The sequence below is a fragment of the Argonema antarcticum A004/B2 genome, assembly GCF_023333585.1.
Classification (GTDB): Bacteria; Cyanobacteriota; Cyanobacteriia; order Cyanobacteriales; family Aerosakkonemataceae; genus Argonema; species Argonema antarcticum.
This window is the reverse complement of the sequence record NZ_JAIQZN010000034.1, coordinates 1-57,671: the sequence shown is the minus strand read 5'-3', so window position 1 is coordinate 57,671 and position 57,671 is coordinate 1. Positions and strand designations below refer to the sequence as shown.

The window sequence follows — 57,671 nt, the reverse complement described above, 5'->3', positions numbered from 1 at the left end:
GTCAGGCCCAGCCACGGCGCATTGGGATAGGCTTTCGCCGTTGTGTTTAGTTTTACGCAAGGTTCGCGCTACCATAGAGGCAATGCAAAGAGCGATCGCATCGCTAAGTGTCACCATGAAAAGTTTATCCCGAATCCTAGCAATTATAGTATTTTTCAGCTTAATTTTTTTAGGATTTAAATTACGCAGTCATTCTTGCGAACTACAAGCAACAAGTGGTGAAGCCATTAGCGTGCAATCAAAGAAGCGTATTTATAATAAATTTTTTAGCGAGCGAGCTTGTTCGCCTCAAAAAATAGTTTTAGCAGTTCCCGATAATCTCAAATCAGAAACTGGAGAACCCATCACCTTAAAAGGAAATCAGTCAGCTCCAAAGATTACCACAATAATTACTATTTCTAATAAAAGTAATAGATTTTTTATCGGACGTATAGATCGAATCGCAGGGCAGTGGTTCTATACGAAATACGATTCCTGTTTGGCTTGGAAATGGAGCATTGAACAAGAAGAAAAACAAGTACTTAATTTAAGCCTAGAAAAGAACTTAGATATTTATTCACCAGAAATAGAAAAAATAATTTTTATAGTTTCAATCCCCTTTGAAGTAATCGAAAAAAATCCTAAAATCTTGGTTAAACCTTATACCTGGAATCGGGTTGGAGGATTTTATAAATGGAGTTTCTCGAATTATCCAGAATTGGTTGAAGTCTTGAGGTCAGTTGAAGACGACAGTCCTAAAGGAAGTGACATTTTTTACCCTGGTAAAGAAGTTTCTCCTAGCGTTGCTAATGAGCTTAATGATATAGACAAAATGGGAGGAGTACACTACAATAGAGAGCTTGAACCGAACATAGTTCAGCTAGACGCCCAAGGATACCAAGCTAGCCCACAATCGGGTTACTGCTCCGTTCCTCAAGATCTAGCCGATCCGATCGCTCCCAATAAGTGTAATACCGATCCTGACAAGTAAGGGTGGGTATTGAATTCACTCCTACTTAACTGTCAAGCTGTAATCATTGATATTTTATTTATGAGTAAAGAGAGCCAACCTATTTCTAGGATACCAAGGCTTGAAAAGAAATACCACGATGAAACTAGATTGTGGCTAATCTTACTTTGTGTAGTATTTGTGGTGCTAATATTTTTCGGCTTCGCCCAGTTTGCTATTCTGGATAACTTCTTTAAAACAACATTCAATATACCAGATAGAGCTAAAGTATTTGGAATCCCTACTAACAATTTACTCGGTTTTATTGCCACAGCAACTCTACCTATAACTGTTTTAATAGATGAGTCAAATATTCTGAACGAGAAGTTGAAATTATTTTTACCTTTCATAGGTAAAAATTTTTCCCCCATCTGGATAGTATTTCTAGCAGATCTCCTACTGACCTCTTTAGCTTTTTTGGAAAGTAATCAGTCAAGAGATTTTAACCTGTGGTTGAATTTAGCTACCTCTTTTACGATTGGAGCTTCTTTTTCAACATTTATCCTTTATTTAACCAAAGGAATGACTGCTGTTGGAAAATTGGCTAGCTCTGGATGGCGAAATTTGCAAATAGTAAGCGTTTATGGTATTGACCCGGTTCCCTATGGGGATGATGAAAAAGTAAGACTTAGTACGGAAGCTGAAATTGCTAGAGAGGATGCTAAAAATATCCGGCAGAAATTTGAATCTAATCAGTTAAGATACGAACAGGAAATCCAGACATTAAAAGATAAAATATCTGCTTACGAAAATCATTTAGGAGCTTTAGGACAGCTTAAGGAAAATTTTAAGCAGATTAAGGAGATGTTTCAAGAAATAACTCCTAGAAGTCAAGTCTTTTTTGAAAGATTTACCGCCATAGAAGAATCAATTAGTAATTTTATCGTGCCCAAATTTGAAAGCAGGGAAGGTATAAATAGGGATAGTAATGCAATTCCCTATAAGACATTTATAGCTCCCGATCTATCGGAGTCTGTAAGATTAGATACAACGGATAGTAATTTGCCTATGGATAATATAAGCCAGCCAATAACAAGTTTAGAATATGGCGAATTATGGCAAAATTTTACATTACCATCAGAATGTTCTCCTATAGTTATCAACCTTTTAAAATCTATGGAACGGCAAAATTTTCCTTTGCCACAGATCGGAAAATATACGCCTAAAAATAACTTGGCAAGTTGCTCAATCTTACAGTTTGAACCTTACAATATTATTGCTTATTGTAGAGATGAAAATTATATGAGGGGTGAGAAATGGGATAGTTCTGATGAACTTAAATTTAAATGTAAGTTGATCCAACAAACCATGAAAGGGTTTGTTACTTTGCACTTTACGGAACAGGAGTTAATAAGTGATACCTCAAGTATCTTGGAGCAAATTAAAAGTGCTATTGCTATGAGACAATCGATGAATTTAGATGAAACATGATGGGTAACAGCGATCGGGCCTTAGATTTTGGATTTTGGATTTTGGATTTTCAAACAAGAGATTTATTGTCTCAATACGAATCATTTTTTACCATAGATGAAGACAGATGTAGGCTCAGCCTGACCGCAGGGTACGCCGCTGAACGCAGATGAATTATTGGATTTTAGATTTTCAAACAAGAGATTTATTGTCGCAATACGAATCATTTTTTACCGCAGATGAATGCAGATGAACGCAGATGAATTATATGAAGTTTATATGAAGTATATTGATTTTTGCAAGATGTCTTCATAAACCGGGTTGAGGAAAAGCGTAGACATCTTTAATCATCTGTACCCAACTATCAGAAAGCGATTCCAGGATGCGATCGCCTTTTTCCTTCGTCGCCACAGTCGCGTCGCCCACCACACCGCTTTGGCTCAAGTCCCGCGTCACCCAGCCAAATTGCAACCTACCCTCCATAGTCAGAAGATTATCCTTTGGCAAATCGGGATACTCCGCCACAGCTGCATCCATCTTCACCTGGTCTGGCAAAATCGACAGCATCAAACTGGTTTCCGCATCACCCGCATGAATACCTAGCTGTGACTCCTTTGGCGTCAGTAATTCCTTAGTAATATGCGGCACCCGCCACGTAAACAACGGGAAAACCATCAAATCCTCATACTTTACACGAAGATCCCGCGCCGCAATTTCCATCACCTGGGGCTGACCGCCGTGGGAATTCATCAAGACCAATTTCCGAAAACCAGCCCGGTAAAGACTTTCGGCAATTTCGGTGATTGTTGACAACAGAGTTTGAGCGCTGAGGGTAATTGTACCGGGGAAATGCCAGTGTTCGTTCGATTTGCCGTAATACAGCGACGGTAGGGCGTAAGCGGGGATATCGGTTTCGAGCTTTGACAGCGCTTTACCCAGTACTCCTTCGCCGATCGCCGCATCCACAATCAGGGGTAGATGCGGACCGTGTTGTTCGATCGCACCCACAGGTAAAATTAACACTACATTTGGCTTATCCGGCATAGCTTGAATATCTTTCCAGCTTAAATAAGGAAAAAAGCGTGTCGGCGGAATAAAACTGTGCATCATATTTTTTAAGTGCTATCTGAAACCACCACATGACGGGGTGGGAGTGTTAATAAATTCACTGAACTTGTGTGACCCGAATAATGTATGGAGTATACTTGTTTTTTTGATAAGATCCAATCCAAATGCTATACGTTCCAGGTAGCCACTCACCAGCAATACCAGCATTTTTCCCTTCGCTATCATCATTACACCAAGTTCCACCTGGGCCTTGAATCACTAAAGTAGTGTCGTCTGGACTTTGAACCTGAACTCGCAGATAGTTAAAAGGAGAACTCAGAACTAGCGTGTGGCTAGGATTTTTGCCCACAAAACCAACACAAGGGCCATTTGCTGTTTCCTGACGACCGGCGATGTCGCTGGCACGTTCCAAACCGCCGCTGATGCCTCGAATAGTCCTGGGGTCTGGCTTAAACCCAGGCCCGATGGTGAGATTGTCGAACAGAGGCATAGGCGGGGCTGGCTGAGCTAGAATCTTTTCGGAAAGTAAAAAGTAAAAACTAAAAACCAAAAAGTAGGAGAGAAAAGAAGTTTCTTTTCTCTCTTTTCCCTTTTGCCTTCTTTGGGCGTTCTCCGGCTCAGCCTTAGTAATGTAGGGAAGCAGGGGAGAATTGCTTTTTGACTTTAATTTTGCCCCTAGATTAGGCTCCCTATTTGGCACTCCAATTGTCACAGACTTTAGGAAAAGCATTAGACTTATAATTACCCTGAATAAACTTCTTGCAAAAATACTAATTCTTGATTTTTTACCGCAGATGAATGTGGATGTAGGCGTTAGCGAAGCGATTCGCGATCGCGAATTATGTAATATTTGACTGCGGTTAAAACCGCGAATTGCTTACATCCCCACGTCTAAAGCCGGGGGCTTTGGCTCGGTTTTCGGTAAAAGAGATGAATCTGATTACATATAGCAAAAGTCAAAACTGATATGCTTTCTGTGAATTATAGCGTTTTAGTAAGTCCTAACCGCCCTGGCGGTTAATATATTTCGACTTTTGCAAGAGGTCTAAGGCAAAGGACGACAAGATTACTAACCGAGTTCCATAAAAATTAAGATAATTTAACTTTTGATATGCTAAAAATATAGCATATCAAAAGCTAAATTATTTAAAAATGAAGAATTGAAAAATTATTCACTTTAATTTTCGATCGCCTGCTGTAAGCGAACCCGATCTAATCCTCGGTGATGCAGGAGCAGCCAAGATTGAATCAGGTCAGGGCCATGCACATCGCCGGTGAGAGCAGCGCGGAGACTTCGCATTACTAAACCTTTTTTGAGATTTTGTTCTTTTGTCACTTGTTTAATTATCTCTTGTGTCCCTGCTTCTGTCAGCGGTTGATGGCTATCGACAGCTTTTAGAATGGCTTCTAGAACTGTTTTGGCTGCTGGTTGTTGCAACTGCGCTTTTCCTTCTTCGGTGAATTCTACACTGGAGGTGAAGAGATACCGGCTCATAACGATCGCATCTGGGCTGGGAACGGCGCTGGGGCCAGTGGGATCGGCGTTCTTGAGAGCTTCGATTTGTTCTACCCACTCAGTATCGCTTAAGTAGCGATCGCTCACTGGCAAACGAACTAAGCTGGGGCCAATCAAAGCGGTTATCTGCTCCAACCAGGCCCGATCGTTCACGGGATCGAATTCATGTCCCGCCTCTTGCCAGTAGGGAATCAGCAGGTCGCACAACTGGGATACTGGCATATTGTGCAGATACTGACTATTGAGCCAATTCAGCTTATCCCAATCAAACTTCGCCCCTGCTTTATTGACACGATCGAAACTGAACTGTTCAGCTGCTTGCTGCAAACTAAAAATTTCCTTGGTGGAATCTGGCGGCGACCACCCCAATAGGGTCATGTAATTGACTAAAGCTTCCGCCATATAGCCCAACTTCTTAAAGTCAAAGATGGAGGTCACACCACGCCGTTTGGAGAGTTTGCGCCCTTCCTTGTCCAAAATCAAGGGTGTATGGGCAAATTCTGGTATTCCTGCACCCAAAGCTTCGTAAAGCAGAATTTGTTTAGCTGTGTTGGCGATATGGTCTTCTCCCCGAATGACATGAGTGATTTTCATATCAATGTCATCTATCACCACCGCCAGGTTGTATAAAGGTTGAGCAAAGGCTTCTGTTTCCGAAGCACGGGCAATCACCATATCCCCACCCAGGTCGCTTCCTTTCCAGGTAACTTTTCCTCGTACCATATCGTTCCAGGAAATCTCCCGGTCATCATCGATTTTGAAGCGAATTACCGGGCGTCGCCCTTCTGAAGAAAAAGCTGCCTCTTGCTCTGGCGTCAGGTTGCGGTGGCGGTTATCGTAGCGGGGAGCCTCTTTTCTGGCTTTTTGAGCCGATCGCATTTCTTCCAGATCGACCTCGCTACTATAGCAACGATAGGCCAAACCTTTATCCAGCAGCGTTTGAATTGCTTGTCGGTAGAGGTCAAAACGCTTAGTTTGGAAAAATGGCCCTTCATCCCAATTGAACCCCAGCCAAGTCAGACCATCGAGGATGTTCTCGGTGTATTCCGGGCGCGATCGCTCTAAATCCGTGTCCTCAATTCGCAAGATAAACTGCCCACCTTGATTACGGGCAAACAGCCAGTTAAATACAGCCGTTCTGGCCGTACCGATATGTAAGTTTCCAGTAGGACTGGGTGCAATCCGAACTCTAACAGTCACAGCAGATTCTCTCTTCTCGTTCGCGGAACGATTTTCATCGTTCATCTTTTATTTATCTTTGTATCCTTGATTTTACGGGACTGACGGGGCTCGAACCCGCAACTTCCGCCGTGACAGGGCGGTGCTCTAACCAATTGAACTACAGTCCCTTTTTCCACACAATCTCCATTATGTAGATCTTTTTGTAAGTTGTCAAACTGTAGTTACAAAACTTTACATTAATAACTTTTGGGCATTGAGCAGGACTGGGCCTTTGGCCTGTCTGTGGCTTGGTGTCCAAGAGTTAACGGCCTGCAAAGCGCTTGTGTCGTATTAGCATCAACGATACCAGGACAAATCCAGCGATCGCACTTGGTTCTGGAATTTTGCGATGTTCGTCATCAGATAAACCAAGCGCTTTGACAACACTCTCATTAGGGATGCGTTCTCCCTCCTCGTTCTCCTTCACCAAACCAAAACCATCTGAGTAAGACCACATCGCCCAACCAATATCATATTTTTCCAAGATCGATCGTACATCGCCAATCCAAGCAACGCGATCGTCCTCCCCAAGAAAAGGACGGTAGACGCCAAACTCATTAGCAGTAAGCCGCACATTGTTTTCTGCCGCCCAAGCGGCTGCTTTAGCAATCCGTTTTTCCAGTTTGGCTGCATCCCACTGTTGGTCGCAATAAGACTGCGCCCATTCCTTCGCACTGTCATTAATTATCGTTGGTATAACCGCCGCACAGCTTTCTTGATTGTAAGGATAGGGCAAATCGTGGATATAGGAAAACTCCTCATCCATCCAGTCTGCGCCCTGATGCGTGAAAACCATTGGCTCATAAAAGTGGAAATTATAAACCACATTTGGATCTTCCACAGGAGTCAGCGTCTTGAGACCATCAATGCTGTCCCAATCGTATCCCTTCGCAATCAGAGTATGATTTGGTGCCCCTTCCCGCATAGCAGCCAACAGCTTTCCCTGAACCTCATTCCAGTGTTGTATTGGGTCAATTTCGGTATCTTTAAGAAAGTAACCGAAGGCGGGTTCGTTGAGCGTTTCTAGAAAAACTTGTTCTGGATCGCGAATACTGAGGTGTGCAGCTAAAGCCTTCCAGAATTGTGCCGTAGAGGTGACGAAAGCATCATCGTTAGCCAGACGCTCTTTAAAATTATCTTTTGGGCTAAGGTCGATAATTACGGACAAGTCGTGAGCCTCAATCTTATTAAGGGCGTCGTCCAGGTATTGCAGATTTTGGCTATTAAGTATTCCTGGGTTATTTTGATCGAATAGAAAAGCAGCGTCGATGGGCAAGCGGATGTGTTCAAATCCTAAATTCTTGATGCCTTCGATGTCTTGTTCGGTAATGTAGTTCGCGTCAAAGTTAGAGGCTTGCGAGAACCAGTGGGTTAGATTAATGCCGCGTGTTAGCTCATCAAAGCGCGAATCGGCGATTTGGCTAATACTCCCGCTATCAAGGCTTGTCGAACTTAAAATAGCTGCATTGGCATGAGAAATTCCTGGCAGCATAGAACAGATAAGTGTGATGCCGAACAATTTAAGGTATTTCATTTTTTTGCTATCTGGTAGATGCTAGTATTCCTGGAAATTACTTAGTAAAGCGCTCTTGCTATAACCTGAAAGCCTTGAATATCTGTGTTGGACTTGTAAATAGCATCCATAATGTACGTAAAATTACAGATTATGCAAACCAAAACTAAGTAATACTCAGGAGCTTTAAAATAGTATTGGCATAACTTTCTTCAATTTGCTAGTAATTTTACGTACTTCACTGAAAATTTATATTAGCTTTATCAAAAATACATACAGTCCTTACGCAAAACCAAGGTTTTGCCCCCCTAGCCCCCCAGATTTGGGGGGCTAGGGGGGCCATTGCGTAAGTCCTATACATATTTGAGTATTTAAAGATTTTGTAAAGTTAGTGTAAAGTTTCAGTGTTTCTTCTAGGTGAATAGCTATGTTTTGTTAGATTTCCAACGCTTCAAAACGATCGGCAAAGTAGATAGCACAGCCAGCATTGCCAAGGCACCGAAGAGCTGCCAAGGCGGACGACCTGTCGCGGCTTCTAGTCCACCTTGCCCCAACCAAGCATAAGCAAAGGTTCCTGGTATAATTCCTACCCCTGTTGCCAGCACGTAACTAGGTAGGGTAATCGGGGTCAAACCCAACAAGTAGTTAACGGCATTAAATGGAAAAACTGGCGCTAAACGAATCGACAAAGCAAACCAAAACCCATCTTCTTCAATACCCTGACTGAGTTGGCGCAAGCGATCGGCCCCTTCAAACTGCTGTCTGGCCCAATCACCCGCGATAAATCGGGCTACCAAAAAAGCACCCGTAGCCCCCAACGTCGCCCCAATTATCGTCCATAATGCACCCCAGAACGCCCCAAACAGCGCTCCTGCTGACAGCGTTAAAATCGTACCCGGAACTGCCAATAACGCCGCCACGAAATAAATGACGATGTACCCCAACGGTGCAAAAATTCCCGCCTGTTGTTTCACTTCTTGCAGATTTTCTGGCCTTAGCCAAGCGCCGACTGGTGTAAATTTAAGGATGATTATGTCAGCCGCAATAAAGACTGCTATTCCAATCACCAGTCTTATCCATGAATGCTTTTTTTGGTTATTAGTCATTGGTTATTAGTCATTAGTCAGTTGTCAGTTGTCAGTTGTCAGTTGTCAGTCGTCAGTTGTCAGTTGTCAGTTGTCAGTTGTCAGTTGTCAGTCGTCAGTTGTCAGTTGTCAGTCGTCAGTTGTCAGTCGTCAGTTGTCAGTTGTCAATCCCAATCCCCAATCCCCAATCCCTTTTGTACGGGCGGGTTTAGCCCACACATCTCATTACCAACAGAATATTTTACAAAACCCGCCCCTACTAACTTTTGACTTTTCTTGCCCCTAGCCTCTATAATAAAGCGCCACCACAGCTAGAACCCGATCCCGCTGTACAACCATAGCAGTATGGCGCTGTTTGCACCTCATCGATCGAATCTAAATTTACCGCTGCCAATAACTTTGTAACTGTCAGCGTTTCACCACCCTTGAGTTTGGCGGGCAGATTTTCCATCTGGTTAAAGTCGCAATCATAGACATTTCCCAGATAATCAATAGACAGTTCATTCCGGCACATTAAATATTCAGTAGTACTGCCATTAAAATTCGATTCCAAAAATTTTAGATAAGGAGCATAAAGGTTTTGACGATCTAAATGCAGCTTTGTCCGCCCGATCGGTAAATTAGTAATAGTAAATAAGTTATTAAAATCAATATTAAAATGCTCCTTTAAGAACTTCTTGTAATCCTGCTCAAGTTTAATTTGATTGGCAGTTAAAGAGAATTGTGCTGTTTTGGGAATTGGTGGATTGTATACTAAGTCAAGGATTAAATTCGGTTTTTGACCGTAGCCCAGCTTGTTCAGCCACTGGAGAGCGAGAATCGATCGCTCGTAAACACCTGTCCCGCGCATTTTATCGACATTATCTTGTAGGTAGCAGGGTAGGGAAGCAACGATTTTCAGTTGATGTTTGGCACAATATTCGGGAATATCCTGAAACCCTTCTTCAAAATAAATGGTAAGGTTAGACCTCACAATTACTTGTTTATCGGCATGACGCGCTGCTTCCACTATTGGCTTAAAGCCATAGAGCATTTCCGGTGCCCCGCCAGTGAGGTCAACAATCTTTATTTGGGGAAATTTATAGATTAGTTCAATTAGTTGGTGGCAAATTTCTGGGGACAGTTCTTCAGTGCGTTTTGGCCCAGCTTCCACATGGCAATGAGTGCAGGCGAGATTGCAGCGTTTGCCCAGATTGATTTGTAAAACAGATATTTTGTTTTTAGCTAATTGCGAGCCCAGCTTTTTTTTAAAGGGTGTCACAGACGAATCTGAAATCCCATCCATTACTCTAGTCTGAGTCATTTCTCTCTCTGTTGGTAGTACCAGTTAATTTCGCTTTTCTACTCTCGATCCTAAACGGGCACACCCTCGATCGCACTTAAGGGAGATGCGGTTGGAACAATTTTCGTCAGATGGAAACCTGCGGCTTTAAACAAATCTCGATACTCAGCTTCGGTGCGTTCCCAACCTGGTTGACTGACGAGCATTTCCAAGTCAGCAAGCTTACCAAACGAGGGCTCATTACCCGACGGTAACGCCATCTCGATGACCAGAAGTTTTCCATTTTCCACCATTGCGCTGTGGCAATTCTTGAGGATCGCAATCGATCGCTCGTCGTCCCAGTCGTGAATAATGTTCTTAAGCATATAGATGTCACCGCCACTAGGCACCGACTCAAAAAAGTTGCCACTCGCAAGCTGCAAGCGATCGCCAAGTCCTTGTGCCTCGATCGCAGACTTTGCACCTTCAATAACTGACGGTTGATCGAAGAGAATACCCTTGAGTCCTGGGTTTGCTTTGAGGATGGAGATCGTCAGAGTTCCCTGTCCACCCGAAACTTCCACTAACTTGCTGTAGGGCGAAAAGTTATATGCAGCTGGAATAGCCGCATTATTTCTGGCAGAAAGACTGGTCATCGCCTCGTCGAATATTTTGGCAGCTTCTGCGTTTTTGCCCATGTACGGGAACAACTCCATGCCGAAGACGCGATCGAACGCCGGTTCGCCCGTCTTGACGGTATGAAGCATCTCGCCCAAAGGTCGCCAGTGCCACTCCTCGCCAAACATAACGGCGGTGGAATACAGCGAACCTGGAACATCTCTTAAAAGGCATTCTGCTAGAGGCGTCAGGAAGTAGCGAAAGTCTTCTGCTAAGGTGAAGACACCCACACTGGCGAGGGCACGCAGTACACGGTGGAGCGATCGCGCATGAGTGCCAGTTGCGTTGGCAAGTTCATCGCTAGTTTTCGGCCCATCTTTCAGCAAGTCAGCAATACCGAGTTTAGCCGCAACATAGATTGCCTGCGATACCCAAGGCCCAACGATCATTTGCAACATCGCCTGGGAGGGCGGCATTTCGTTCGAGTTTTGGGAATTTTCTGGTTTTGTCATAGTTAGCGATCGCTAGTAGTAGTTGGTAGTTGCCGATCGGTAGTTTGCTCTCAATTATAACTGACCCCAAGCGTCAGTCTGGGGTCACTACTGACTGCTGACTAGCAACAACTTCTAGTTTAGTTCCTATTGGAATTTGTCCCGGCAAAGAATAGAAACCCGGTTTCGCAGGAGTTACCGGGTTTCTAAGGGCGCAGCAGTTTTATGTTTAATTATGCCCGTTTACTTACTAACTAACAGATTCAACCAGTTTTGCTACCCGTTCTTTAACTTCATCTCGCACCCTGTGAAAAACTTCTATTGCTTGCCCATCTGGATCGTCCAACTGCCAATCTTGAAAAACTTCTCGCAATACCCAATCTTCTGGCAAGTTAACTCCACACCCGCATAAAGAAATCACTATATCGTAATCTTCTGACTTAAAATCGCTCAAAGGCTTAGATTTTTGCTCTGTGATATCAATACCAATTTCATCCATTACTTGAACAGCTATGGGATGAACCTGACTTGCCTCTAATCCCGAACTGGTAACAGATACTTTACCTTCTCCGAGAGTGCGAGCAAATCCCTCAGCCATTTGGGAACGGCAAGAATTTTTCTTGCAAACAAACATCACTCGTTTCATTGCTAATCCTTTATTTTACTAGAGAGCTTTTGCTTCGGAAACTTTAAAATATTGTTTCCGAATCCAGAATGCTACATTCACCAAACTAATTAGCACCGGCACTTCTACCAATGGCCCAATGACGGCAGCAAAGGCAGCACCAGAGTTAATTCCAAATACTGCAACGGCAACAGCAATAGCTAACTCGAAATTATTGCTAGCGGCAGTAAAAGCTAAACTCACAGATTTTGCGTAGTCAGCTTTGATTTTCCATGCCATATAGAAACTAACTAAGAACATTACTACAAAATAGATGAGTAGTGGAATTGCTATTCGCACAACATCCATTGGAATTTGCACGATTAAATTGCCCTTTAAGCTAAACATTACCACAATTGTAAATAGTAGGGCAATTAGAGTGATAGGGCTGATTTTGGGAATAAATTTATGGTGATACCACTGCTTACCTTTGGCTTTTACTAAAGCAACGCGAGTCAGGAATCCGGCAATGAAGGGAATTCCTAAATAAATGAAAACACTCTGGGCAATTTCTCCAATCCCAATTGAGACGATGCTTCCTTTTAAGCCAAATAAAGGTGGCAGAACTGTAATGAAAAACCAAGCATAAACGCTGTAAAACAAAACTTGGAAAATACTGTTGAATGCGACTAATCCAGCGGTGTATTCCGTATCTCCTTTGGCTAATTCGCTCCACACGATTACCATTGCAATACAGCGGGCTAATCCTATCATAATTAAGCCTGCCATATATTCGGGATAATCCCGCAAAAAGACAATGGCAAGTACAAACATTAAAATCGGGCCAACAACCCAGTTCTGCACTAAAGATAAACTGAGAATCTTAGTATTACGAAATACATCTCCTAATTCTTCGTATCGCACTTTGGTAAGTGGCGGATACATCATCAGAATTAAGCCAATGGCAATGGGGATGTTAGTTGTTCCTACTTGGAATTGGTTGATAAATTCTTCTATTCCAGGAATGAAATATCCCAGCCAGACGCCTACAAACATTGCTAAAAATATCCACAATGTTAGGAAGCGATCGAGAAAAGAAAGTTGTTTTGTTAGAGGTTTTTTCGTCATGATTTATGGATAGCTGCCGAACATTTTCTGAACTTTCAACTTGTATACCCAAATGGGATAAGGCACCACCTTTTTGCACTTGGTCTATAACTAAATCATTTCAAAAAAAGTTGATTTGTCAAGTACCAAAAATGAGGTTATAGCTAGGGGCGAGCGTTGAGGTAAGAGGTAAAAGGTTACGACATAAGGGATTATGAACCAGAGGTAAGATATTACTGAAGCGACGGTATTATGCCAAAGATTGCTCTAAAACGACAAATTAGGGCAAATTGAGTTTATGAAACCTCTAGAGCTTTGTTTGCCACTTCAATAACTTGTTTGGCAGCTTTTTCTTTGCGTTCACTGTAGCGATCGGTCAGGTGATCAACTTGCTCTCGCAGCAAGATGGTAAACTTATAGAGTTCTTCCATCACATCAATAACGCGATCGCGGTAGGGAGAATCTTTCATCGTCCCATCTTCGTTAAACTCCTGGTAGGCTTTAGCAACAGAAGATTGATTGGGGATGGTAAACATCCGCATCCAGCGCCCCAGAAGTCGCAAAGTATTGACGGCATTAAAGGATTGAGAACCACCACTTACCTGCATTACGGCCAAAGTTCTGCCTTGAGTGGGTCTAACTGCGCCTAAAGTTAATGGAATCCAATCAATCTGGTTTTTCATGATGCCGGTAATTTGCCCGTGCATCTCTGGACTCGACCACACTTGTCCCTCAGACCACACGCTTAATTCCCTTAACTCCTGAACCTTTGGATGTGTATCTGGTACGCTGCCATAAATGGGTAACTCACGGGGGTCGAAGAATCGGATTTCTGCACCATATCCTTCAATAATCCGGGCTGCTTCTTCAGCTAGTAGTCTGCTGTAGGAGCGATCGCGTAAAGAACCATACAAAAACAAAATCCTGGGTGGATGTTCAAAAGTCGGCATAAATTACTTAAAGACTATAATACCATCATTTCAAAAAAAATTGATTTGTCAAGTACCAAGGATGAAGCTTAAGGGGAAAATAATATAAAAAAAGTTGATGGATTATAGCAACGGCTTTCGTCAGTTAGGACGTTCTTAATTCCTGAAACCCTTGAAACACGCCCCTAGCCCCTAGCCCCTAGCTATAACTGGCGTCCCGGCAGGAGCGAGCGGGTAAGATAGTACTGAAGCGACGGTATTCTGCCAGGTACTGCTCCAAGACGATAAACACAGACAGATTGAGGGTGTAGTAAATCCAGCGTCCTTCTTGGCGCGATCGAACTAAGCCTGCCTCTTTGAGGGTTTTGAGGTGAAACGACAGTTTAGACTGAGTGACCCCCAATTGTTCGCAGAGTTCGCACACGCATAGCTCTTGAGAGCGTAGCAGATCCAAGACCTGAAGCCGCAGGGGGTCAGATAAGGCATGAAAGCCAGAAGCGATGTCAGTTGGTGCTAGGGCAGGTAGGTTTACCATCAAGTTTTTTTTGAAACGTCTCTTCAGCTATCCTATCCAAAGCACAATCGATCTGACAAATTCGCTAAGTCCTCCAGAATAGTTTCAGTCTGGTAAACAAACTCACAATATACGCTACGAGCAGAGTATAAACAATCCCTTTAAAGAATCCAAGTAACTGAGTTTTGGTATTTTGTATAACCAACGCATCAACTCTAGTTAAGATCAGAATAGGCCAAACTAGATTGGCAAATCCCACATAGGCAATCATGGGATTCTGACCATTATCAATTAATAATTGTAGCCATTTTCCTTGGTTAAGAACATCTATGATTATTGTAAATAAAATCAAGATAAAAAAGGCCATGCCTGTGGTTACAAAATAGTAACTTAAAGTTGATGGGTCTTTTTTAATCCCGCCTTGGAAAGGTTCAAAGAGTAAGCCAACGCCCAGCCAGTAAACGCCCCAATTATACAACATTTTGATTAAGTATTCTGTTTCATTAGTTGGTTTGGTAAATAAAAACCAACCAGCCCAACAAAGTACACCGCTGACTAACGTTGTTTGCCATACCCATCTACCTTGCAATCCAATCAGCAGCACCAAACAGTTAGCCAATATCAACAAAATAATGGTATAAAAACGATTTATTTGCCATTGCAGAGGTGGATTAATCGATAATTCTTGCTGCTCAATAATTCGATCGCTTCCGCCTACTTCCGCAGGTGTTGTAGTATTTACCCACGATAAAATTAAATCGCCAGCAATTGTTCCGGGAATGACCACAAACAAATAGGACAAATACGCAAATTGGAAAATCCAAGGTGCGGGAGAAGCTGACCAAATTTGAGCAATCCAACTGCCACTAACGGTAGCTGACAAACGCAAAGCTAGTAATAAGCCCAAAAATCCCAGCCGCAGCCGCAAATTAGACTTAGTAAACAGCCAAATTAGCGAGCTAAAGACAGCAGTATTTGCTAGAACGATGAGGATAATATCGCTACGAGCGAGTTCAAATCCGCCGCCATCCTGATATTGGAGTTGAGACAAAAGTACGATCGCAGATATCCAGGCTATAACTGGAATTGCTCTGCGATGCCATTTTGGCAATGAATCTGGCAAACGTACAAACATAAAAAATAATATTAAAAATCCCCATAAAGCAATCCCCCATTTTTCTAGAGTAGAGTCTTGGCTGATCATGCTTGGTCGCAGATGTTGAAGAACGATGGCGAATGTTGCTAAGAAAAATCCTCTTTTAAGGATGTGTAAAATAAGTTCTGGGTGAGAAACTTTTTTGGCAAGGCGACGAGACAGCGCCAGGGGTATGGCTGCACCCATTGAAAATAAAAACAATGGAAATACAAGATCGACCCAGGTTAAACCGGGCAGATTAGGATTGTAGTTATGGTTTGGTGGCGGGACTTGGGCGTGATACATCCAAGCCGGTAAGATGCGATATGCGATCGTACCCGATAAGATCATTGCTAAAACGGCGAATCCACGCAGGGCATCTAAGGCGTAGGCGCGTTTTTGGTTTACTGGAAAAATTAACATATCTGAATATGGCTATTATTTGCAGATCATACACTTTTAACCCCACATTCCGCAGATATTAAGGCCAATTTAATTATTTAGAATTTCGCCGAACCATAGCCTGAAATGATTGCCTAGCAATCATTTCAGGGTTTTTTAAGCTAAAATAATAGAGTCAGCAACACTTTTGAGAAAAACTATGAAAGAGTCCGCCTTAGCCATAAAAGTCCTAAATATCGACCATTTAGTCATAATAGCCGGAATAATAGATGAAATGGAACTGGTAGAAGAAGTTAATAAAAAAGTGGGAATAAAAACAAAAGAAACCTTAACTCCTGGACAAGTAATGAAAGCGATGATTTTGAATGGATTAGGATTTTTGAGCGCCCCATTATACCTATTTGAAAAATTTTTCGGAGGAAAAGCAACAGAACATCTAATAGGAGAAGGAGTTTTACCATCACACTTAAACGATGACCGACTAGCCAGAACACTAGATAAATATTATCAAGCCGGAACCACAAAATTATTTACAGCAATCGCCCTGAAAGCCGCCCAGAAATTTCAAGTAAAAATGAATAGTATTCATTTAGATGGGAGTTCAATGTATGTACATGGAGAGGACGAAAATACCGGAGGAGAAAAAGAAGTAAACCCAGCTAATCAATCCGGAGAATTAGTGGAAGCAATTGCGATGATAATGGGACTTTGTTTATTGGTCTATACTTTAGCACAAAGAAAGCTAAGGCCAGAATTAGAATCATCTGGAAGTGGGATTAAAAATCAGGTAAATAAATTAACAAATAGACCGACAATGCGCTGGGTATTTCAGGTGTTTCAGGCGGTACATTTGATAATAGTCAATGGAGAGAAGCAGGTGAGTAATTTAACTGAGGAGCATCAGAAAATTCTCTATTATTTAGGAAAGGTTGTGGTGAGTATTATCTAATTATTTAATGATGAGTATTCGACTTATTTAGATGATACTTTTTATTAATAAAAGGAATTCTAGGTCAATCGAATTGTTGGATTGGCTAGGATTATATCGATTTGTTTGAATAAATTGTCTAATTAATTGAGAGAGTGCGTCTAAGTTTAAAAAAAGTGGTGTTAACTTTAGATATTATCTACTTATTGACCGAATAGTAGAAGCCAAAGGCGAAAAACTTAGGCTAGAAAAGTTTTTCTGGCTTGGATTTTTCAAAAATATTAGTAAGATGAGTCAGATCTGCGGAATGTGGGTTATAAAACTCGAAATAGCGACACCGAGGATTGGGCATAATCCTCCATCAAATTCTGGTATCATTCTAACCACTCAGAGAAGCAAGTGCCATTCGCTTCCAAGAGCAATTGATTACCACGGCAATACAGCATAGCCGCCAGTCTGTAATTGATATCTTTCGGAGCGTCAAATCTTTTTGCCCGGTTTGCTGCTAATTCATCTACAAAAGTCTGTTCTGCTTCAGTTAGTTGTTCCTCTTTAAACCCACTATTGAGCAAAATTTGATGAGCTTTACCCACATTTCCCAAGTAGAGACTTTCCAGTTCTTCAACTGCTGCATTCAACCAAAAATCAGCTATCCGTTTCCTAATCAAGCGTAATTCAGCTAATACCGATTCATCGGATGGATCGATTTCGTAGAGGTTCACACAGCCACTTAGCAAATTCAGAAACTGGGGTGAATCGATCGGTTTTTCCTGCAATTCATTAGCAGCGCTTTGATTCGTTAGAGATGCTTGTTTTTCTGTATCTAACCTTTGCCACTCTTGGAACAACTTTTCAAATGCGGTTCCGATTCTATTGGAGTAGGAACGACTATCCAAAAATCTGGGTTTTCTCTGCATTTTTTGCGTAATTTGCTCTCGATAAACCTCTCGCAATTCTGGATTAGTGGCGAGGTTAATGGCTAACTTGATATAAGCTTCTTCGCTATCTGCAATTAAATCTGGTATTTGCAACTCTCGCAGTAGTGCTGCCGCTTGTCTGGAGCGTAACGAGTTACCGAAAGAGCTACCATCCATGACAATAGTGGGTAAACCTATCTCTAAGGGATCGACGAGTGAAGTAGAGCCAGTGTATGGGTATGAATCTAAATAGATATCTCCAACTTTTAAGAATTTTTTAAGTTCCGCACGATTTGGCAGCGCATCGACAAAGATCAAACGGTCTTTTTCAACGCCATACTTTGCAAATACAGAACGCATCCAATCTATAAACTGTGTTTTAGGATAAGAGTTATTCCAACTAGGATTAAACGGAAATAAGCACAACACAGAATTAGGGACTGCTGCTAGAATTTTAGCCCAAGTTTGCCTCAACTCTGGAATAATTTTATAAAAACTAGCAGAGGAAATAAACACCAGAGATTGTTCTGGAATACCTATAGTTTCTCTGTTGCATCTACTTGGATAAGCTTCATTTTCCATAGTATAACTGAAACAATGGGCTGTTCCATCAATGGTTAGTATTTGCTCCCGATATTGCTGTTGTGCATCCTGTACATATTCTGTTAAATCCCCAGAAATGTAATAGTCAATATTTCGCATTCCTGTGGTTACAGGAGAAGACACAGATGTAACCTGTACCCGTGCCAATCGATGTATTGCTAATAGAGTAATATTGTTAGTAACAGCAGTCACATTGGTTCCAATCAGTAGAATATCCAAGTCATCAGCGCGTATTCTCCGTACACAATCTGGCAGATTTTTAGGTAGTTTAACCAATTGATCAGCACAATTCTGACAATACAAATCTAGTGGATGATTGTTTACATTAATGGCATAGAGAATAATTTCAAATTTCTCTCTGTTTAGATACTCAAAAATAGGAAGCGTCGCGAAAGTCTCTGTGTGGGGAGTGAAATTAAAATTTAAAATTCCCAAGCAAATTTTGTTTCTATGTGAGGGTCTATCAGGAAAAATGTAATCAATCTGATGACCCAAATTTTTTAAAGTAAATTCGATGATATCTGCTCGTTTAGTGTAAATGTCCTTCAAATTTATAATGCTAAAATAAAGGTGGATAAAGTTGGCATTTTGAACTAAAACTAAAGCTATATTTTGCCAGTATTTTGAATTACGATTGCTGAATATATTTGTATGCACAAAATCTAAGAATTGCTGCATATGTTTATAGTAATCTTCTACCTCTCCAATGTCGTGGAAATAGCTCGGAGATGAGAGCATAAACTTTAGATAGTCATTAAAAAACCAACTGGGGATAATATAGGCAGATTCATACTGCAACGGCAATTGGTCGGCACGGCGGTATAGCATGGCGGCTAGTAAATAGTTGATGGCTTTGGGGTCATCAAAGCCTCTGGCAATCTGTGCCGCTAACCGCTCGACAAAAATCTGCTCCGTATCGTTTAGAGGTTCATCTTTGATGCCGCTATTCAGTAGCGCTTGGTGCGCCTTACCCGTATCGCCGGAGTATGCAGTTGCAAGTTGCTCTGGTGGTATGCTGAGCCATTGTTCGGCAATTTGCTGACGAACTTGACGGTGATTTAAAGGCTGGATTACGGGGCTAAATTGTTGCTTTTCCATTGATCGCACTTCCAATTACGCCTAAATTTATAGTACTTTAAAAACGTTTTATTTTCAGACAAGCTAGCGCCTATTGCCTAATTTATTTAGCTTATTTTCAGCAATCGGGGTTGGGATCGGTATAGGTGAATGGTTAGCAGAAGCGGAATTTATATGACCAGTTATTTCAGGAATCTGCATCTTCGTTGCTTCCGCCATAGGAGTCAAGAACTGCGCTACTTCAACTTGCTGCTGTAGTTGCTCTGTCGAAGATACCAAACCACTCAATCCATTAACCAAATTGCGTAGATTATTGCGGAAAGCTGGATCGCCTGTCAACTCATCTAGGTCAGATGTGATTTTTTGTGCATTTTGAAACGTGACGCGAGCCGAATCTAAAGTTTGTTGCAGCACTAGCAAATTTGTCGGACTATTGAGAGAATTAGAAACGTCACGTAAGTTGGCTGAAGCTTGTGCAGCATTGGCAGATAGAGTTTCTAAGTTATGGATCAATTCTCCTTGGGTGACGCGATCGATCGCAGGCGCTAAATTGGCAACTGTAACGCGAAGTTGCTCGCTCGTTTGGCTGAGATTATTTAGCGTGTTAACGAGGGTAGCTTGATTGGCTGTAATTAGATTATTGAGGTTGGTTACTAAACCGCTGGCTTGAGTAGCTGTTAAACGCAATTCATCGGCTGTTGTACCGAATTTATTGGCAGTTCTAGTAGCGGTTGAATCAAGTCGATCGACAGTTACAGAAACTCGATCGGCAACGCGACCAAATTTGTCGGCAGTTACATTAAATCGATTGGCAGTTTGATTAACAGTGCCATTAATTTGATTGGCAGTTATCGCAAATTTATCAGCAGTTTGATTAAGTTTACCAGCAGTTCCTCCGAATTTGTCAATAGTTTGATTAAGTCGATCGGCGGTTCCTCCAAATTTGGCAATAGTTTGATTAAGTCGGTCAGGAGTTTCTCCGAATCCGACAATAGTTTGATTAAGTTTGTCGGCTGTTCCTCCGAATTTGTTGGCAGTCTGATTAACGGCATTTGCAGCTGCCGATACGTTTCTTAAATCTTGCTTTACCGATCCGAGCAAAGCGGAGAGTTCCCGTGTTACTTGGGTGATTCCCTGCGCCGCAACTGATGTGTTTTCAACTGCTGAGTTGATGTTATCAAAAAACTTGGTATCGCTGTACACTTTAGCAAAGCGAACGGCGACGCGAATAAATTCGTCGAGGCTGATGCCAACTTGACCTTGCAAACGTGCGTTATTACAAATAATCAGGTTGCTGTCTTTGCAGTTGGGGTCTAATGGGTTAGCGCCTTGGAGATTTAGCGGTACGGAGTTTGTCGGTATGATGTCGATCGTGTTTTCGCTAATTAAACCTGACTGGTTGGCTTCTACTGCAACATCGCGAGGGATTGCCAAATCTGGTTGAGTAATTTCAATCTCAACTTCAACTCCATTTGCACCTGCTTTGATGTTTGTAACTTTGCCAACGGCGACGCCACGATACCGCACTGGCGTCCCTATTTGCATACCCGCTGCATTCGCGAATTCAACTATAGCTTTGTAAGTCCGATCGCCAAAATATGTCCCTCGCAACCACAAAAACAATGCACCAAATACGCCAATTCCCAGTAAGAACAACAGACCAACAGATCCTTCTCGAACTGTTCGCGATCGCATTTCCTCCTCCCCAGCCGATTTTAGATTTTAGATTTTAGATTTTATAGCAACCGCCAAGGCGGTTAGGACATTCTGAATTGCTGAAACGTTGGCGGATTCTAAACTCTTCTTCCCTAGCCCCTAGCCCCTAGCCCCTAGTCCCTAGTCCCTAGCTATAGATTTGAAGGCTTGTAAGAACCAAAGACTGTCGCAGTTGGCGAATATTCTTTAATCCCAAATCCCAAATCCCAAATCCCAAATTGACTTGTCCAGAGTTATCTTAACCGATTACTTGAATCGGTCCCTCTACGCTACCGCTAAAAAATTGCCGTATTAAAGGATTTTCGGTCGTATCGATCTCCCGGATGCTACCCTCCCACTGCACTTTACCCCGGTAGAGGCAGACAATTCGATCGGCAGTGCGACGGATGGTGCTATCTTGGTGGGTGACGATCGCATAAGTGCCACAACCGCCGTCCTGACACTGCAACTGGCGGATTAAATCCTCAATCACCGTTGAAGCAATTGGGTCTAATCCGGCTGTAGGCTCATCGTACAGCAAAACTTCTGGGGTATCTTGAGAATTTTCTGGATTTGACATAATCGCACGCGCAAAACTCACCCGCTTACGCATCCCGCCAGACAACTGAGACGGATAGCGATCGCCAATCCTTGGTAACCCTACCATCTCCAGCTTTTGGTTGACAAGTTCTCGAATTATGTGGCGCGGCAGTTTAGAATGTTGAAAAAGCACAAAGCCGACGTTTTCCTCCACTGTCAGCGAGTCGAACAAAGCCGCCTGCTGGAACACCATCCCGATCCCGATCGGATCTACTGCATCCTCGACTAACCCCAGCCGCTTTTGTCCCTGAATATAAATTTCGCCTGCATCGGCAGCCAACAATCCAGAAATTATCCGCAGAATCGTCGATTTTCCCGTACCGGAAGGGCCAATAATACCCAGTGCTTCGCCTTGGTAAATCTTCAGATCGACTTCATCTAGTACTACAGTGTCACCAAAGGACTTGCTAATTCCCTTCAGTTCGATTAATGGATCGGCCATAAGCAAAGTATGTTTTAGTGCTAAAGTTTATTAGGAACACTACCTCTGCAAATTCATTTTATCTTATGAAAAACGAATTACATGGAAGAACTTAATTCTATCACCGAAGAAGACCTAAAGAGTGAAGAAAAAGACCTTTTGCCTGTCCAACCAGATAGTCGCACACCTCATTATGACAAACTTCAAAAGCTTTTAAGTAATCAGAAGCTTCCACAGGCAGATAAGGAGAGCGTTCAAAACACGATTGCGAAGTACCGAGAATGGATTAAATCTATGGATGGAATCACTTCTGAGGGTGACGAAAAGGTTAAGGCTTTGGTGAATACCCTTAACGACTACAAAACGTTTGTTGAGGTTGAACTTATTTGGGACAGCGAGGCAGATTTCCTCTACCGTCAGCGAGGACAACTAAAGCTGGACAACTCGATTCTTGAAGAGTTCTTACCTCGATTAGTTGACCCTGCCATAATCCCTGCCTTGAAAGGGCAGATTTACATAACCGGCCCGCGCACAACTTTTGCAGGCGCTTACTTTACAACCACTCTCACTGCGCCACAAAAGGGTGCTGGTCTTCAGATTCGCAAGAAGAATCAGGATTTTACAGTAGGTCGCACGGCCTACCTAAAGTCTTCTTTTGACGAAAAATTTCCGGCAAATGACACCGTGACCCTTAAAATATATTTTGCGTTTCTTGCTGCGGAGTGCAAAACTAACCTAGATAGTACAATGTTTCCAGGGTTGCTAGGCACTGCCCGCGACCTAAAGATGGCGTTTCCGGGTTCGCGCTACTATATTCTTTGCGAGTGGTTAGATATGCCACCAATAAGCACCGCCGATACCAACATTGATGAGGTGATTATTCTCCGGGGCAAAAGGTTGGCATCGGATGTTCGCAACAAGTTCGCAAAATCCAGCGATCGAAAAAAGCAACGAAACTCGCATCGAGAGTTTCTTCTTAGTAATCCAATACGTGAAGACAGGGTTTTGCGCTTCGTCAATCATATGAGGAATCTGTTCGGTGCAACCGTCTTACAAGAGGATGAAGTCTTGGCTAGAGGCTACTTCTAAAATTATGTTTTATTTGAACCACCTAGCTGAAAAAATTGCATCATTTCCAATCGATAGGCATTTTATGCCTCAAAACAAACTCGATCTTCTGGATAGGGAGCGAACAAGTTTCTATCCTTGGAGAGGCCAGTTTTCCCCTGGTTTAGTTGACCTTATTCTGGATGCCTACGCTCAAGACGATACTGTAGTTATCGATCCATTTGTCGGTAGCGGAACAACCATTTTTGAAGCAAGCCGCCGGGGTCTTAAGTGTTATGGAAGCGATATTAATCCTGCTGCTATTTTGTTCGCAAGACAGGCAAAATTTGCTAATATAAACATTCTGTTACGCAGGCGTATATTTACTGTTGCCGAAGAACTAATTGAAAAGCATATTGGCGACTATCTCCCCCCAAGTCTCTTTAGAATACCGAAAAACCAACCGCCAAATGACTCAATCAAAAAAGCATCTCTGCGATTACTGAACGAAGCAGCCAGTGATGAGATGTTACACTCTTTGCTATTAACGACCGTTACGCTGGCTATGGGAAATGGCGACGTTCTTACAGGGGAAAATTTTGAATCAAGCTACGAACGCAACCGCGCCATTGTAAGCAATCTTTCATTTACTTCTCGCCCTTGCCATGTTTTTATGAGTGATGCGCGGGGATTACCTTTACCTGAAAAAAGTGTAGACTTAGTAATAAGTTCGCCACCCTACATAAATGTTTTTAACTATCATCAGAACTACCGTAAAGCAATGGAGATGTTGGGGTGGCATTTACTTGACATTGCCCCGTCAGAAATGGGATCGAATCGAAAGCACCGTGGAAATCGTTTTATGACTCCGGTACAATTCTGTATAGACTTGATGCTAGTATTAGCCGAGCTTCGGCGGATTCTGCATCCAGATGGAACAGCGATTTTTGTCATGGGTCGAGAGTCCAGAGTTCGAGGAATAGCTTTCAATAACAGTCATTTACTGGCTCTTTGTGCTGTTGGAGGCGCTGGCTTTAATATTGAACGATGGCAGGAACGTAAATTTACAAACCGTTTTGGTATCACTATTTATGAAGATATCCTAACTTTGAAACCGGATGGTAAAATATTAGAACCACCTAGCGAGTTTGGTCGGCAGGTCGGAGTTTTGGCATTGCAAAATGCCTCTAATATCGCAAGTGGAGAAATTCTCAATAACATCAAAGAAGCCATTGAGCGAAGTGGAAAAATCCTTCCTTCGCCGTATTTCAACCCATCACTACAATCTCCTATTAAACTTGGGGCGTGGGCTGCTACACAGGCTGTTAAGTAATATAAGGTAAGAAGTGGGATTTATCGATCGCGGTTGAAGTTGGATACTGAATTATACACTTTTAAAACGGATTCACAAGGTGAGTTTCTATGTCAAGTATCGATCGATTAATAGCAGAAATACAGCAAGAAGCGGAAAGTGCGGCCTTTCCCATCGATGAACCAGTCTATCTTGCTGCGGGTCTAAAGCCGACTATGCCAATTCTCTATGCAGGCAATCTAGAAAGCCAACTGTGCTTTTTTGCGCGGGATTTGGGCAAAGATGAAGTATCTGCGGGTCAACCGCTCTACGGCGCTGCTGGGACGCTGGTACGTCGGGGTCTGTATCGGGCCATCTATGGCAAAGAGCCGAGTCACAGTGAAGATTTGCAAACCGTTCTCGATCGCGTTCTCCTCACCAACACGGTTCCTTACAAACCACCCGGTAACAAAGCTTACTCGGAGCCGGTGAAGAAAAGGTTTCGTCCCTTTCTGGAGCGTTTGCTGGTAATGAATTGGCAAGGCGATCGCATTATTACGCTAGGTAATGAAGCTTTCAAATGGTTTTACCCTTATGCTGGCAAAGGAGTTGCAGCGGAGTTTTTTGAACGGCCCGATCGCTATAGCGCCAGCCTTCCAGTCACCCTGCAAGCCAAAGACGATCTAGGTAATCTGCATCAACGTCTGGTGACGCTGATGCCACTTCCTCACCCCTCCCCACTCAACCAACAATACTACGCCCAATTTCCCCAGTTGCTTCAGCAGCACCTTTCTGAAATATTTCCCGTCCCAGCAGAGGAGTAGTTTGGCGGTAGGTCAGAAGGCAGGAACATCCGCTGAGTGCATAAGTCTTAGGTATAATACTAGACTAATAAAAAAATGGGAGTTTGGAAACGAGCGCGTCTTCAGACTTGAGAGGAAAAACGACTGAAGCGGTTTTAACCTCCTAAGAAAATTAGGAACTGTGTTAGAATCTGAGAGTCTAAAAGAACATATTGACCCTTGAGTTATCGTGAAAAACGGATAGCCCTGGACGCTCAATTGAAAGACATTTGTCATCGACCTAAAGCAAAATAATCTCCCCTTTTGTTTATTTGACAACTAAGCCTATTTAACTATTCATCCTTGTTTCACAAGCAGATATCTTTATGGTTTGGAAAAAAAACCTCCTACTGGCAACTCTTTCCTTCACCCTATCTCTGGGATTCCTTCTTATCCCTCGCTTCCAAGCGTTGGTACAGGGACAGCAAAAGCAGATACAGCTAGCCCAAAACATACCTGGTAGTTGGGAAGTTGCACAGGCATTTCAGCCTCCAAACCGAGGGGCACCTAGTAGCACCGCCGGTGGGGCATCGCGTGGTAGCCAATGTACAAATGACCCGGACGCCACACTGTCTTTAACTGCATTGATACCAGCAAATAAGTTCGGGTTAACGGTGAGAAGCAATCCGAAATTCTTCTTTTATATTCCTCCCACTTCCGCACGTACAGTAGAATTTGTGCTCAAAGACGACAAGGATCTAGATATTTACCGACAAACCTTCCCCATTACCGGCACACCCGGTATTGTCAGCTTCAATCCCTTTGCAGAATTGAATATACAGCCTTTAGAAAAAGATAAAAATTATAAGTGGCAATTGGCACTCAGATGCAATACTGCCGATCCAATTAACGATCCTTTTGTGGAAGGATGGGTGCAACGAATTGAACCGAGTTCAACTCTAGCCGAACAGCTAAAGCAGACTCAACAAGAGCGCGATCGCCTAGCCCTATATGCAAAAAATGGAATATGGTACGAAGCAGTGACAACTATACTCGAACTGCCACTCAGCGATCCTAATTATCCCGCCCTTGCAGCTTCATGGCAAGAACTGTTAAAGTCAGTCGGACTGGAGAAAGTAGCCAAAGAGCCTCTCATTAATTGCTGTAGTGCAGCAACCACAAGTGCATCGCCTTAGCTCGACTTTATCCATCATTGGGCTCTCCCGTACTTACAATTTAGCTAATCATTCGTAGGTTGAGTAGAGCAAAGCGAAACCTAACACCACTAAACTCTAAATACCAGTGGAGGGAGCGTGCAAAGCCGACATCGTAAACTTACTATTCGCTGTTTTCTAGGTGTTTTATTTGTAAGCAGTCTCACTTCACGTAGCGCATCGTACCAAAGGCCCGATCGCGCATAGAGTTCGACGATTTGTGACGATTCCTTAACTTTAGATAGCTCACTTCTTAAAGCTGGCGGCATTTCTACCACCGGAATTTCGGCTCTGGAAAATATAGCTGTTGAAGGGTGATTGCGATCGCACAAAAGTGCCACCTGCCAGAGATATCTTTTTCTATTTACTACCGAACTCGGAGAATTACATTACGCAATTCGGTTAGCTTAATTGCAGAAAAGTGCAATCTGTGGTGAGCTGCTCACCCGCTGGGGACTCAAGTCCCCAGCTAATAGCGAAAGTCCTGCGATTTGAATCGCAGGCGGAGTGAGTGCGAAGTCATATAATGTCCGGTGACGAACATCAAACCCTACAGTGCGGGACAGTGAACATCTAGAAAGCGGGTGATGGGGCTCGAACCCACGACGTTCTGCTTGGGAAGCAGATGCTCTACCACTGAACTACACCCGCATTTACATTTAAGAGTAGCACATTTTGATACAACCGTGGATAATCCTAGCTATACGCGAATGCCGATCGGCTGCTAGCACTTTATGCGTTAGCATAGAGTGCGATCGCTAACAAGTGTTTTTTTCGCTAAATTGAATAAGAATAGTAAAAATAATAAACATTAATATCTCGCCATTGTCTCAGACAGCACCCAGCACAAACGAGTAACCAGTATGTTTAATGCCACAGAAATTCTGATTGACACATTCGTAGAAAAGCTTCGAGACGGTTACCGCCGCACCTATGGAGGATTCAAGCCCGACTACGGAGACATTATTGGCTGGGCTGGAAGCATGGCGCTGGAAAATATCGCCAACAGCGACGCCCTCTATCACGACGTTGAACACACGATCCTTGTCACTTTAGTCGGACAGGAGATCTTGCGCGGAAAACATATCCGCGAGGGTGGGGTTTCCTGTGAAGACTGGTTACACTGCATTATCTCGCTAGTATGTCATGACATTGGATACGTCAAAGGAGTTTGCCGTCAAGATCGAGAACCAGACGGATTGTATGCCACAGGAAAAGACGGCGGGATGATTTCTCTGCGTTTTGGGGCTTCGGATGCCAGCCTTACCCCTTATCACGTAGACCGGGCGAAACTCTTTATCGACGAACGCTTTGGCGGTCACAAGCTAATTGATGCTCACACAATTAAGCGTAATATTGAACTGACTCGCTTCCCAGTTCCCGCCGCAGAAGATCGTCAGAATACGGTAAACTATGCGGAGTTGGTTCGCGCCGCCGATTTAATTGGCCAACTAAGCGATCCGCGCTACCTCAAAAAAATTACTTCTTTGTTCTACGAGTTTGAAGAGACTGGGGTAAATAAAGCCTTGGGATACAGTCATCCTGGAGATCTACGCAGGAACTATTCTAAGTTTTACTGGCATGGAGTTCATCCGTATATTAAAGATGCACTTCGTTACCTACAGTTGACGCAGCAAGGCAAGCAAATCATTGCTAACTTGTACTCGAATGTGTTTGTGGTAGAACACGAAAAGGCTGAGGAAGAACAAAGGCGACTGGTTGAACAAATATAATAGGGATTTATGAACTGGTGGCAGAAATTAAAAAAGAATCCTCTAGCTGGTTTGGGAGCTTTGTTACTGTTAGTTTTCTATTTGGCAGTAATTGCTGCTGATTTTGTCGCACCTTACGATGCTTATGCGTCTCAACCCAATGGCTCGCTATTGCCACCGACCCAGATTTATTTGAAAACGCCAGAGGGACAGTCGATCGGCCCTCATATCTATCCGACTACTCAAGGGCCGGTAGATTTGGAGACAGGCGATCGCAAACTAATTGTAGATTTCCAAAAACCCTCACCCCTGCGCCTATTTGTTCAGGGGCCGACTTACTATTTGTTTCGGCTGAGCCTGCCGATACCACCCAAATTTGAAGAAGTAGAAATTTTTGGAGGTATTCCCTGCAATTGGCACCTATTCGGCACAACCGGATCGGCCAAGTTTAACCTTTTGGGTACTGACGAACAGGGACGCGACCAGTTTACTCGTCTAGTACATGGAGGACGGATTAGCCTCAGCATTGGTTGGGTGGGAGTTGCCATTTCCTTTCCCTTGGGTATACTCTTCGGTGGGATTTCCGGCTATTTCGGTGGCTGGATTGACAGCATCTTGATGCGTGCTGTGGAAGTGCTGATGAGCATTCCCAGCATCTATCTTCTGGTCGCCCTCGCAGCAGTGTTACCGCCGGGACTAAGCAGCGCCAATCGGTTTCTCCTCATTGTTTTCATCACCGCTTTTATTAGCTGGGCAGGGTTGGCACGAGTGATCCGGGGACAGGTGCTGTCAATTAAAGAACGGGAATTTGTACAAGCGTCACGAGCTATGGGCGGCAACCCTATTTACATCATCATCCGCCACGTCTTGCCCCAGACGGCTACTTACGTTATTATCTCCGCCACCTTAGCAGTTCCAAGTTTTATCGGCGCTGAATCGGTTCTCAGCTTAATCGGACTGGGAATCCAGCAGCCTGACCCTTCTTGGGGAAATATGCTATCTCTGGCGACCAACGCTTCTATTTTGGTGCTACAACCTTGGCTAATTTGGCCGCCAGCATTGCTGATTGTCCTGACAGTGTTGGCTTTTAACTTACTGGGCGATGGTTTGCGAGATGCTCTCGATCCGCGCAGCCAGCAACGTTAGTAATTAGTTATTAGTCATTGGTTATTAGTTAATGACCAATGACCAATGACCAATGACCGATCAGTGAAACATACTGCTAACAGAACTATCTTCGTGAATTCGCCAGATAGTCTCGCCCAATACATTGGCAACTGAAAGCACCTTCAGTTGTTCAAAGCGATTTGCTTCCGAAACCGGAATGGTATTCGTCACAATCACTTCTTCAAACAAACCGCTCGATAGCCGTTGAGTTGCAGGGGGCGAAAACACTGCATGAGTAGCACAGGCATAAACCTGACGGGCTCCTTCCTCTCGGAGCAAGCGGGCTCCTTCTGTAATGGTGCCACCCGTGTCGATCATGTCATCGACTAATACCGCTGTTTTACCAGCGACATCGCCAATTACATTCAAAACTTCGGCCACGTTATGAGCCTGACGGCGCTTGTCGATAATTGCTAGGGGAGCGTCGTTGAGCTTTTTGGCAAAGGCCCTGGCTCTAGCTACACCGCCCACATCTGGGGAGACAACAACAATATCGGTTAGTTGTTTGCTCTCTAAGTAATCGAGGATTACGGGCGAACTGTAGACGTGATCGAAGGGAATATCGAAATAGCCTTGAATCTGGGCTGAGTGCAAATCCATTGCCAGCACGCGATCGGCCCCAGCCTCGGTAATCAGGTTGGCAACCAGCTTGGCTGTAATTGACTCTCGCCCTGCTGTTTTGCGATCGGCCCTGGCATACCCATAGTAAGGAATCACTGCGGTTATTTGCCTTGCCGAAGCCCGACGACAGGCATCAATCATAATTAGCAATTCCATCAGGTGATCGTTGACAGGGCGACAACTTGGCTGAATCAGGTAAACATCGCAACCGCGAATTGATTCCTGAATTTGAATGTAAATTTCTCCATCGGCAAAATGCTTATGGATCATCGGCCCAAGATCCATACCCAGGTAACGAGCAATTTCCTGAGCAAGTGGCACATTAGCTGAGCCAGAAAACAATCTGAGGCGATTGTTAGCACAGAGTACCGGTGGCGTCGGCTGAAGCGTCAAAGTGGCAGAACGGATCACAGCAGACCCTCGAAGCGTGTTCATTAAAATCTTATCATTCTATTTTGCCCATATTCTCCCTAATTTTTGTTTAAGATAGGGCTGTTAGATAGTTTCTGGTTGATTACCTCTAATTGGGGTATTAGGCACGGGTTTTACGGATAGCTTTTCAGGAAAAGACACTATTGTTGAATACGGGTTCGATCGATCTCCGTTAAACCACTTAGATTTAGCCTAAAACCCCCCTCTACTTCCCTTAAGGTCAATCGATTTTAGATTTTGGATTCTAGGATTTTGGATTGACCAGGCCAAAATAATTTAAATATGTTTGCACAAATCGTCAGGTTTATCTGCGAAAATCCTTGAAAAAGGTAATCTAGGAGATTGAGCAGCCCTACGGCGATACATAGGATAGTCGTTAACGCGCACCCTACGCTCTAGCTCTATGACGGTTGAGCTAAAATGCTTCCAGTCAAGAATTTCCTCTTAACCCCCTGTCCACCGATTAAACCGCGATGCAACCACCGCTTACCATTGGGACTCTTCTGCAAAACCGCTACCACTTGGCTAAAATTTTGGGTCAGGGGGGGTTTGGACGGACTTATCTGGCAGAAGATCGGGGGCGCTTTAACGAACCTTGCGCTCTTAAGGAATTAATTCCGCCTCAGACGAGTGCCCACTCCCTGGAGAAGTGCAAGGAGCTTTTCCAAAGAGAGGCTACCATACTTTATCAAGTTCAGCATCCGCAAATTCCTCAGTTCCGAGCCACTTTTGAGCAAGATGGGCGGTTGTTTCTAGTGCAGGAGTATGTGGAAGGGAAAACTTATCGCACTCTGCTACAGGAACGCAGGTTGGAGGGGAAAAGATTTTCGGAAGTTGAGATTGTGCAACTATTGCAACAACTGCTGCCGGTGTTACACCATATTCACGGCAAGGGAATTATTCACCGAGATATCTCGCCGGACAATATCATACTGCGCTCTAGCGATCGCCTACCCGTGCTAATTGACTTCGGGGTCGTCAAGGAACTGGTAACCCGATTTCAGTATAGTTCTACACCACCGGCAACAATGGTGGGAAAAATGGGCTATGCGCCCTTGGAACAAATGCAAACCGGCAGGGCTTACCCTAGCAGCGACCTTTACGCTCTAGGTGTCACGGCTGTAGTTTTGCTCACCAGCCAATCTCCGCAGGTATTATTTGATGAAGCGACGTTGAGCTGGAATTGGTATCGATGGATACCGCCGATTAACCCCGGCCTGACAGAAGTTTTGAATCGGATGTTAAGTTATAGAGCGAGCGATCGCTACCAAGATGCCCGTGAAGCAGGTCGGGCGCTTACCGACGCCTTAAATGCCCAGCCCCAAGAAAAGCCACCACAGGCAAATACCCCTCCAAACCGCAATATTTCCCAGATGCAGACTGTCGCAGTCGGAGGTCGTCCTGAAGCTAGATCGGGAGTTCCCCCTGCCGTACAGAGTGGGCAAACCCCACCCCCAGAAAACCAAACCCACTCCCATAAGCCCGATCCTGTCACTATACCGACTAATAACTCAATTTGGGATAACCCTTGGGCGATCGTCATTGTAGGTATGAGCCTAGCAATATTAGCCGGAGTCGGATCTTGGGCATTGGTAAGCTACGTCCTCAACCGTCAGGTGCAGGTACAAACTTCTACGCCGCCGCCCTCACCAACACAGGTATTTTCTAATAGCGACAAACCCTCACCAACCCCAGAAACTCCCACTCCTACACCCAGTCCGGAACCCGTCACCTACACCAAGCGCCTCGACCTAGTAGAAGGTGACAATTTTTCTATTTCAGATAAGCTGAAAGCTAACGCCACTGTTAACTATATTCTGACTGGGGAACAAGGACAAAAGTTAAGTGCATCTCTGCAAGAAAAAGGTGTTTTGATGACGGTTCTTGGGCCAAATGAAGAACCAGTTGACAACCAGTCACAGCGAGTGAGACGCTGGCAAGATACTCTTCCTTTTGATGGAAATTATGTTATTCAGCTAGTTACAATTAAAGGAGTTAAAGAAAGTGAATATAAGTTAGATCTGCGTCTAACTAACCCAGAACCAACCCCAACTCCCACACCGACAGATACACCGACAGATACGCCGACAGATACACCCACACCAACGCCGACAGATACGCCGACATCTAGTGAAAGTCCATCTCCGAATGCGTCAATTGATGCCGAACCGATCGATTTTCCTGATGGTGCTACGGGTATGCAGATTTTTTCAGGTGAGACAAATCCCCAGAAGATTAAGCGCTATCTGGTAAATGTCCAGTCGGGTCAGGTATTAAGCGTAAGAGTTCAAAATGGAGAGGCAACATTGGATATTCGCTCTCCCAATGGTGAACTGGTGGAAAATGCCACTGGGCTAGGAGAATGGGAGGCAAAAGTAGATGATGCAGGTGAATATCAAATCGATGTAAGGGCAACTAAGAAGGCAAAGTTTTCTGTCGATATTAGTGTTCGCAATTAGCAAAAAGGTCATTGGGAAAGGGAAGATTTGAGATTGCCGATTTAAATCTTAAATCTGAAATTAGTAACCCAATGACAACTGACAACTGACAACTGACAACTGACAACTGACAACTGACCACTGACAACTGACAACTGACAACTGACAACTGACAACTGACCACTGACAACTGACAACTGACAACTGACCACTGACAACTGACAACTGACAACTGACAACTGACTAATGAAAGCACTCCTAATTTCTGCAACTGATACAAACGCCGGTAAAACTGTTTTGACAGCGGCGCTAGCGGCATATTTGCAAACTTACCGTTCTTCTGAAAGTGTGGGCATTTTAAAGCCAATTCAGACGGGAGTAGGCGATCGCGAACTGTATAGCCAGCTATTTGCCCTCAATCAATCTTTAGATGAAATTACACCGCTTCACTTCCAAGCACCCCTAGCGCCGCCCGTGGCAGCAGAAAGAGAAGGCAGATGGGTTGATTTGAAACGAGCTTGGCAGACTATGATAAACTTGGGAAAGCAGAGAGATTGGGTTTTGGTGGAAGCTGTGGGTGGACTGGGAACGCCGCTAACTCAAGAACTTACAGTTGCAGATTTGGCTAGAGATTGGGCGTTACCGACAGTTTTGGTGGTGCCAGTAAGATTGGGCTGTTTAGGGCAAGTTGTCGCCAATGTTGCTCTCGCCCGTCAGTCAAAAGTTAACCTCAAGGGTATTGTTCTCAATTGCGTTACAGCTTGTTCGGATGATGATATTGCCGATCTGGCACCAATTGATTCGATCCAATCTTTGACAAATACGTTAGTTTTAGGTATAATACCGCATCTAGATAATCCGACTGATATCGCCAAATTGGCTCAAGTTGCTTCCAATCTGGATCTAGAACATATCATGCCATTTTGAGTTGGATAGGGTGTTAAGTTGGAAAAAGCAGAAAGCATCAATGTCGCTTAAGTAGGTGGCGATCGGCAATGAGCAAACAGGCAAAATCAACGACAACTGGGTCTAATCCTCGCGATCGAGGATTCTCTAAAGAATCAACTGTTAATCAACCAAAATCAACACATTATCAGCAACAATCAGCAGATTCGGTCATTGCCGTTAGATCTGATGTATTTTTAAGCATAGAAAATATTAAACAGGAAAACGAAGAAGCTAATCAAGATTGGGGTGCCGTTGAACAAAAAGCCTACGAGAGAATTCTGGAAGACAGCAGCAGAAATATTTCAGGAGAAGAATTTTTGAGTTGGCTTTCCGAATTGGAACAGGGGTGTGGCATTTAGTTGTGAGGATTAGTGAGCGTCGAGATACAGTAGAAATATTAGCGATTGGTATTCATGATGATACTTATATTTCAGCCGAAAGGCGTGTTTGAATTGCAGTTAATTTTTAGGTTGCTAGAATTATGATTTCCACATTCTTCAATTCTCCTGACGATGATTTATCCCGCATTCGCTTAGAGATTCGATCGCTGCAACCCCGCCTTGTAGAATGGCGCAGAGGTTTACATAAACGCCCCGAACTTGGCTTCCGGGAGAAACTGACCTCTGAGTTTATTGCCAAAAAACTCGCAGAATGGGGGATTGAGCATCAAACCGGAATTGCAAAAACGGGTATTGTGGCTACTATTCCAGGCCGTCAACCGGGGCCAGTGCTGGCAATTCGCGCAGATATGGATGCCTTGCCAATTCAGGAACAGAACGATGTCTCTTACAAATCCCAGCACGATGGGGTTATGCACGCCTGCGGTCACGACGGACACACGAGTATAGCACTAGGAACAGCTTACTACCTTTGTCAACACCGTCAAGACTTCGCCGGAACAGTCAAAATTATCTTTCAACCTGCTGAAGAAGGGCCAGGTGGTGCAAAACCGATGATCGAAGCGGGAGTATTGACAAATCCCAATGTTGATGCTATAATTGGCCTTCACTTGTGGAACCAGCTGCCTCTTGGTACGGTAGGCGTTCGCAGTGGCGCGTTGATGGCGGCGACCGAGGGTTTCCGCTGTACGATTATGGGTAAAGGCGGACACGGTGCGATACCGCATCAAACGATCGATTCGATCGTCGTTGCTGCTCAGATTGTGAATGCTTTGCAGACGATCGTATCGCGGAATGTCGATCCGATCCAGTCGGCAGTAGTAACGGTGGGTGAATTCCACGCCGGTACTGCGATTAACGTGATTGCCGATACGGCAAAAATAGGTGGAACAGTAAGATATTTTAACCCAACTTTGGGAGAGCTTTTACCGAAGCGAATCGAACAAATTATTGCAGGGGTTTGTCAAAGTCATGGCGCAGAGTACGATCTGAATTATTGGCGGCAATATCCGGCGGTAATTAATGATGCTGGGATAGCGGAGTTGGTGCGATCGATCGCCTTGGAAGTAGTAGAAACTCCCTTGGGAATAGTCCCAGAATGTCAAACAATGGGTGCAGAAGATATGTCGTTTTTTCTGCAAGCAGTACCGGGTTGTTATTTCTTTTTAGGTTCTGCCAATCTTAGTATGAATTTGGCATATCCACACCATCATCCCCGATTTGATTTTGATGAAACTGCATTGGAGATGGGAGTAGAAATATTTGTTCGGTGTGTGGAAAAGTTTTGTCGTTAGGCTAGGCTCCTACTTATGCTAGTGCTGGCAATTTGGAATGTGCCTCAATCGTTCTCAAAATTGGCGCACAAGCCGATCTGGTTTTACTTAATCCTCAAGCACTCAACCAGCCGATTAGTTCCCCAGTAGAAATTTCAGATCCCATCCTAGATGGTGAACCTCGCATGGTTAAACGCAGTTCGGAAGAAATTGTAGAAGCGGTTTATATTAGTGGAATTCAAGTTGTTTGTCGGGGTCAAATTGGAGATATCTTAGGTCGAGAACGTCTAGGAACCGTTTTATCTCCGTGTTTTTACTCAAACAGTTTATGAATCAAATCAATCCTAATCTTTACCAGACGAACTGAAGGGAAAAGAGATTGTCAGCCAAGCTGATACCGCTTTTGAAAGAATTTGCCATCATCACATCTGTATGATGAATGGGATTGATGCTCAACATTTGAAAACCATTCATCATTTAGATATCAAAATGGAACTATCTTTAAACAGAAATGAGTTAGGGACACAAATTGACTTTACAATGCGGGGACAATTTCCCAAAATAACGCTGCGCGAACGATTAAGCCAGCGATTTTTAGGATCTAGCTTGGAAAGTAGTTAAATGCCTGAGACTCAAAGGATTTTTGACTTTTGAATGCGTGACTTTTGACTTCGGCGTAGCGGCACTAAGCTATTACGCATCTAAATCAAATACAAAGACGGGCTTTCCTGCCCATCCCACAAGAAGTTCAGAAAAACTGACTATCAAATTAGATGCGTAGCAGCTTAGCTATACGACTCACGCCCTGCAACTGTTATAAACCTTGTCTAGCTCTAAAAAGGTATGCAATAGCACGTTTGCTCCCTGTGTGCATTGCTCCGGCGCAGTGTACTCAGCTTCTGAATGGCTAACACCAGACTGACTGGGAACAAAAATCATACCCATGTCTGTGATGCGTCCAATTTCTAGAGCATCGTGTCCTGCACGGCTGGGAAGATGGCAATAGCTGAGTTCTAGATGTTGGCAGACAGTTGCAATAGTTGTTTGAATGCGATCGGCTGCTGGTGTTGGTTCAACGCATAATAGCGGTGCGATTTCGATTTTTGTATCGGTATCTGCTGCGATCGCATCTAACGCCTGGTTTAGTTGCACCAGCATTTCATCCAGGCAATCTTTCGATAAGTCGCGCATATCGACAGTCAGTTCTACCCGTCCTGCCACACTATTAACCGAATTAGGCGAAACGGTCATGTACCCCACTGTTGCCACTGGCTTACTAGGCATTTTACGGGCAATCTCTCTTACTGCTAATACAACTTGAGCAGCAGCAACCATTGCATCTTGCCGCATATCCATTGGGGTGGTTCCGGCGTGGTTTGCCTGTCCGATAATGGTAATTACTTGACGTCGAATCCCAACAACTCCTTGCACTACTCCGATATTACTTCCATTTTTCTCTAGCACTGCACCCTGTTCGACATGAAGTTCAACGAAGGCGGCTAACTCGGAACGGTCTCGTTTTGCAGTTGCTAAAGCATCCCAGTCTCCACCAAGGGCTTCTAAACACTTTTGAATCGAATCTCCCGGCTTGGGTTGATAGCGTTCTGGTGCATCTAAGAGAACCGTTCCCGCTATTGCCTGACTACCGATCATGGTGCTTTCTTCATCAGTGAAGACGATAACTTCGATCGCATGATTCAACCGCAGATTGTTTTCCCGCAATGTTCGCACGACTTCAATCCCTGCCAAAACGCCCAAAACTCCATCAAAGCATCCTCCCGAAGGAACTGTATCAATATGGGAACCAGTTGCTAGGGCAGGGATTGTTTCGTCAAGTCCAGGGTAGGTGCCGATCGAGTTTCCGGCAGCATCGGTACGAACAGTCATGCCAGCTTCAATCATCCATTGCTGAACTAAGTAGCGGGCTTGCAAATCTTCTGGAGTGAAAGCCAAACGACGAATACAGCCAGAGGGCTGTCTACCAATTTTTGCCAGACGATCGATACTTTCATTTAAGCGATCGCCATTAATCTTCAGTGTTGAGGTAACAGTCATATATAGCTAGGGGCTAGGGGCTATTCCGGTGTAAGGCTTAGAGATAGGATATGCTAAATCTCCAGTTTTACTGGTGCCTAATCCTGCACCAACCAATGCTTCCACAAATTTGACGGCTACACTTACGCCATCAATCACAGGAATCCCTAACTCATTACTCAACCAAATTGACAAGTCGGCCATACCTGCACATCCCAGGATGATCGCACCGCAATCATCTTCCTTAAGCGCCATGCGACATTCGGCCAACACAGCTGTCTTAGCATAAGCTTCCTCTAAATTCAACACCGACAAATCGATCGATCGAATCTGACGACAAAACCGGGTCATGCCATAACGTTCTACAAGATGTTGTGCAATTACCCTTGTGCGTCCCAAGGTTGTCACGATCGAGAATCCAGTCGCGATAAAGCTGGCGGCGTGCATTGCTGCTTCTGCAATGCCAATGACTGGGCCTCTTGCTAATTCCCGCGCTGCCATTAACCCCGGATCGCCAAAGCAAGCAATCACATATCCATCCATTTTTTCTGCTTCCCCTTTGCGAATTTCATCGAGAATGCCGATCGCACTCAACGCTTCATCATAATGACCCTCAATGGAAACAGGCCCCATTGCCGGGTTGCACGCAATAATCTCAGTGGTGGAACTGGCGATCGATCGTGCCGCTGACCCAATTATTTGAGTCATGCTGACCGTGGTATTTGGGTTAATTACTTTGATTTTCATCCCTTCTGCCCCTTGGCCATAGATGTACATTAGCAGCGGGTAGTTTACAGTCGCACTCCTGAGCCGTTAGCTTCGCTGGAAGTCTAGCAGTTTTGGATTTATTCTGGAAACTATCTAAATATTGTATACTAAAATTGTATACAAATGAAGCGATCGATATTTCCACCTACGGCAAATTAATTATCAGAGAACTGGGTTTAAAACCCCGTCCTTTAGGACGGCTTTCTCTACGCAACAAAATGCTAAATATTGCTACAATCTCGTGCATATTTGTAGCATCAAGTTTACCATAAATACATGGTAATGAGGTCGATAACCATGTTCGTATTCGAGTTCAAATGCGTAGTCAAGCCAAAGCAGTACACGGCGATTGAAGAAGCCATCCGCACATCTCAATTCATTAGAAATAAATGTCTGAGATACTGGATGGATAGCAAAGGTATCAATGGCTACGATCTTAACAAATACACTGCCAAACTAGCCAAGGAATTCTCATACGCAAATAAACTCAACTCGACAGCTAGACAAGCATCTGCCGAACGTTGCTGGAGTGCAATTGCCAGATTCTTTGATAATTGTAAAAAGAAAGTATCCGGTAAAAAAGGCTTTCCACGATTCAAAAAGAATCAACGCTCGGTAGAATACAAGAAATCCGGTTGGGCGCTTTCTGCGGACAGGAACAAAATAACTTTTACCGACAAAAACAAAATCGGCACGCTTAAATTAATTGGCACTCGTGATTTGCACTTCTATCAATCAGAACAAATTCAACGAGTCAGGTTAATTAAGCGTGCCGATGGTTTTTATTGTCAATTCTGCATTTCCAGTGACTTAGCCAAAGAAGAAGTTAAGCCAACTGGTAAATGTGTCGGCATTGATATGGGATTAAATCACTTCTACACCGATAGCAATGGTGAGAAAGTAGATAATCCCAGATACCTCAGAAAGTCAGAAAAATCATTAAAACGCTTGCAGCGTCGAGTTTCCAGAAAAGTTAAAGGTTCTAAAAATAGAATCAAAGCTATTAACCGACTGGGAAGAAAACACCTGAAAGTCTCTCGCCAACGTAAAGACTTTGCTGTGAAATTAGCAAGGTGCGTAATGAAATCTCATGATTTCGTGGCGTTTGAGGATCTAAAGGTGCAGAACATGGTAAAGAATCATCGCCTAGCTAAATCAATTAATGATGCCGGATGGTATTTGTTTCGGGAATGGTTAAAGTATTTTGCTATTAAGTTTGGTAAGGTTGCCGTTCCCGTAGCACCCCATTACACCTCACAGGAATGTTCTAGTTGTGGAAACAAAGTGAAAAAATCCCTATCAGTAAGAACGCACATTTGTAAATGTGGAACTCTACTAGATAGGGATGAGAATGCCGCCATCAATATTCTGATGAAAGCATTAAAATTGATGGGCTATATTTCAAATACCGTGGGACACACGGAAATTCACGCTTGTGGAGAAATGACCCTCTACTTAAACCTGGAAACAGCGCTTAAGCAAGGTTCTTCTATGATGCAAGAATCCCCACGCCTTTAGGCTGGGGAGTGTCAAGATATGTCCCCGATGTGAATCGGAGAATGTGCGGAAGAATGGTCATCGGGGTGGCAAACAGAATTATCGTTGTCAGGAGTGCGATCGGCAATTTTTGGCATCTTATTCCCAACGAGGTTACTCCAACGACGCAAAACAGATTTGTTTGAAAATGTATGGACTTGGGTTAGATCTGCGTGAAATTGAGCGGCTGACAGGGATTAGTCACAGCACGGTTCACAAGTGGATCGAACAGGCGAATGTCTTGTCCTCAGAGCAAGAAGATACAAATTCAAAATAATGAAGGCGTTTTAGCTTTTAAAATATCTACCAGACTTGCCGTTTGATTTAGCGCTGCACGCGCATTGAGTCCGGCTTCGATACCATCCAAATGACGCATTGCGGCTGCAACGGCAGCTTCCACGTCCCCAGATGCAATGTAATCTAAAATTTCACTATGTTCGTCTTTGGTACAAATCGGCATATTTCGCACTTCGTAGAAGAACGCCAATGAGGTTTGGGGAACTAGCTCTTTGAGAAACCTGCCTAAATACTTGTTTGTGCATAAATCTGCCAGTTGCAGATGAAATTGTGCAGACAACCGCGTCAGCCAAGGTAAATCTTGCTGTTCGCAGGCAAGTCGTTCTTCTGCAACCAGCGCCTGTAATACAGCGATCTGTTTTTTCGTAATGGTTTTGGTTACGTCACGCACGATCGCCGCTTCCGTCAACCGCCACGCCTCATAGATCTGTTTGGCTTCTGCTAGTGAAAGCGTCGCGACAAAAGCCCCTCGGTTTGGTTCCAGTTTAACCAAGCGATCGTGAGATAACCGCATCAGCACCTGTCGAATAATGGTGCGGCTGACTCCATAATGCTCTGCCAGTAAATTTTCACCTAATTTAGTTTCTGGAGGTAAGCGACGTTCCAGAATTGCGTTATAAAGCTCGGTGTAGATAAAATCCTCTGTTGGTTTGGATTTCACCTGCGATTCGATGGGTCGCCGAGCTGTTTGCATAGTTGAGCAAGCCTTTCTACAGATTTGTACAAATGAGGGATGGTTTTGGCAATTGGAGCTTATGACTCCACGCTTCTATTCCAATAGTATCTGGCAGTAGTCACAAAAAGATCGCCTCCCATAATTTACCAATGTCGATCGTGGCAGACCCATAATTTATTGTGCAACTTTTCCATTGCTGAAATTTCCTGCCTAAAATTTGCACTTAAATCGATTAAATGTAACAAAGGATACATTTTTTCCGATCAGGCTTGTGTACAAAAGCTGTATACAATCTTTGCTCTAATTTTAGCACGCAAAATTTGTATCACAAATATCAGCAGAGGTTCTTCACAGCATCTAGTAATAATTCAATACACATTGTCAGAATCGCGGCTTTTAGGATAGACCACCTTTACTTTCTCTCATAGGGCTAAAAATTTTGGTTTAAGTGCCTTGCTTGGTGGAGTTCTAAGAGCGCAACACTCAGAGATTTAATTCCAGGTTAGTCGAGACAAACTCTACTGATACCATCTATACCTTATCTGTAAGGAGAAATCATGACAATCGGAACGGGAAAACTAACCAATGGGGCAATTGGAACTGCACAAAAGCCTACAACCGATATTCAAAATGCCCTGGCAGAAGCCGCTGCGGGTGTATCGCTGCGATCGGTAACGAAGAAATACGGTGCTGTGACAGCGGTTGAGCATATCACCTTCGATATTCCGGCGGGAAAGTACTGCTGCCTGTTGGGGCCTTCAGGTTGTGGTAAAACAACCTTGTTGAGAATGATTGCCGGACACGAAGAAATTAGCGGTGGAGATATTCTGATTGCCGATCGGCGGGTAAATGACCTACCAGCCGCCAAACGCAATACCTCGATGATGTTCCAGAGTTATGCCTTGTTCCCCCATAAAACCATCTGGGAAAACGTAGAATTCGGATTGAAGATGCGGAACGTACCGCCAGCAGAACGGCATACTCGCGTCGGCGAGATCTTAGAAATGGTGGGGCTGAGCCATACAGCCGATCGCAACCCCACTCAACTCAGCGGCGGACAGCAACAGCGAATTGCACTTTGCAGAGCATTAGTAACCCGTCCGCAAGTATTGATGCTAGATGAACCGCTCAGCGCCTTAGATGAAAACCTGCGGGTGCGGATGCGAACCGAACTCCGCAAAATCCAGAAGCAGTTTGGCCTAACCTTTATTCAAGTCACCCACCACGTTGAGGAAGCATTTTCCCTATCCGATCAAGTGGTAGTAATGACGCATGGAAAAGTCGATCAAATTGCTACACCAGAACAACTCTTCGATCGCCCAGGCTCTCAATTCGTTGCCAAATTTATGGGCGACAACAACATCTTTACAGGTAAGGTGTTAAACGTTGTCAAAGACGATATCCTCGACCTAATTCATCTAGAAGTTGAAGGAATTGGCAATATATATAGCCGAGGCTATGGAACTTCTATTGGTTCCGAAGCAGCTTGCTCTGTACGTCCCGACCTCATGCAGGTCACCGCTCACTCTCCCGATGTTCCTGTCAAATCTTCCCTGGCTGCCAATCAGGTAGTTGCCCGCATTACAGCAGTTGAAATGACCGGATATGTCACGCGAGTTTCCCTCATGAGCGAAGCCACCGGACAAGAACTGCTTTATAAAGCTCGAACAACTGATTGGAATAGCAATTCCTTCCATGAAGGACAGTTAATTGTCCTGAGTTGGTCAAAAGATGATTGTGTGTTTTTACCGTATTAAAGCAGATTTGAACGGAGGTAAAATCCTTTTTTGATAACCGCCAAGGACACAAATAAAGAAAAATCATCTGTCTACCTTATGGGAAAGCTACACCCACATCTGCGTTCATCTGCGTTTATCTGCATTCATCTGCGGTAAAAAAGCCAAATCTCAGACACCAACCAACAACCCATCTGCGTTCATCTGCGTTTATCTGCATTCATCTGCGGTAAAAAAGCCAAATCTCAGACACCAACCAACAACCCATCTGCATTCATCTGCGGTAAAAAAGCCAAATCTCAGACACCAACCAACAACCGCTCCGCATTCATCTGTGGTAAAAAAAACCAGATTTCAAACTTTTGCCAAAAATCTCAAAATTGATAACTGAATAGAACAAAAGCCATGTTTAAAATCAGTCGGCGCAACTTCGTCACAGGTGGGTTGGCAACTGGAGCAGCGATCGCAGCTGCCAGTTGCAATCCTAACCGAGGCCCCACCATCATTACCAACAAAATCAAAGATGTTACCCTTCGCCTAATGGGAACGGGGGCTGCTCAGATTAACGACATTCGCGAGAGAGCAGAAAAAGAACTGGGTTTCAAAATCAAAATGCGGGCGCTCAGTACAGCTGAGAACATCCAAATTGCGATTACCCAACCCAAACAATACGACATTTACGATGGGGAATTTTTTAGTTTACCATTGGTAGTTCCATCAGGTAATCTTCAAGCGATCGACACTCGTAAAGTCAAAAACTTCGACAAAATCACCCCCATTTTTAGAACTGGAGAACTTTACCCCGGCGCACGAGTCAACACATCTCAGGGAACAGCACCCCGGAAAGTGATGTTTGTCAAGGGGCAAAATTCTACAGAGTTTGCCACCAGCCCAACAGACTGGGCAACAATGATTCCATTCCAGTTCAATGCCGATACACTGGGCTACCGTCCCGATTTAGTAAACAGAAAAATTGAATCGTGGGCAGAATTGTTCAACCCAGAATTCCGAGGCAAAACATCGATTCTCGATATTCCTTCCATTGGCATTATGGATGCGGCAATGGTGATGGAAGCGCAAGGATTGATGAAATTTAGCGATAAGGGCAACATGACCCGCGAAGAACTCGATCAGGTAACAAATATCTTAATCGAGCAGAAAAAAGCGGGTCAATTCCGCGCATTTTGGAAAACATTTGATGAGTCTGTCAACTTCATGTCGTCTGGAGAAGTGGTGCTGCAATCTATGTGGTCGCCTGCTGTAACGGCAGTGAAAGCGAGAGGATTAAAGTGCGTGTATGCTCGTTTGAAAGAAGGGTATCGCGGCTGGGGTGGGGGTTTGGGATTATCCAAAAATCTTTCTGGGATTGAATTAGATGCCGCTTATGAATATCTCAACTGGGTATTAGAAGGTTGGGTGGGTGGATTTCTCTCCCGTCAAGGCTACTACAGCGCGGCACCAGAAAATGCCAGAAAATATATGAAGCCTCCGGAGTGGGATTTCTGGTATGAAGGGAAACCAGCTGCGATCGATATAATCGATCCGTTTGGGAAAAAGATTGAATCCCAAGGTGCTGTGCGGGACGGCGGTTCATTTAGCGATCGCATGGGTGATGTCGCTTGTTGGAACTCCTTCATGCCCGAACAAGTTTATCTTGTCTACAAATGGACGGAGTTTATTGTGGCATAAAAGTCAAAAGCTAATGTATTCGTAGGTTAGCTTAAACCAAGCGAAACCCAACCGATCGGACGATAAATTTCCAATTTTTGTGGTGTGAGGAGTTGAATCATGTTGAAATTGCTCAGGCATGGCCTGGGGAAGGGCTTTGTCGTACCTTTTTTGCTACTAATGGCTGTTTCATCTGTATGTGCTACTGAAATTAAAGGGACCGATCGCGAGTCAGCGATCGATTCATCAGTTATTACATTGGAAAATACTGAGCAGCAAGGTGCGTTACCCGATCGCGTAACTCCGGTTTCCGAACTGGAATCAAATCAAAGCGGTACATTGGAGGGGCAAGTAACCTCTGTTTCTCAGTTAACAGACGTACAGCCAACAGATTGGGCTTTTGGCGCATTGCAATCCTTGGTCGAACGCTATGGGTGCATTGAAGGGTATCCCGATCGAACCTATCGCGGCAATCGTGCTATTACAAGATACGAATTTGCAGCGGGACTAAATGCTTGCTTAAATAGGATTCAGGAACTCATCGCTAGTGCAACTCCCGATTCTGTCCGCAAAGAAGACCTGGAAGCTTTGCGGCGGCTGCAAGAAGATTTTGCCGCAGAACTGGCAACGTTACGCGGTCGAGTGGATGGGTTAGAAGCCCGAACTGCAAGGTTAGAAAGTCAACAGTTTTCCACTACCACTAAGCTCAGCGGATACGTTGTCTTTGCGCTAGTGAATGTCTTTGGAGACCAAAAAGCGGTTGGTTCTGGTGCTGGGATTTTACCAGCAACACCAGGAGATTTTGGTGTGCCGAATAGTCCTAGACCTTCTGGGTCCGATCGCGAAGATGTTGATGACAATTTAATCTTCACAGATCGGATACGCCTGATCCTCACCAGTAGCTTCACCGGAAAAGATAAGCTCATTATGCGCTTGCAAGCAGGGAATACTCCCTCGCTGGATGAGGCTACCGGAACAGCAATGTCTAGGTTGGCTTTTTCATCTCCCAGCGATAACAGAGTTTCCATCAACCAGTTAGAGTATCGCTTTCCGTTAGGCGATCGCGGCACATTTTTTGTCGAAGCCTTCGGGTTTTTAGATTTATTCGTGCCAACTCTACATCCTCTTGATGGTGACTACGACACCGTTCTGACTGGATTTGCTCTCCGCAGTCCGATTTACTTTCCCAGCGGTGTCACAGGTGCGGGATTCAACTACAACATCACCAAAGCGATTAACATTGGTGGTGGTTATCTAGCTGGTAATCCAACAGCAAACGATCCAACTAGCGGATTGTTTAATGGCCCTTACGGTGCATTAGCACAAATTACTGTCAAGCCCTTGAATAAATTTGCGGTTGCTTTAACCTACTTGCACGCCTACGACGACGGCAGTGGTAATGCTCCCCCAGGTGGTTTTTTTGGCAGTCAAAACTCTACATTTCCCTTTGGGCCTTTCCCCAGTTCAACTAATGGATACGGCATTGAAGCACAGTATTCATTTAGCCCTAGATTTATTGTGAGTGGCTGGTACTATTTTGCCAAGGCGAAGGCAGAAGCCGGATTTGGTAAGGGAGCAGATGCCACAATTCAAGCTTGGGCAGGCGCTCTAGCTTTTCCAGATTTGTTTAAAGAAGGAAATTTGGGCGGCATTGTAGTGGGAATGCCCTCAAAAGTTACAGAAAACGATGTGAGAGGTTTTGAAGATCGAGACACTTCCATCATGGTTGATGCTTTTTACAAGTTTCAAGTCACCGACAACATTGGCATTACACCGGGCATTGTGGTGATTACCAACCCAGAACACAATAGCTCGAACGACACAATCTTTGTTGGGATGATTCGTACCAACTTTAATTTCTGATGTTCCTCAATCGGGATATTTATTATGGCGGTTACTCAATTACCAACTTCGGGCGAACCAACTCGGTCTCGTCGTGCCAAAGGAGTTAACTGGAAAGCACTCCAGCCCTACTTGCTTTCAGCACCGCAAACTCTCGTGTTTCTGCTGTTTTTGGTGATTCCAATTGCAGCGATCGTTGTAGTTAGTTTTTGGAATTTCAATGGCTTTGCCATGTTTCCCGGATTCACCTTAAACAATTATCTGGGAATTTTTACATCCAAAGTCTATTTGGCAACTTATCTAAATACGTTCAAGTTTGCGTTTTTAGTCTGGTTAGTTTGTTTGTCGATCAGCTATCCGGTTGCTTATTTCTTGTCATTCCACATCAAAAATCCCAAATTGCAAACCATTTGGTTTCTGATTTGTACGGTTCCCTTTCTCACTTCCAACATTATTCGGATGATTTCTTGGATTCCGTTTCTGGGACGGGAAGGGCTAATTAATCAAGCCTTGATGGGATTAGGTCTGACTAAACAGCCAATTGAAATTTTTCTGTTCTCGGACTTTTCTGTAGTGCTGGCGATGGTGCATCTCTATGCCTTATTCATGGTGGCACCAATTTTTAATAGCATGATTCGGATCGATCGCAATCTGGTTTCAGCCGCTGAAGATGCTGGAGCATCACCATTTCAAATCCAAAAGGAAATCATTGTGCCGTTAGCTGCACCCGGAATTGCGATCGGTTCCATTTTTGTTGTCACTTTGGTAATGGGTGAATTTGCCACGATGCGAATTATGAGTGGTGGCAAATCTTCTTCTGTGGGCTATTTAATTAAAAATCAGTTGGATAGTTTGCAGTACCCTTTGGCGGCAGCTAACGCGATAGTTCTCTTAATCATCACGCTGACGATTGTGTTTGCAATTCTACGTGCCGTTGATATTCGCAAGGAGCTATAAGTCATGGCTGAGAAGAAAAAGAAACCGCTTTCTTATTATCTGTTGGCAGGCTTTTTTGGACTGTTTGTGCTGTTTTTGTATGGGCCGATGTTTGCCGTCTTTTTGCTGTCTCTGCAAGGCCCAGAAGGGCAGCTTACCTTTCCAATGCGGGGATTCAGTTTTTACTGGATCGGTGCGGTTTTTGGCCAACAGCGAGTCGGAAACTTTGTGGAAGCGTTTTGGCGATCGCTTACTTTAGGATTAATCGTCATGGTGGTTACCGTTGTCTTCAGCGTTATGGCAGGATTGGCATTCCGCCGTCGTTTCGCCGGGTCAAATCTAATTTTTTATCTGACCATTTCTAGTTTGATCGTGCCTAGCATTCTAGTTTCTCTGGGAATAGGAATTGTGTTTGGTTTGGTGGGGATTGACAATCAGTGGTATTCGTCTGCACTAGCAGGACATTTGACCTGGACATTACCCTTTGCATTTCTGATTATGCTCGGTATTTTCGGTCGTTTTAATCCTGCTTATGAAGAAGCAGCACGCGATCTGGGTGCCAGTGAGATGACGACTTTCTGGCAGATTGTCTTTCCTATGATTGCGTCGAGTGTGGTGGGAGTTGGGTTGCTCGGTTTTACCCTTTCCTATGACGAATTCACTCGCACGTCATTGATTTCTGGAGAAACAAACACTCTGCCTTTGGAAATCTTTGGTATGACTACTAATGTGACTTCTCCTACTCTATATGCTTTGGGTACGATCACCACGATTTTTTCGTTTTTACTAATTGGGGTAGCTTTGTTTGTCATTCAATACCTTTCCAACCGTCAGAGTAAATCAAAGCAAGGATAGAACTATAGCTAGGGGCTAGGGACTTTCTTGCTAGGGGCTAGGGTCAGAAGGGCGACGAATCAAGGGTTTGGTGGAATTAAGAACGTCCTAACTGACTTTCATCGGTTGCTATAACTGCAACAGGACTTAGGCACTTTGGAACTAGAAACCCGGTTTCTTCAAGAAACCGGGTTTCTATGTACCTAACTTACCTGAAAAGCGCTGTAAGTTAGCGATAGAGGCGTTCTTCAAGCCAAATTTGCACCTCTTCCTCAGACTCTAGAAAAATCTCCTGCCTTGTCAGTGGGTCGTAGGCACTCCAAAAAACGTGCCCTTTGCGATCGCTCAACTGGCGGATCTCAGGTTCGGGGGAGGTTGTCAAGCCTTTAGTGAAAATGGGTTGGTTCAGGATCAGCCAAAGGGTAGACCAAATCATCGCCCGATTCGTACTGCTGCTTTCAGTCCAATTGAAAGACCAGCACTTTTCTAAATGCTGAATTTGTCGTTGTTCAGGAAACTTTTCGACAACTGTATCAACAAGCGATCGCCAACCTTTGCCTAACCGAGTTATAAATGCTGAGTTACTCGCTTGAGGTTCCGTTACTGGATCGGGAATCAGTTCTAAGTTCTTATAAGTTTGCCACTGCATATTCATGACAGACGCTCCATCGCATTTCCAAAAAATGAAGCGCGTTCCTTCGGGAATTCCCTACTTCCGTCCCTTTCCTCAAACTTAATGCTAAGTAGTTCCAAAGAAATGGGATGAACGTTTGTTTCTGTATTTATTGTTACATAATTTCTCTACAACCGCAACTTCATGTCAGGAATTCCAGACATTTTCTTCAATAAGTGGGTTTGTGGCACTTGATTTGAGAGGACGGAGTAGAGCTTTATAGCTAGGGACTAGGGGCTTTCTTGCTAGGGGCTAGGGGAAGAAAGGTTTAGAATCAAGGTTTTCAGGAATTAAGAATGTCTTAACCGCCCTGGCGATTGCTATAGCTTGACATCCTCCCGGCGCTAATTCGGAGTACCAAATATAGCGCGGGATTCCAAAGATTACTCTTTGGGCTTCCTCTTTCCACGAGTCGGCTTACTTAATTGAGTTGACCCAACCAAGCAGAGGCCATTCTCTCCAGAGGCGTTAATTTCCGTCTGCCCGACGGTATTTTCTAACATTTTACCTAAGATGGATAGCGCAATATTTAGAATATTAATTGCTGCGTTCCAATCTCGATCTTGAATATATTTTAACCCGCCTTTCATCCCAACACCAAGCAGAAGCTGCTATGGTGTTGGGATGAAAGGCGGGGTAGATAAGCAATAAAACCCGATAAAACTCATGTTCATTCGTACTACGGCTCTCACCCCAGTAGAACTTAGGGCAGCGATCGTCCGAGAACCCTTGGTGGTTTCGCCCGATACAACGGTGATGGAAGCGATCGCCCAAATGAGCGGCGTGAGGACTATCTGCCCAACTACTAAAACGGCAGATAGTCAACTGGACAACCTCCACCTAGAGGCACGATCTAGCTGCGTGTTAGTAGTGGAAAACGACCAGTTGCTAGGTATTGTGACTGAGCGAGACGTAGTGCGCTTGAGCGTCCAGCAGCAAACCCTAGACAGCTTGGTGATGCGACAGGTGATGGCACACCCCATCATCACCCTACGCCAGTCTGCCTTCACAGATTTGTTTTTTGCCATTAACCTACTCCAGCACCACCACATTCGCCATTTACCCATCGTAGATGAGCAGAACCGCCTGGTGGGGCTTGTCACCCACGAAAGTCTACGGCAAACCTCCCGACCGATTGACCTGTTGCGGTTGCGACTGGTATCTGAGGTGATGACAAGTGAGGTAATTTGTGCTGCACCGGATAGTTCTATGCTCGCGATCGCCCAACTGATGGCAAAGCACCACGTCAGTTCCGTGATGATTGTGGAATCAGGTAGTCGCCTCACTGAACCCGTGCAAATGCAAATTCCAGTAGGGATTGTTACCGAGCGGGATCTAGTGCAATTTCAGGCATTGGGCTTAAATCTCGCAAACTGTAATGCACAGGTGGTAATGAGTACGCCGATTTTTGCCGTTAGACCCGACGATTCGCTCTGGACTGTGCAGCAGATGATGGAGCAGCGATCGATCCGGCGGTTAGTGGTGACGAACGAGCAAGGGGAGTTATTGGGCATCGTCACCCAGACCAGTTTGCTGCAAGCCCTCAACCCGCTGGAACTCTACAAGCTGGCGGAGAAGTTGGAAGAGAAAGTGGTGACACTAGAACGCGAAAAGGTGGCACTGCTAGAAAATCGTAACCTTGAGCTAGAGCAAAAGATAGAAGCTCGGACATCCGACCTGAAGATTAAAGCCCTTCAGCAAGCCACCACCCACCAACAGTTGCAGAATGAACTGGCAATGCGAAAGCGGATCGAAGCCACCCTGCTTGAGAGCGAACAACGCTATGCGACCCTTGCCGCTGTGGCTCCTGTAGGGATTTTTCGCACCGATGCTGCGGGCAATTGCGTCTATGTCAACGATCGCTGGTGTCAAATCGGCGGACTCACCCCAAAAACCGCAGCTGGAGAGGGATGGCGACAAGGACTCCACCCGGAAGATCGCGATGCGATCGCCGCTGAATGGTATCAATCTGCTCAAGAAAATCGCCCCTTCCAGCTTGAATATCGCTTTCAACGTCCTGACGGGGCAGTGACGTGGGTATATGGGCAATCTGTTGCGGAACTTGATGCAGAGGGGCAAGTGGTCGGCTATGTAGGTACGGTGACAGATATTAGCGATCGCAAACTTGCTGAAGCTGCCCTGATCCAAAGCGAAGCCCAAAGCCGAGCCATATTAGCCGCCATTCCCGACTTCATGTTTCGCATAGATGCCAATGGTATTTATCGGGGGGGCGTGACAGCCAATCGTGAGATCGACTTTCTCCCAGCAGATTTCGACACTGCTGGTTTGGCGATGGTAGATGTTATACCACCAGAGATTGCAACTCGACATCTACACTACCTAGAACAAGCCTTACGCACAGGAGAACTGCAAGTTTATGAACAACAGGTGCAGATTGACGATCGCTTGCAAGATGAAGAAGTCAGAGTTGTCAAGAGCGGCGAAGATGAAGCTCTCTTTATGATTCGAGACGTTAGCGATCGCAAACAGGCTGCTCGACAACTACACCAACTCAATCAACAACTAGAAGCCAAAGTCGCAGAGCGCACCCAAGAGCTATCACAAGTCAACAGCCTACAACACGCTATCCTCAATGGTGCTGATTACTCTATTATCTCCACTGACCTAACTGGCATCATCGAAACCTTTAATGCCGCAGCCGAAGGGATGCTGGGTTATAGTGCCACAGAAATGGTCGGCATTGCCACACCTGCACTCATCCATGATGCCAGGGAGGTAATTGACCGAGCCGCCTCCCTCTGTGCCGAATTGGGGCAAGATGTGCCTCCCGGCTTTGAGGTTCTTGTGGCCAAAGCCCGCCAAGGTATTGTCAGCGAAGAAGAGTGGAGCTATATCCGCAAAGATGGCTCTCGCTTTCCTGTGTCGCTATCCATCACCCCCCTCAAGGATGTCAATCAGCAAATTATCGGCTTTTTAGGCATCGCCAAAGATATTACCGATCGCAAACGAGCTGAAGCCGAACTACAAAAACTATCAGATCGCATCGCTTTGTCCCTCAAATCTGGGGCGATCGGTGCTTGGGAATGGGACATTAAACAAAACACCATCGTTGGGGATGAGCGGATATACGAACTGTTTAGCTTCACGAAACAATCTGATTCCCCTATAACCTACGACAGTTGGACAAACGGGCTACATCCTGACGATCGCATCTCCACCGAAACATTGCTCCACCAAGCCGTCTTAGGACAGGCAGAATACAATACCGAGTATCGGTTCGTGCATCCCGATGGTAGTATCCACTTTCTTAAAGCCAATGGAGTGGTGGTGCGAGATGCCCAGGGCAATCCCCAGAGCATGATTGGGCTCAACTTTGATATTAGCGATCGCAAACTTGCCGAAGCGGAACTACAGAAATTATCCAAGCGCCTCGCCTTGTCCCTCAAATCTGGAGAGATCGGCTGTTGGGAATGGGATATTGTCAAGAACACTCTGCTTTGGGATGAGCGGATGTACGAGCTGTATGGAGTCACCCAATCATCTGAGTCTCGTTTGGTCTACGAAATTTGGGCAAACGGAATACATCCCGACGATCGCATCTCCACCGAAACATTGCTCCAGCAAGCCGTTTTAGCACAGGCAGAATTCGATACCGAGTTTCGGGTGTTGCATCCCGATGGCAGCATCCACTTTATCAAAGCCTATGGAGTGGTAGCGCGAGATGCCCAAGGCAATCCCCAGAGCATGATTGGGATCAATTTTGATATTAGCGATCGCAAACAAGCTGAACTCGAACGCCAGCAGTTAATTCAAGAACTTTCCGCTTTCAAACTCGCCCTCGATCATTCCGCGATTGTCGCCATCACCAATGCTCAAGGAGTTATTACCTACGCTAACGATCGCTTTTGCGAGATATCTGGCTATTCCCGCGATCGACTGCTCGGTCAAACCCATCGCATTGTCAACTCTGGCTACCATCCCCCCGCTTTTTTCCAAGACCTATGGCGCATCATTACCAGTGGTCAGATTTGGCGCGGTGAAATTTGCAATCGCACCAAGAACGGTAGCCTGTACTGGCTTGCCAGCACCATCGTCCCCTTTCTGGACGAACAAAGGCGGCCTTTCCAGTATCTAGCAATTCGCTTCGACATTACCGCCCGCAAATTGGCTCAAGCAACTCTCCAGCAGGAAAATACTTTCCGTCAACAAATTGTAGAAAACATGGCAGAAGGTCTGTGTGTTTTCCATGAAGTTGAGGAGTTTCCTTTTATCCGCTTCACAGTCTGGAATCAGAAAATGCAAGCGATTACAGGCTACACCTTAGAAGATATTAACCGTCTGGGGTGGTATCAAAGTTTATACCCCGATCCCTTGGATCGAGAACAAGCGATCGCCCGTTTGGGAAAGATACGGCAAGGGGAAAATCTGATCGCTCAAGAAAGGGAAATCCAGCATCAAGATGGGCACAAACGAACTGTCGCCATTTCTACTTCTGTCCTATCAAGCAATGACGGACTGACACACTTACTGGTCTTGATTCAAGACATTACCGATCGCAAAAAAAACGAGCAGGCGATGACGCAGCAGGCAGCGGCAATTGAGGCGGCGATCGATGGCATTGCAATTATGCAAGGAGACACCTACCTCTACTTAAATCAAGCTCATTTAGAACTATTTGGTTACGAATATCCCGAAGAATTGGTCGGTAAAAACTGGAGAGGTTTGTATTCCCTAGAGGAGTTAGAACGGTTTGAGCAGGAAGTTTTTCCAGTGCTGGGGCGCGATCGCGCTTGGGAGGGAGAAGCGATCGCTACCCGTAAAGATGGCTCGACTTTTACTGAAGGTCTATCTCTTACTCTTACAGATGGATTGTTGATTTGTGTATGTCGCGATATTAGCGATCGCAAACAAACCGAATTGAGATTGCAACAACAGGCAAAACAGGAACGTTTGCTGGGAGCGATTACTCAACGGATGCGATCGTCTCTGAATCTAGACGAAGTTCTCAATACCACTGTTGAGGAAATCCGTCAGGTCTTACAATCAGACCGAGCGCTGGTTTATCGGGTGTTTCCGGGAGGAACGGGGGCTGCCATTGCTGAATCTGTCTTGCCAAAATGGCCCAAAATTCTCGATATCGTCTTTCCTCAAGAGGTTTTCCCAGAACAGAATTATGAGCGCTATATCCAAGGAAGAGTGTATGCCCTCAGCGATCGCGAAGATGAAAACCAGCCAGTTTTACCTTGTCTGATTCAATTCCTAGCAGAAATTCATGTCAGAGCGAAACTCGTAGTTCCAATTGTTCAGAATCACACTCTCTGGGGATTGCTGATTATCCATCAATGCGATCTTCCGCGCCAGTGGGAAGACTGGGAAATCAATTTACTCAAACAAACTGCTAACCAATTAGCGATCGCGATTCAGCAAGCTAATCTCTACGAACAGGTGCAATCGGAACTGGTGATCCGCAAGCAAACAGAAGAAGCGATCGCTTTACAATTAGAACGGCAGCGAGCTTTGGGAGTGATCGTCCAGCAAATTCGCGAATCCTTGGATATTAACCAAATTTTGGTGACTGTGACGCAGCAAGTCAAAGAAATCTTGGGAGGCGATCGCGTCATCGTGTTCCGGCTATTTGGCAATGGCAGAAGTCAAATTGTTAAGGAATCTGTATCTAGTCAGTTCCCCGCTCTCAAGGATCGCCACTGGGATAATGAAGTTTGGTCTCAAGAAATCCTCAACTGCTACTGGCAGGGTAAGCCGCGCATTGTCCCTGATGTGATGACTGATATCTCGAGTGATTGCCTAGTAGAATATTGCATTCAAGGTCAAATTCAGTCCAAAATCGTTGCACCTATTCTGCAAGAAGTGCGAGGCAGTGAACCCCACAGATGGGTGGCCCCAGACCAAAGCAATAAGCTCTGGGGGGTTTTAATTATCCATGCTTGTCGAGAAAAACGAGTATGGCAAGAGTCTGAGGCGCAACTCTTGCAACAAATTGCTAACCAGTTAGCGATCGCCATTCAGCAAGCTAGCCTATTTGAGCAGTTGCAGCAAGAACTTACCGAACGACAACAAGCGCAGCAGCAAGTCACTGAGCGCAACCAACAATTGGCAGTTTCTAACGAAGAACTTGCGCGTGCTACCCGCCTTAAAGACGAATTTCTCGCGAACATGAGTCACGAACTCCGCACCCCCCTTAACGCCATTCTGGGCATGACTGAGGGGCTACAAGAGGCAGTCTTTGGCATAGTTAATGAAGCACAAATTAAGGCTTTACAAACCATTGAGCGCAGTGGCTCTCACTTACTAGAGTTAATCAACGACATTTTGGATGTCGCCAAAATTGAATCGGGTCAGATGGAGTTGGATTTTACGGCAGTTTCAATTAATCGTCTGTGTCAATCCAGTCAGGCATTCATCAAACAACAAGCCCTGCAAAAACGCCTCCAGCTAGAGATTAAACTGCCACTCAATCTGCCCGATTTATTGATTGATGAACGGCGCATCCGCCAAGTCTTGATCAACCTACTCAACAATGCTGTCAAATTCACCCCAGAAGGAGGACGCATCACCCTAGAAGTCAGCCGTCAAAGGCGGGCAGAGGGGCACAGGGACACAGGAGCAGGGGAGAAGAGGGGCACAGGGGAGATTTCCGTTTTCCATCTCCCCATCTCCCCCGCTACTTCGATCCAAGGTCTAAGCCCCCAGGAAGAGGGGTTGGAGGTGAGGGACTACCTGCAAATTGCCGTTATCGATACAGGCATCGGCATTGCCCCAGAAAATATCAACAAACTGTTTCAGCCCTTTATCCAAATCGATAGCGCTCTGAATCGCCAATATCAGGGGACAGGTTTGGGGCTTGCGTTGGTGAAACGCATTGTCGAACTCCACGGCGGGCAGGTGGGGCTAACTAGCGAGGTGGGGGTAGGAAGTTGCTTCACGATCGACCTTCCCTGTTCTGTTGCTGCGCCATCCTCTCCTAACCTGGAATCCCAGACCGCACCCCACATCGAACTCAGCCAGCCCGAACAGGAAGGCTCTCCCTTAATCTTGCTGGCAGAAGACAACGAAGCCAATATCAGTACGGTTTCGAGCTACCTGAGAGCTAAAGGCTATCGGATTATTTTGGCTAAAAATGGAGAGGAGGCGATCGCCCTAGCTAAGTCTGAAAATCCCGATCTGATTCTGATGGACATTCAAATGCCTGGGATAGATGGTCTAGAAGCCATGCAGCAGATCCGCCGCGATCCAAACTTAGTTGATGTGCCGATCGTTGCCCTAACTGCCTTAGCCATGACGAGTGATCGAGATCGTTGCTTAGAAGCTGGGGCAAATGATTACATTAGTAAACCCCTCAAGCTAAAGCAATTGGCAACAACTATTCAACAACTGTTAAGTTTACAGAAACATAACCCATGAATGTACCATCTATTTTGGTCGTTGACGACGACCCCAATAATTTTGATGTGATTGAAACGTTTTTGAGCGATCGAGACTATCAGTTGCATTATGCTGCCAGCGGTGAAGACGCGATCGCTACGCTAGACACCTTCAATCCCGATCTAATTCTGCTGGATGTGATGATGCCGGGAACAGACGGCATCGCAGTTTGTCGCCAAATCAAAGCCATGTCGAAATGGCAAGCCGTTCCGATCGTTATGGTGACAGCATTAAGTACAAAATCAGACCTTGCTAACTGTCTAACTGCCGGAGCCGACGACTTCATCAGTAAACCTGTCAATGCTACTGAACTGCGAGCTAGAGTTAACTCTATGCTGCGAATTAAGCATCAGTATGACGACCTGCAAACCTTACTCAAATTGCGGGAAGATATGGTTAAAATGGTAATCCACGATTTACGCAATCCCCTGGCTGGTGTCTTGTTTGGCTTAGAACTCCTTAGAAGCTTAGACTATCCCAGAGAAAAACAAAAAAACAAACTGGCTCAAGTTTACTCCTCAGCACAACAACTACAGGTATTAATTGATGATTTATTGCAAATTGCCTTACTCGAATCCGGTAAAATTCGTCTCAATTGTACAGAGGTCGATCTCTGCGATCTCATAGAGTCTGCCATATCAAACTTTGAAGTCATCGCCGAGCAAAACAATCTGTCCCTGGTCAGTCAATTACCAGAAGCACCCTGTCGGAAAGTCTCTGTTGATGCCACCATGATACATCGAACGCTGGATAACCTCATCTCGAATGCAATTAAGTTTTCCCCACCCAATAGTCAAATCATAGTGAATCTAGAATTCCTCACATCTGGCGATGCCAAAATCCAGGTGATCGACTCTGGAAAGGGTGTTCCTGATACATTGCAGCACAAGATTTTTGAGAAATATGAGATTGGAACTCTGATGCCGGATATCTCTCAAATAGGGTTGGGTTTAGCCTTCTGCAAAATGGTCGTTGAGGCACATGGTGGCGAGATTTGTGTCAGAAACAATCAACCGAAAGGAGCCATTTTTGAAATCACTTTGTCAGCTATGCGTACAAGTATCACATATAGCAAAGTGCTGAGTGCTGAGTGCTGAGTGCTGAGTGCTGAGTGCTGAGTGCTGAGTGCTGAGTACAAACACAGTTCTCGCCTTGTTTTGAGCGTTTAATACGGCTCTTTCGGAGTTGCTATGCTTTTGTTGACTTAAGAACATTTTTATTTCTTTTCTCCTCTCCCCCTCTCCCCCTCTCCCACTCTCCGCCTCTCCCACTCTCCCACTCTCCCCCTCTACTCAAATAGCATAGTAAGTACGGAAGAGCCAGAATTTAAGTGTTTTTACTGAGGTTAATAAATCCCATACTTAAATGCTCAAAAACACTACACGATCTGTCGTTTATAATAAAGAGATGTGATGGAAGACGAGGCTACAAGTATTGCAAAATCTAACTCGACTAAAGTGCAAGAAGTATTGAGACAAGTTAATCAACAGATTCTTTTGAACTTTATTCGTAAGCCAATATGGATGAACTTCTTAAATTGTTTTTAACAGACAACTACGAAAATCTCGAACAAATGGCTTTTCTGTACTTACTATGCTATTTGAGCTATTGTGCAGAGGCGCAGAGGAGAAAAAAAATAAAAATGTTCTTAAGTCAACAAAAGCATAGCAATTCCTCTCATAGCCAGCTGTCTCTGGATTGACGCTATTGGACAAGGAGGACAAGGGAGACAAGGGGGACAAGGAGGACAAGGGGGACAAGGGGGACAAGGAGGACAAGGAGGACAAGGAGGACAAGGGGGACAAGGAGGACAAGGAGGACAAGGGGGACAAGGGGGACA

Annotated in this window: 44 protein-coding genes, 2 tRNA genes, 2 pseudogenes and 1 riboswitch (1 of these 49 running past the window's edge); of the genes and pseudogenes, 24 read left to right on the top strand and 24 right to left on the bottom strand. The window is 44.6% G+C overall.

Features of this window, described 5'->3' with window-relative positions; all coding sequences use genetic code 11:
* Both LAY57_RS16255 and LAY57_RS16250 read left to right on the top strand, forming a co-directional pair.
* On the top strand, positions 1 to 970 hold the 3' portion of the coding sequence (locus tag LAY57_RS16255) for a hypothetical protein (RefSeq protein ID WP_249067827.1). The gene continues 74 nt to the left of window position 1, outside the view; the window shows 970 of its 1,044 coding nt (coding positions 75-1,044); its start codon lies beyond the left edge, outside the window; the stop codon is at positions 968 to 970.
* Positions 971 to 1,030: 60 nt separating this feature from the next.
* On the top strand, positions 1,031 to 2,419 hold the full coding sequence (locus LAY57_RS16250) for a hypothetical protein (RefSeq protein ID WP_249067826.1): 1,389 nt from the start codon (positions 1,031 to 1,033) through the stop codon (positions 2,417 to 2,419).
* A gap of 288 nt (positions 2,420 to 2,707) precedes the next feature.
* On the opposite strand, the gene LAY57_RS16245 is transcribed toward LAY57_RS16250, so the two are convergent.
* From LAY57_RS16245 to LAY57_RS16220, 6 genes are all read right to left on the bottom strand, one after another.
* A complete protein-coding gene (locus LAY57_RS16245; RefSeq protein ID WP_249067839.1) occupies positions 2,708 to 3,505 on the bottom strand; it encodes a creatininase family protein in 798 nt (265 codons plus the stop codon).
* Between the two features lie 58 nt (positions 3,506 to 3,563).
* Entirely contained in the window at positions 3,564 to 4,196 is a 633-nt protein-coding gene (locus tag LAY57_RS16240; protein ID WP_249067825.1) for a hypothetical protein, read from the bottom strand.
* A 447-nt stretch (positions 4,197 to 4,643) separates the two neighbouring features.
* Positions 4,644 to 6,182 (bottom strand): glutamate--tRNA ligase, encoded by a 1,539-nt coding sequence (gltX, locus tag LAY57_RS16235; protein WP_249067838.1) that lies wholly within the window; start codon positions 6,180 to 6,182, stop codon positions 4,644 to 4,646.
* 75 nt (positions 6,183 to 6,257) lie between these two features.
* Positions 6,258 to 6,331, bottom strand: a tRNA-Asp gene (locus LAY57_RS16230).
* A gap of 134 nt (positions 6,332 to 6,465) precedes the next feature.
* Complete coding sequence (locus LAY57_RS16225; RefSeq protein WP_249067824.1) at positions 6,466 to 7,737, bottom strand: glycoside hydrolase family 5 protein; 1,272 nt, start codon at positions 7,735 to 7,737, stop codon at positions 6,466 to 6,468.
* Positions 7,738 to 8,141: 404 nt separating this feature from the next.
* Positions 8,142 to 8,822, bottom strand: coding sequence for a TVP38/TMEM64 family protein (locus tag LAY57_RS16220; RefSeq protein WP_249067823.1), 681 nt, complete (start codon positions 8,820 to 8,822; stop codon positions 8,142 to 8,144).
* Here LAY57_RS16220 and LAY57_RS16215 point away from each other — a divergent pair.
* Positions 8,808 to 9,071, top strand: coding sequence for a hypothetical protein (locus tag LAY57_RS16215; RefSeq protein ID WP_249067822.1), 264 nt, complete (start codon positions 8,808 to 8,810; stop codon positions 9,069 to 9,071). The two genes, LAY57_RS16220 and LAY57_RS16215, sit on opposite strands and share 15 nt — an antisense overlap.
* Before the next feature lie 19 nt (positions 9,072 to 9,090).
* On the opposite strand, the gene arsS is transcribed toward LAY57_RS16215, so the two are convergent.
* The 7 genes from arsS to LAY57_RS16180 form a co-directional block, all read right to left on the bottom strand.
* A complete protein-coding gene (arsS, locus tag LAY57_RS16210) occupies positions 9,091 to 10,104 on the bottom strand; it encodes an arsenosugar biosynthesis radical SAM (seleno)protein ArsS (protein WP_249067821.1) in 1,014 nt (337 codons plus the stop codon).
* Between the two features lie 50 nt (positions 10,105 to 10,154).
* A complete protein-coding gene (locus LAY57_RS16205; protein ID WP_249067820.1) occupies positions 10,155 to 11,192 on the bottom strand; it encodes a methyltransferase in 1,038 nt (345 codons plus the stop codon).
* 229 nt (positions 11,193 to 11,421) lie between these two features.
* Complete coding sequence (gene arsC, locus LAY57_RS16200; RefSeq protein ID WP_249067819.1) at positions 11,422 to 11,817, bottom strand: arsenate reductase, glutathione/glutaredoxin type; 396 nt, start codon at positions 11,815 to 11,817, stop codon at positions 11,422 to 11,424.
* 18 nt (positions 11,818 to 11,835) lie between these two features.
* Positions 11,836 to 12,903, bottom strand: coding sequence for an ACR3 family arsenite efflux transporter (arsB, locus tag LAY57_RS16195; protein WP_249067818.1), 1,068 nt, complete (start codon positions 12,901 to 12,903; stop codon positions 11,836 to 11,838).
* A 275-nt stretch (positions 12,904 to 13,178) separates the two neighbouring features.
* Positions 13,179 to 13,832, bottom strand: coding sequence for an arsenical resistance protein ArsH (arsH, locus tag LAY57_RS16190; RefSeq protein WP_249067817.1), 654 nt, complete (start codon positions 13,830 to 13,832; stop codon positions 13,179 to 13,181).
* Between the two features lie 178 nt (positions 13,833 to 14,010).
* The gene (locus LAY57_RS16185) at positions 14,011 to 14,346 is read right to left on the bottom strand and encodes an ArsR/SmtB family transcription factor (protein WP_249067816.1); all 336 of its coding nucleotides are present in this window, start codon (positions 14,344 to 14,346) and stop codon (positions 14,011 to 14,013) included.
* 64 nt (positions 14,347 to 14,410) lie between these two features.
* Positions 14,411 to 15,883, bottom strand: coding sequence for a DUF5009 domain-containing protein (locus tag LAY57_RS16180; RefSeq protein ID WP_249067815.1), 1,473 nt, complete (start codon positions 15,881 to 15,883; stop codon positions 14,411 to 14,413).
* Positions 15,884 to 16,061: 178 nt separating this feature from the next.
* Between LAY57_RS16180 and LAY57_RS36530 the strand changes: the two are divergent.
* A pseudogene (locus LAY57_RS36530) lies at positions 16,062 to 16,819 on the top strand (DUF4277 domain-containing protein).
* Between the two features lie 345 nt (positions 16,820 to 17,164).
* Here the strand turns inward: LAY57_RS36530 and LAY57_RS16170 are convergent.
* From LAY57_RS16170 to LAY57_RS16160, 3 genes are all read right to left on the bottom strand, one after another.
* Positions 17,165 to 19,408 carry an O-linked N-acetylglucosamine transferase, SPINDLY family protein gene (locus LAY57_RS16170; protein ID WP_249067814.1) on the bottom strand — a complete coding sequence of 748 codons (2,244 nt, stop codon included), beginning with the start codon at positions 19,406 to 19,408 and terminating at the stop codon, positions 17,165 to 17,167.
* A 63-nt stretch (positions 19,409 to 19,471) separates the two neighbouring features.
* Complete coding sequence (locus LAY57_RS16165; protein WP_249067813.1) at positions 19,472 to 21,082, bottom strand: MlaD family protein; 1,611 nt, start codon at positions 21,080 to 21,082, stop codon at positions 19,472 to 19,474.
* Between the two features lie 259 nt (positions 21,083 to 21,341).
* Positions 21,342 to 22,124 (bottom strand): ABC transporter ATP-binding protein, encoded by a 783-nt coding sequence (locus LAY57_RS16160; RefSeq protein ID WP_249067812.1) that lies wholly within the window; start codon positions 22,122 to 22,124, stop codon positions 21,342 to 21,344.
* A gap of 81 nt (positions 22,125 to 22,205) precedes the next feature.
* Here LAY57_RS16160 and LAY57_RS16155 point away from each other — a divergent pair, with 81 nt between their 5' ends.
* The 4 genes from LAY57_RS16155 to LAY57_RS16140 all read left to right on the top strand — a co-directional run bounded on the left by LAY57_RS16155 (position 22,206) and on the right by LAY57_RS16140 (position 26,419).
* On the top strand, positions 22,206 to 23,192 hold the full coding sequence (locus LAY57_RS16155; protein ID WP_249067811.1) for a Bpu10I family restriction endonuclease: 987 nt from the start codon (positions 22,206 to 22,208) through the stop codon (positions 23,190 to 23,192).
* A gap of 64 nt (positions 23,193 to 23,256) precedes the next feature.
* A complete protein-coding gene (locus tag LAY57_RS16150) occupies positions 23,257 to 24,483 on the top strand; it encodes a DNA methyltransferase (protein WP_249067810.1) in 1,227 nt (408 codons plus the stop codon).
* A gap of 89 nt (positions 24,484 to 24,572) precedes the next feature.
* Positions 24,573 to 25,265 carry a uracil-DNA glycosylase family protein gene (locus LAY57_RS16145; RefSeq protein ID WP_249067809.1) on the top strand — a complete coding sequence of 231 codons (693 nt, stop codon included), beginning with the start codon at positions 24,573 to 24,575 and terminating at the stop codon, positions 25,263 to 25,265.
* A 344-nt stretch (positions 25,266 to 25,609) separates the two neighbouring features.
* The gene (locus LAY57_RS16140) at positions 25,610 to 26,419 is read left to right on the top strand and encodes a DUF928 domain-containing protein (RefSeq protein ID WP_249067808.1); all 810 of its coding nucleotides are present in this window, start codon (positions 25,610 to 25,612) and stop codon (positions 26,417 to 26,419) included.
* 89 nt (positions 26,420 to 26,508) lie between these two features.
* On the opposite strand, the pseudogene LAY57_RS36525 reads toward LAY57_RS16140, so the two are convergent.
* Positions 26,509 to 26,787: pseudogene (locus LAY57_RS36525) on the bottom strand (DUF928 domain-containing protein); the annotation flags it as partial.
* Positions 26,788 to 27,016: 229 nt separating this feature from the next.
* A tRNA-Gly gene (locus tag LAY57_RS16135) sits at positions 27,017 to 27,088 on the bottom strand.
* A gap of 212 nt (positions 27,089 to 27,300) precedes the next feature.
* Here LAY57_RS16135 and LAY57_RS16130 point away from each other — a divergent pair.
* Together LAY57_RS16130 and LAY57_RS16125 are read left to right on the top strand one after the other, a co-directional pair.
* On the top strand, positions 27,301 to 28,170 hold the full coding sequence (locus tag LAY57_RS16130; protein WP_249067807.1) for an Npun_R2479 family HD domain-containing metalloprotein: 870 nt from the start codon (positions 27,301 to 27,303) through the stop codon (positions 28,168 to 28,170).
* A gap of 9 nt (positions 28,171 to 28,179) precedes the next feature.
* Entirely contained in the window at positions 28,180 to 29,295 is a 1,116-nt protein-coding gene (locus LAY57_RS16125) for an ABC transporter permease (protein WP_249067806.1), read from the top strand.
* Between the two features lie 60 nt (positions 29,296 to 29,355).
* Here the strand turns inward: LAY57_RS16125 and LAY57_RS16120 are convergent, their stop codons facing one another.
* Positions 29,356 to 30,348 carry a ribose-phosphate pyrophosphokinase gene (locus tag LAY57_RS16120; RefSeq protein ID WP_249067837.1) on the bottom strand — a complete coding sequence of 331 codons (993 nt, stop codon included), beginning with the start codon at positions 30,346 to 30,348 and terminating at the stop codon, positions 29,356 to 29,358.
* 494 nt (positions 30,349 to 30,842) lie between these two features.
* On the opposite strand from LAY57_RS16120, the gene LAY57_RS16115 reads away from it, so the two are divergent.
* Positions 30,843 to 32,828, top strand: coding sequence for a serine/threonine-protein kinase (locus LAY57_RS16115; RefSeq protein ID WP_249067805.1), 1,986 nt, complete (start codon positions 30,843 to 30,845; stop codon positions 32,826 to 32,828).
* Here LAY57_RS16115 and LAY57_RS16110 read toward each other — a convergent pair.
* Entirely contained in the window at positions 32,812 to 33,063 is a 252-nt protein-coding gene (locus tag LAY57_RS16110; protein WP_249067804.1) for a hypothetical protein, read from the bottom strand. The genes LAY57_RS16115 and LAY57_RS16110 overlap by 17 nt on opposite strands.
* Between LAY57_RS16110 and bioD the strand changes: the two genes are divergently transcribed.
* The 4 genes from bioD to LAY57_RS16090 all read left to right on the top strand — a co-directional run bounded on the left by bioD (position 33,054) and on the right by LAY57_RS16090 (position 35,759).
* Positions 33,054 to 33,734 carry a dethiobiotin synthase gene (gene bioD, locus LAY57_RS16105; protein WP_249067803.1) on the top strand — a complete coding sequence of 227 codons (681 nt, stop codon included), beginning with the start codon at positions 33,054 to 33,056 and terminating at the stop codon, positions 33,732 to 33,734. The genes LAY57_RS16110 and bioD overlap by 10 nt on opposite strands.
* A 68-nt stretch (positions 33,735 to 33,802) precedes the next feature.
* Positions 33,803 to 34,114: a hypothetical protein gene (locus LAY57_RS16100; RefSeq protein ID WP_249067802.1), complete on the top strand. Its 312-nt coding sequence runs from the start codon at positions 33,803 to 33,805 to the stop codon at positions 34,112 to 34,114.
* A gap of 122 nt (positions 34,115 to 34,236) precedes the next feature.
* Positions 34,237 to 35,448: a M20 metallopeptidase family protein gene (locus LAY57_RS16095; RefSeq protein ID WP_249067801.1), complete on the top strand. Its 1,212-nt coding sequence runs from the start codon at positions 34,237 to 34,239 to the stop codon at positions 35,446 to 35,448.
* A gap of 32 nt (positions 35,449 to 35,480) precedes the next feature.
* Complete coding sequence (locus tag LAY57_RS16090) at positions 35,481 to 35,759, top strand: hypothetical protein (protein ID WP_249067800.1); 279 nt, start codon at positions 35,481 to 35,483, stop codon at positions 35,757 to 35,759.
* Between the two features lie 466 nt (positions 35,760 to 36,225).
* Here the strand turns inward: LAY57_RS16090 and LAY57_RS16085 are convergent, their stop codons facing one another.
* A complete protein-coding gene (locus tag LAY57_RS16085; protein ID WP_249067799.1) occupies positions 36,226 to 37,482 on the bottom strand; it encodes a Zn-dependent hydrolase in 1,257 nt (418 codons plus the stop codon).
* Positions 37,483 to 37,488: 6 nt separating this feature from the next.
* A complete protein-coding gene (locus tag LAY57_RS16080; RefSeq protein WP_249067798.1) occupies positions 37,489 to 38,208 on the bottom strand; it encodes an aspartate/glutamate racemase family protein in 720 nt (239 codons plus the stop codon).
* Positions 38,209 to 38,526: 318 nt separating this feature from the next.
* Here LAY57_RS16080 and LAY57_RS16075 point away from each other — a divergent pair, with 318 nt between their 5' ends.
* The gene (locus LAY57_RS16075; protein ID WP_249067797.1) at positions 38,527 to 39,747 is read left to right on the top strand and encodes an RNA-guided endonuclease InsQ/TnpB family protein; all 1,221 of its coding nucleotides are present in this window, start codon (positions 38,527 to 38,529) and stop codon (positions 39,745 to 39,747) included.
* Positions 39,748 to 39,790: 43 nt separating this feature from the next.
* The gene (locus LAY57_RS16070; RefSeq protein ID WP_249067796.1) at positions 39,791 to 40,042 is read left to right on the top strand and encodes an IS1/IS1595 family N-terminal zinc-binding domain-containing protein; all 252 of its coding nucleotides are present in this window, start codon (positions 39,791 to 39,793) and stop codon (positions 40,040 to 40,042) included.
* Here LAY57_RS16070 and LAY57_RS16065 read toward each other — a convergent pair.
* Positions 40,034 to 40,756 (bottom strand): GntR family transcriptional regulator, encoded by a 723-nt coding sequence (locus LAY57_RS16065; RefSeq protein WP_249067795.1) that lies wholly within the window; start codon positions 40,754 to 40,756, stop codon positions 40,034 to 40,036. The two genes, LAY57_RS16070 and LAY57_RS16065, sit on opposite strands and share 9 nt — an antisense overlap.
* A 539-nt stretch (positions 40,757 to 41,295) precedes the next feature.
* Between LAY57_RS16065 and LAY57_RS16060 the strand changes: the two genes are divergently transcribed.
* From LAY57_RS16060 to LAY57_RS16040, 5 genes are all read left to right on the top strand, one after another.
* Complete coding sequence (locus LAY57_RS16060) at positions 41,296 to 42,495, top strand: ABC transporter ATP-binding protein (protein ID WP_249067794.1); 1,200 nt, start codon at positions 41,296 to 41,298, stop codon at positions 42,493 to 42,495.
* Between the two features lie 384 nt (positions 42,496 to 42,879).
* Positions 42,880 to 44,163, top strand: coding sequence for an ABC transporter substrate-binding protein (locus LAY57_RS16055; RefSeq protein WP_249067793.1), 1,284 nt, complete (start codon positions 42,880 to 42,882; stop codon positions 44,161 to 44,163).
* A gap of 99 nt (positions 44,164 to 44,262) precedes the next feature.
* Positions 44,263 to 46,005, top strand: a complete 1,743-nt coding sequence (locus LAY57_RS16050; RefSeq protein ID WP_249067792.1) for an iron uptake porin — start codon at positions 44,263 to 44,265, stop codon at positions 46,003 to 46,005.
* A gap of 24 nt (positions 46,006 to 46,029) precedes the next feature.
* Positions 46,030 to 46,941: an ABC transporter permease gene (locus tag LAY57_RS16045; RefSeq protein WP_249067791.1), complete on the top strand. Its 912-nt coding sequence runs from the start codon at positions 46,030 to 46,032 to the stop codon at positions 46,939 to 46,941.
* A 3-nt stretch (positions 46,942 to 46,944) separates the two neighbouring features.
* On the top strand, positions 46,945 to 47,775 hold the full coding sequence (locus LAY57_RS16040; protein ID WP_249067790.1) for an ABC transporter permease: 831 nt from the start codon (positions 46,945 to 46,947) through the stop codon (positions 47,773 to 47,775).
* A 208-nt stretch (positions 47,776 to 47,983) separates the two neighbouring features.
* On the opposite strand, the gene LAY57_RS16035 is transcribed toward LAY57_RS16040, so the two are convergent.
* On the bottom strand, positions 47,984 to 48,409 hold the full coding sequence (locus tag LAY57_RS16035) for a hypothetical protein (protein ID WP_249067789.1): 426 nt from the start codon (positions 48,407 to 48,409) through the stop codon (positions 47,984 to 47,986).
* Positions 48,410 to 48,441: 32 nt separating this feature from the next.
* Positions 48,442 to 48,525: riboswitch (Glutamine riboswitch) on the bottom strand.
* 568 nt (positions 48,526 to 49,093) lie between these two features.
* Here LAY57_RS16035 and LAY57_RS16030 point away from each other — a divergent pair.
* Both LAY57_RS16030 and LAY57_RS16025 read left to right on the top strand, forming a co-directional pair.
* On the top strand, positions 49,094 to 55,810 hold the full coding sequence (locus LAY57_RS16030) for a PAS domain S-box protein (RefSeq protein WP_249067788.1): 6,717 nt from the start codon (positions 49,094 to 49,096) through the stop codon (positions 55,808 to 55,810).
* Positions 55,807 to 56,928, top strand: a complete 1,122-nt coding sequence (locus LAY57_RS16025) for a hybrid sensor histidine kinase/response regulator (protein WP_249067787.1) — start codon at positions 55,807 to 55,809, stop codon at positions 56,926 to 56,928. The genes LAY57_RS16030 and LAY57_RS16025 overlap by 4 nt, the downstream gene beginning before the upstream one ends.
* Positions 56,929 to 57,671 lie beyond the last annotated feature (743 nt).

Bases quoted from the DNA above. Each gene is read 5' to 3' on its own strand.
- LAY57_RS16035 (WP_249067789.1), bottom strand. From the start codon at position 48,409: ATGAATATGCAGTGGCAAACTTATAAGAACTTAGAACTGATTCCCGAT.
- LAY57_RS16170 (WP_249067814.1), bottom strand. From the start codon at position 19,408: ATGGAAAAGCAACAATTTAGCCCCGTAATCCAGCCTTTAAATCACCGT.
- LAY57_RS16165 (WP_249067813.1), bottom strand. From the start codon at position 21,082: ATGCGATCGCGAACAGTTCGAGAAGGATCTGTTGGTCTGTTGTTCTTA.
- LAY57_RS16155 (WP_249067811.1), top strand. From the start codon at position 22,206: ATGGAAGAACTTAATTCTATCACCGAAGAAGACCTAAAGAGTGAAGAA.
- LAY57_RS16220 (WP_249067823.1), bottom strand. From the start codon at position 8,822: ATGACTAATAACCAAAAAAAGCATTCATGGATAAGACTGGTGATTGGA.
- LAY57_RS16205 (WP_249067820.1), bottom strand. From the start codon at position 11,192: ATGACAAAACCAGAAAATTCCCAAAACTCGAACGAAATGCCGCCCTCC.
- LAY57_RS16180 (WP_249067815.1), bottom strand. From the start codon at position 15,883: ATGTTAATTTTTCCAGTAAACCAAAAACGCGCCTACGCCTTAGATGCC.
- LAY57_RS16140 (WP_249067808.1), top strand. From the start codon at position 25,610: ATGGTTTGGAAAAAAAACCTCCTACTGGCAACTCTTTCCTTCACCCTA.
- LAY57_RS16030 (WP_249067788.1), top strand. From the start codon at position 49,094: ATGTTCATTCGTACTACGGCTCTCACCCCAGTAGAACTTAGGGCAGCG.
- LAY57_RS16060 (WP_249067794.1), top strand. From the start codon at position 41,296: ATGACAATCGGAACGGGAAAACTAACCAATGGGGCAATTGGAACTGCA.
- LAY57_RS16115 (WP_249067805.1), top strand. From the start codon at position 30,843: ATGCAACCACCGCTTACCATTGGGACTCTTCTGCAAAACCGCTACCAC.
- LAY57_RS16045 (WP_249067791.1), top strand. From the start codon at position 46,030: ATGGCGGTTACTCAATTACCAACTTCGGGCGAACCAACTCGGTCTCGT.
- LAY57_RS16095 (WP_249067801.1), top strand. From the start codon at position 34,237: ATGATTTCCACATTCTTCAATTCTCCTGACGATGATTTATCCCGCATT.
- LAY57_RS16160 (WP_249067812.1), bottom strand. From the start codon at position 22,124: ATGGCCGATCCATTAATCGAACTGAAGGGAATTAGCAAGTCCTTTGGT.
- LAY57_RS16080 (WP_249067798.1), bottom strand. From the start codon at position 38,208: ATGAAAATCAAAGTAATTAACCCAAATACCACGGTCAGCATGACTCAA.
- LAY57_RS16250 (WP_249067826.1), top strand. From the start codon at position 1,031: ATGAGTAAAGAGAGCCAACCTATTTCTAGGATACCAAGGCTTGAAAAG.
- LAY57_RS16240 (WP_249067825.1), bottom strand. From the start codon at position 4,196: ATGCTTTTCCTAAAGTCTGTGACAATTGGAGTGCCAAATAGGGAGCCT.
- LAY57_RS16185 (WP_249067816.1), bottom strand. From the start codon at position 14,346: ATGGTAAACCTACCTGCCCTAGCACCAACTGACATCGCTTCTGGCTTT.
- LAY57_RS16145 (WP_249067809.1), top strand. From the start codon at position 24,573: ATGTCAAGTATCGATCGATTAATAGCAGAAATACAGCAAGAAGCGGAA.
- arsS (WP_249067821.1), bottom strand. From the start codon at position 10,104: ATGACTCAGACTAGAGTAATGGATGGGATTTCAGATTCGTCTGTGACA.
- arsB (WP_249067818.1), bottom strand. From the start codon at position 12,903: ATGACGAAAAAACCTCTAACAAAACAACTTTCTTTTCTCGATCGCTTC.
- LAY57_RS16085 (WP_249067799.1), bottom strand. From the start codon at position 37,482: ATGACTGTTACCTCAACACTGAAGATTAATGGCGATCGCTTAAATGAA.
- LAY57_RS16065 (WP_249067795.1), bottom strand. From the start codon at position 40,756: ATGCAAACAGCTCGGCGACCCATCGAATCGCAGGTGAAATCCAAACCA.
- LAY57_RS16245 (WP_249067839.1), bottom strand. From the start codon at position 3,505: ATGCACAGTTTTATTCCGCCGACACGCTTTTTTCCTTATTTAAGCTGG.
- LAY57_RS16100 (WP_249067802.1), top strand. From the start codon at position 33,803: ATGAGCAAACAGGCAAAATCAACGACAACTGGGTCTAATCCTCGCGAT.
- LAY57_RS16225 (WP_249067824.1), bottom strand. From the start codon at position 7,737: ATGAAATACCTTAAATTGTTCGGCATCACACTTATCTGTTCTATGCTG.
- LAY57_RS16150 (WP_249067810.1), top strand. From the start codon at position 23,257: ATGCCTCAAAACAAACTCGATCTTCTGGATAGGGAGCGAACAAGTTTC.
- LAY57_RS16125 (WP_249067806.1), top strand. From the start codon at position 28,180: ATGAACTGGTGGCAGAAATTAAAAAAGAATCCTCTAGCTGGTTTGGGA.
- LAY57_RS16075 (WP_249067797.1), top strand. From the start codon at position 38,527: ATGTTCGTATTCGAGTTCAAATGCGTAGTCAAGCCAAAGCAGTACACG.
- bioD (WP_249067803.1), top strand. From the start codon at position 33,054: ATGAAAGCACTCCTAATTTCTGCAACTGATACAAACGCCGGTAAAACT.
- LAY57_RS16130 (WP_249067807.1), top strand. From the start codon at position 27,301: ATGTTTAATGCCACAGAAATTCTGATTGACACATTCGTAGAAAAGCTT.
- LAY57_RS16055 (WP_249067793.1), top strand. From the start codon at position 42,880: ATGTTTAAAATCAGTCGGCGCAACTTCGTCACAGGTGGGTTGGCAACT.
- arsC (WP_249067819.1), bottom strand. From the start codon at position 11,817: ATGAAACGAGTGATGTTTGTTTGCAAGAAAAATTCTTGCCGTTCCCAA.
- LAY57_RS16040 (WP_249067790.1), top strand. From the start codon at position 46,945: ATGGCTGAGAAGAAAAAGAAACCGCTTTCTTATTATCTGTTGGCAGGC.
- arsH (WP_249067817.1), bottom strand. From the start codon at position 13,832: ATGCCGACTTTTGAACATCCACCCAGGATTTTGTTTTTGTATGGTTCT.
- LAY57_RS16050 (WP_249067792.1), top strand. From the start codon at position 44,263: ATGTTGAAATTGCTCAGGCATGGCCTGGGGAAGGGCTTTGTCGTACCT.
- LAY57_RS16025 (WP_249067787.1), top strand. From the start codon at position 55,807: ATGAATGTACCATCTATTTTGGTCGTTGACGACGACCCCAATAATTTT.